Origin of the sequence: Mycobacterium sp. 1245805.9, from assembly GCF_001672915.1 — a bacterium.
Classification (GTDB): domain Bacteria; phylum Actinomycetota; class Actinomycetes; order Mycobacteriales; family Mycobacteriaceae; genus Mycobacterium.
The window spans coordinates 1-50,443 of sequence record NZ_LZKR01000107.1 but is presented as its reverse complement, the minus strand read 5'-3'; the positions used below and the strand labels follow the sequence as shown (position 1 = coordinate 50,443).

Below are 50,443 nucleotides of genomic sequence, written 5' to 3'. Positions count from 1 at the left end.
GCCCCCTGTCGTGCTGCCCCCGCCCGTCGTGGTGCTGCCGCCGCCGGTGATCCTCCCGCCGCCGGTCGTGTTGCCGCCGCCGCCCGCGGGGACGCACCCGGTGCCGCCGCGGTACCCGCCGCCGTCGCCGCCGAAAGCGCCGCCCCCCTCCGGGACGCCGGCTCCACCACCTCGGCCGCTCCCTCCGCCTAAGCCGAACCCGCCGCCGCCGCCACCGCCGTCGAGTGCCGGACCGATCCTTCGGTGACCGGCACGTAGCGCCCGGGTCATCCCGTACGGCACTATGGGAACGTCGTCGTCCGTGGAGAGGCTCGCGGGAGTTAGCTTGGTCGAAGTTCTCAGCGCCCAGACGGTGACCGCCTAGATGCCGGCCCGCCGGCACCCCTATTTCGCATACGGGTCGAATCTGTGCGTCAGGCAGATGGCGCTGCGCTGCCCCGACGCCGCGGATCCGCGCCCAGCGGTGCTGGCCGACCACGACTGGCTGATCAACCAGCGCGGCGTGGCCACCGTCGAGCCGTTCGCCGGCAACGAGGTGCACGGGGTGTTGTGGCAAGTGTCCGACGACGACCTGGCGACGCTGGACAGCGCCGAGGGCGTGCCGGTGCGGTACCGGCGCGACCGGCTGACCGTGCACACCAGCGACGGGCCGTCGCCGGCCTGGGTCTACATCGATCACCGGGTGATCCCGGGCCCGCCCCGACCGGGTTATCTGCCCAGGATCATCGACGGCGCCGCGCAACACGGGCTGCCGCAACGATGGATCGACTTTCTGCGCCGCTGGGATCCGTCCCGCTGGCCCCGACCCGTCGCCGCGACGACCCCTGCACCGCAATCACTTTCGGCGTTGTTGAGCGAGCCCGGCGTGACCGAGGAGAGCCGGCTGCGCTCGCGTTTCGGTTTTCTCGCCATCCATGGGGGCGGCCTGGAGGAGATGACGGACGTCATCGCCGAACGCGCCGCCGAGGCCGCCGACGCATCTTTGTATGTGGTGCGCCATCCCGACCGCTACCCGCACCACCTGCCGTCGGCCCGCTATGACCCGGACGAGTCCCCGTTGCTGGCAGAGTTTCTCGACCATGTCGACGTCGCCGTCTCGCTGCACGGCTACGGCCGCATCGGGCGCGGCACCCAGCTGCTCGCCGGGGGACGCAACCGCGCGCTGACGGCCCACCTGGCGCGGCATGTCCGGCTGACCGGCTATCAGGTGGTCACCGACATCGACCACATCCCGGTGGAACTGCGGGGCCTGCATCCCAACAACCCGGTGAACCGGGTGCGCGACGGCGGGACCCAGCTGGAACTGTCGGTCCGGGTGCGGGGCCTTAGTCCGCGCAGCCCGCTGCCGGGCGCCGACGGCTTGTCGCCGGTCACCTCTGAGCTGGTGCGGGGCCTGGCGGCCGCCGCGCGTTCCTGGTAAGTGTTTCTGGTCATCGAACGGAGGTTGTTGGTGGGCAAGGATTTTCGCTTCGGGTTGAGCATGCGGTTCTTCAAGTCGCGCTCGGCGTTGGTCGACAAGGTGAAGCGGGCCGAAGATCTCGGATACGACATCTTGTGTGTGCCAGACCATCTCGGCGCGGCGGCGCCGTCGCCGACGCTGACCGCGGTCGCGATGGTGACGAGCAGGATCAAGCTGAGCATGTATGTGCTCAACGCCGCGTTCTACAAGCCGGCCCTGCTCAGCAGGGACCTGCAGGCTCTCGACGTGCTCAGCGATGGCCGCCTCGAGATCGGCCTCGGCACCGGCTATGTCAAGGAGGAATTCGAGGCCGCCGAGCTGCCGTACCCTAGCGCCGGCGCGCGCGTCGACTACCTCGAACACATGACGACATACCTGAAGGAACATCAGCCCACGACGCCGATCCTCATCGCCGGCAACGGCGACCGGGTCCTGACGCTGGCCGCCCGGCACGCCGACATCATCGGGCTGACCGGCGCCAGGGTGCACGACGTCGACGACCCGCTGGCCGAACGCATCGAGTTCGTTCGCAACGCCGCGGGTGACCGGTTCGACGCGCTGGAGCTGAACATGGTGATCACCGCGATGCCGCGCGAGGGTGAGAGCGCACCCGATTTGAGGATGACCCGCCAGTACGCGCCGGACCTGTCCGATGAGCAGTTGCTGTCCATGCCGTCGGTGCTCAGCGGGTCACCCCGCGAGATGGCGGACACCCTGATTGGGCTCCGCGAGAAGTACGGCCTGAGCTGCTTCACCGTGCAGGACAACAACCTCGACGCGTTCGCGAAGGTCATCGCCGAACTGCGGTGAGCCGTCGCCGCGCGTGCTGTCCCCGGTAAGCTCAGCCCGTCCGCCCTCGTAGCTCAGGGGATAGAGCACGGCTCTCCTAAAGCCGGTGTCGCAGGTTCGAATCCTGCCGGGGGCACTGGCTTATTTTTGCAGCTCAGAGGCTATTTCTGACAGCCACACCAACAGGGGACGTGCGATTAACGTGCGATTGTCTCGGCGGCGTGGCACGTGGTTAGCAAAGTCCGCGCACGTAGTCGATTACTTAAGGTGGCCCCGTCGTTTCGTGCGAGGCTGCATTGCAGCACTACCCGCCGCTTTCCAGGAGGTTCAGAGATGTCGGCTGTGATCGCGGTGCCCGAACTGATGGACCAGGCGGCAATGGACTTGGCGACTATTGGCGACACGCTCAACGCGGCGCACCTGACGGCGGCGGCCGCAACGACGCAGGTGCTGCCTGCCGCCGCCGATGAGGTGTCGGCGGGTATCGCACACCTGTTCCCCGGTTATGGCCAGGAGTATCAGGAGCTGGCCGGGGAAGCGGCTGCGTCTTATGAGCAGTTTGCCCAGCACTTGACTGCCAGTGCGGGCGTGTATGCAGGCGCTGAGGACGCCATCGCTGCCTTTTTTCAGGACTTCACCATTTGGGCCAATTTGTTCACCGATCCTGCCACATCGCCTTTACTTCCACTGCTATTCCTTTTTCTAATACTAATCTTATTCGCTATTATAATTCCACTTTTAATCGCTATTTCCATTCCACTTCTTGGCGTTGCATTGCCACTCGTCCTCGCCGTTGCGCTGCCACTCGGCATCGCCACTATAGCGTTATTATTCGGGGCGTCCATTTTGGGCGTGCTTTTGGTGGGACTTGGTAAGGCTCTTTAGACGGGTGTCGCAGGTTTCGGTGACCGCGCTCTTTGGCGGCGCGTTGTTCGCGGCGGCGGGCATTCGCAACTGGTGACTGTGATCGACAGTGCTATCGAAAAGCGCACGTTACCATCACGTTTCAGAGATGCACTGCCGTTATCCTTTCCCAATTTCGGTCTGATCAATGTGTTTCGGCTGATGCGTGACAGTTACTTCGGCTGATCCTTGACACTCCACGTATAAGAGAGTTGATCCTCTGAGCCCAGGCACCAAGTCGAGATGACTGGGACTACTGCTGACCCGGAATGGGCGGCAGGCCCTCCCGAATGTCCTGCAAATTGCCTTGAATCCCCTGCAGATCACGCTCGATGGCCTGCAGACTCGAGAGGGCGTTTTGGAACCCCGTCTGGAGGTGCTCCTGGCCGGAAGGTTGGTACTGAGGGCAGTACGCGACGATGGCACCGGCCGCGACGCTGGCGCTTTGATTGGCGTCCCAGATCGTCGATTGCTGCAGGACGCGGACGGCCTCTGAGAAGTCGGGCTGGTTCGCTAGGAACTCGCAGACCGCGTGCCCGTGGCTCGTCACGTACTCGTTACTCGGAACCGGCACGCCATCCTGTTTGAGCGCGCCGATGAATGCCCGGTCGACTATCTCCAGTGACGGAGCGTGCGCTACCGGCGCGGCGGGGCTGGGTTGAGCAACCGGCGGCGGCGGGGCGGCCGCCGGGGGCGGGGCGGCCGACGGTAATGCTGGGTCGGCCGACGGCGCCGGGTCCGATCTATGCGCGGCGAACATGACCGCCACGACAGCGGCGGCGACGGCCAGTAAAGACAACGGCAGCGCCGCGAGGGGAACGATGCGGCGACGAGAACGCTTGCGGCCTCGGGACGCGTTGCGCGGCGATGAAGTCTCGGTGGGCACCGCAACCTCGTCGATCGGCTCGGTTTCGATGACCTCGACGGGGTGGCCCAAGCGCTCGTCGAGCAGCGCGTCGATGTCCCGGATCGACGGCCGATTCTGCTCACCCATCGATTGGCGCCCAAGAGCGATGAGCCGCAACTCTTGGTCGATCGCCTCCCGATCGCGCATATCAACCAGTCTGAGGGTGTGACGACGTTGCAGCAAGCCCCGGTGACTGCTGACAACGCGTGTCCGCTTGGTCCGATGGTGGCGACCCGCTGCGCCCGGCTACGCCGCGCTTGCGATCGCCACTATGGCAGAACGGTGTGCATCAACATCACGTCGTACGCCGACCACAGCGACAGGTTGAAGTACAGGTCCCGCCCCGACGACCACGGATGGATCATCGGCGCGTAGATGCCGCCTGGCATCTGGAACGACGACACCAGCGGTTGCTCTCCGCTCCACGGTCCGGTCGGCGTCGGCGCGGTCCGCGCCACGACGTCGTTGCTGCCACCGTTGGTGTAGAGCACCAGGTACTGCTTGAGGTAGGTGTTGTACTGCGCCGACATCTCCCCGACCGGCCCGGGCCACAGCGGCGTCGCCGCCCCGGGATTAGCGGCCACCCAATGTCCGCCGTTGTCGCCGTTCCAGTACTGGTACTTGCTCAGGTCCGGCAGGTAATTCGGGGGCACACGGGACAGGAACGCCGCACCGCCGCGCCCCGACGGGGTGCCGAACTGGTAGATGTAACCGTCGTTCCCCTTCATGAACGCGCCCATCTGGAAGTTCTCATTGCCCGGCGTGAACGGAACCCCCGGGATCGCGTCCGGCGACGCCGTGCGAATGCTGCTGGGGAAGATCCCCCAGTTCTGGCCGTTGTCAACGGATCTCGCGATCGCTGAGTAGTTCGTCTGCCATTCCCCATCCCGGCCCCACTGCCGGATGGACATGTAGCTCAGGTATTGGGTTCGCCCGATGGACATGCCGGTGGTCGGAATGATGCCGGTCTCGTGCGGCGCCTTGTGGATCGTGTTGACGACCTGCTTGGAAAGGTTGGACGCCCACACCGGGGAACCGGAATACCTATCGTTGGGCACCCCGTCGGCGATGTGGATTCCGTGCGACAGATCGCGGTCCGAGCTGCGGAACAGCGTGTTATACCGCCATTGCTGGCCGCGGACCTTGCAATAGCCGAACGTGTCACCGAAGGCCATCAAGACCTGGCGGTTGGCGGGATCGCCGTTGTCCCAGATGATCCCGAGGTCGGTCCCGGAGATGCTGAATCGTTGGAGGGTCTTGTTCGGGCCCTCCGGTCCGGTCACCCAGTCGACCAGCGACGTCGGTGCCCCCGCGATATTGGCCGGGGGCGGGGGCGCCGGCTGCGCCGCCGGCTGTGGGACCGGCTGCGGCTGGACCGGGGCCGCGTTGGGCACTTGCGGGACGCCCGGCGCGGGTGGGTTGGGCCCGGGCGGCGGAACGACGCCGGCCTGGGGCTGGATCGGCGCGGAGTAGCGCTGGCCGCCCGTCGTTCCCGGCCTGAGCAACGAGGAAATCAGCGGACCCAGCTTCGGCAGCGGCGCCTGGTCGTTCGTGTGAGTGGGCCGACGTCCGGTCGGCGGTTGGACGACGGGTTGGGGGGCCGGCATCGCAGGAGGCGCGGCTGGGGGGTCGACGTTTGCTTCGGGCGCGCCGCAGGGAGTGGCGTTCGCCGTCGGCGCGGGGCCGACCACGACGAAGAAACCGAGGGCGGTCGCCGACGCCATCGATAACGACACGATCCGGGGAATCGCCGTCAATGTCACACCTTTCCCGGGAGCGGGCCGTCGCAATTGACGTCCGCAGCTGGCTCATGTGACGATAGTGATTCACGGGGCTAATGTGACCAGCGAGCAGCGGATAGGTATGCATCCGTGACCGTGTCGCAACTCATCGGTTTCAGCTCAACCGCGCGCGGCGTGCTTTCTGCCGAGCAGACGCAGAATCGCACCGTACGAGCCTCGTGCGTGCGATTCTGCGTCTGCTCGCGCTATGGGATCTGTAACCCGGGCCAGGTACGCTGCCATCCGCCTGATAAACCCGCGGTCCGCCAGGAGGACATCCGGTGAGTGTCCCTAATCAGTTGCAGCAGGACCCATTCCAAAACCGGACGTTCCTTCGCCGCGTTGTCGCGGCGTCCATGGCCGGCACCGTCGTCGAATGGTACGAGTTCTTCCTCTACGGCACCGCCGCCACGCTGGTGTTCAGCAAGGTGTTCTTCCCGCACAGCGCCAACGACCTCGACGCCATCCTCGCCGCCTTCGTGACCTACGCCGTCGGCTTCGCCGCTCGCCCACTCGGCGGGCTCGTCTTCGGCCAACTCGGGGATCGGTACGGGCGCAAGAAGCTGCTGCAGTTCAGCCTGCTGCTGGTCGGCGCCGTCACCGTGCTCATGGGCTGTCTGCCCACCTTCGCCCAGGTCGGATACTGGGCCCCCGCGCTGCTAGTGGTGCTGCGCTTCCTCCAGGGCTTCGCCGTCGGCGGCGAGTGGGGCGGCGCCGTCCTGCTGGTCGCCGAGCACAGCCCAAATTCCAGCCGCGGTTTCTGGGCGAGCTGGCCGCAGGCCGCGGTGCCCGTCGGCAACATGCTGGCCACGGCGATATTGCTGATTCTCACGTGGACGCTCTCGGACGCGGCGTTCCTGAGCTGGGGCTGGCGCGTCGCGTTCTGGTTGTCCGCGGCCGTCGTGCTGATCGGCTACTACATCCGCACGAAGGTGACCGACGCGCCCATCTTCCTCGAGGCGCAACGGGAGGTCGACCGCACCAAGGCCAGGCAGTTGGGCGCTATCGAGGTCTTAAAGCGTTACCCGCGCGGCGTTTTCACCGCCATGGGCCTGCGTCTCGGCGAGAACACCATGTACTACCTGGTGGTCACCTTCACCATTACCTACCTCAAGGTGCACGTGCACACCAACACCAAGGCGATCCTGTCGTGGTTGCTCATCGCGCACGCCGTGCACTTCCTGGTGATCCCGCTGGCCGGCGGCCTCAGTGACCGATTCGGCAGGCGTCCAATATATTTCGTGGGCGCGGTCTGCGCGTGCACGTGGGGGTTCTTCGCCTTCCCGATGATGGACAGCCGCCGCAACGCGATCATCCTCGCGGCCGTCATCATCGGCCTGGTGTTCCACGGCGTCATGTACGCCGTCCAGCCGGCGGCCATGGCGGAGATGTTCCCGACCCGGATGCGCTACTCCGGGGTGTCGCTCGGCTACCAGGTCACCTCGATCGTCGCCGGTTCGCTGGCACCGATCATCGCGGTTCGCCTGCTCGAGACCTTCAAGTCTTCGGTACCGATTTCCTGGTACCTGGCGGCCACCGCGGCGGTGAGCGCCGTGTCCGCGCTGGCCGCCCGCGAGACCAAGGGCATCGACCTGGCGACCCTCGACCGCGCCGACGCCCAAGCCCTCGGGCAGCAGCAGACCGAGCCCGCGCGAGACGCCGCAGCGCCCTGAGCAGCGCAAAGCCGAATTGCCCCAGGTCAGCGCCAGTTCTGACGATCGGCTGTCAGGTTTAGCCAATTTGTTTGTCGATCACGCCTGGCGGCAATGTTCCAAAAGAGGCGAATGCGTCGGCCGGCCTTCGCGTTCGTCTAGGTCCCGTCGGTTCAGCCCGAGAGCCGACGGGGCCGTCCCTTTTTGGCCACTCGGCCGAACCGTCCAGGAGTAGCGTGCGGCATATGGACGGCTCGACTGGCGTGTGGATACTGGGCGGCTACCAAAGCGATTTCGCTCGCAACCTCACCAAGGAGGGCCGCGACTTCGCCTCGTTGACCGCCGAGGTCGTCGACGGAACGCTCACCGCGGCGAAAGTCGGCGCCGCCGACATCGACGTCGTGCACGTCGGCAACGCGTTCGGCGAGATGTTCGCCGGCCAGGGTCACCTCGGCGCGATGCCGGCCACCGTGTGCGACGAGCTGTGGGACACCCCGGCCTCGCGGCACGAGGCCGCGTGCGCGTCCGGCAGCATCGCCGCGCTATCGGCGATGGCCGATCTGCGGTCGCGCGCCTACGACACCGCGCTGGTGGTGGGCATCGAGCTGGAGAAGACGGTCCCGGGTGACACCGCCGCCCAGCATCTCGGCGCCGCCGCATGGACCGGACACGAGGGCGCCGGCGCTCGCTACCTGTGGCCGTCGATGTTCGCCGAGATCGCCGACGAGTACGACCGGCGCTACGGCCTGGACGACACGCACCTGCGGGCGATCGCGCAGCTGAACTTCGCCAACGCGCGGCGCAACCCCACCGCCCAGACGCGCGGGTGGACGGTGCCCGACCCGATCACCGACGACGACGCGACCAACCCGATCACCGAGGGTCGGCTACGCCGGTTCGACTGCAGCCAGATGACCGACGGCGGCGCGGGCCTGGTCTTGGTCAACGACACATACCTGCGCGACCACCCGGACGCGCGCCCGATCGGCCGCATCGACGGGTGGGGACACCGCACGGTAGGGCTCGGGCTGCGGCAGAAACTCGACCGCGCCGCGGACGACCCTTATGTGGTGCCCCACGTGCGCGCGGCGGTCCTCGACGCCGTGCGCCGGGCGCGCGTGACTCTCGACGACGTCGACGGGTTCGAGGTGCACGACTGCTTCACGCCCAGCGAGTACCTCGCCATCGACCACATCGGGCTCACCGGCCCGGGCGAATCGTGGAAGGCCATCGAAAACGGCGAGATCGAGATCGGCGGCCGGCTGCCCATCAACCCCAGCGGCGGACTGATCGGCGGCGGGCACCCCGTCGGCGCGTCGGGCGTTCGGATGCTGCTCGACGCGGCCCGACAGGTCAGCGGCGCGGCCGGCGACTACCAGGTCGAGGACGCGAAGACCTTCGGCACCCTGAACTTCGGCGGCAGCACCGCCACCACGGTCAGTTTCGTTGTCAGCAAAGGGATTTGATCATGGACGTTGAGATCGTGGGCAAGTATCTTTCGACCCTGCCCGAAGACGACGACCACCCCTACCGGACCGGCCCCTGGCGCCCGCAGACGACGGAGTGGGACGCCGACGACCTCACGGCCGTGGAGGGTGAAATCCCCCGCGACCTGGACGGCATCTACCTGCGCAACACCGAGAACCCGCTGCACCCGGCGCTGAAGACCTACCACCCGTTCGACGGCGACGGCATGCTGCACGTGGTCGGCTTCCGCGACGGAAAGGCCTTCTACCGCAACCGTTTTATCCGCACGGACGGTTTCCTCGCGGAGAACGAGGCCGGCGAGCCGCTGTGGCCGGGGTTGGCCGAGGCGGTGCAACTGACCAAGCGGGAGGACGGCTGGGGCGCTCGCACCCGGATGAAGGACGCGTCGAGCACCGACGTGATCGTGCACCGCGGAATCGCGCTGACCAGTTTTTATCAGTGCGGCGACCTGTACCGGGTCGACCCGTACTCGGCCGACACGATCGGCAAGGAGACCTGGAACGGGCGCTTCCCCAACGACTGGGGCGTGTCGGCGCATCCCAAGGTCGACGGCAAGAGCGGCGAGCTGCTGTTCTTCAACTACAGCAAGCAGGAGCCCTACATGCGCTACGGCGTGGTCGACCAGAGCGACGAACTGGTCCACTACGTCGACATCCCGCTGCCCGGGCCACGGCTGCCGCACGACATGGCGTTCACCGAAAACTACGTGATACTCAACGATTTCCCGCTGTTTTGGGACCCGCGCCTGCTCGAGCACGACGTGCACCTGCCGCGGTTCTACCCCGACATCCCGTCGCGCTTCGCCGTCCTCCCCCGCCGCGGCTCGACAGCCGACATCCGATGGTTCGAGGCGGACCCGACCTTCGTGCTGCACTTCGTCAACGCCTACGAGGACGGCGACGAGATCGTGCTCGACGGCTTCTTCGAGGGCGACCCCCAGCCGCTCGACACCGGGGGAACCAAGTGGGAGAAGCTCTTTCGGTTCCTGGCGCTAGATCGGCTGCAGGCCCGCCTGCACCGGTGGCGCTTCAACCTGGTCACCGGCGCGGTGACGGAGGAGCGGCTGTCGGACTCGATCACCGAGTTCGGGACCATCAACCCCGACTATGCCACGAGCGCCTACCGGTACACCTACGCCGCCACCGGCAAACTCGGTTGGTTCCTGTTCGACGGCCTGGTCAAACACGACGTGCTCACCGGGAACCAGGAGGGCATCTCCTTCGGCGACGGTGTCTACGGAAGCGAGACCGCGATGGCGCCGCGGGTCGGCGGGAGCGGTGAGGACGACGGCTACCTGGTCACCCTGACCACCGACATGAACGCCGACGCCTCGTACTGCCTGGTCTTCGATGCCACCTGCATCGGTGACGGCCCGGTTTGCAAACTCCAACTGCCCGAACGCATTTCCAGCGGCACGCATTCGACGTGGGCGCCCGGCGACCAGCTGCGGCGCTGGCATACCGCGGAGTCGGCGGCCAGCGCGGTCGGGCTGTGACGATGCCGCACCGCCGCCGACACACGCACTGGCCGCCGCAGTTGGCGCCCCTGGGCGGCCTGCGCTTCGCCCGGCGCTCGTCGAACTTCGAAGAGACGGTGCGGTTTTACCGTGAGCTGGTGGGGCTGCCGCTGTATGAGACGTTCGAGGCCAGCTACGGCAGCAACGGCGCGATCTTCGGCCTGCCCAGCTGGAACCTGACGCTGGAGATCGTCGAGTCGGTCGAGCCCGTCGCCGTGGATCCCCACGAACAGCTGTGCCTGTACTTCCCCGACGCCGAGGCGCAGCAGGCCGCGACCGCGCGGCTGCAGGCGGCCGGCCGAATGCCCGTGCAGCAGCACCCGTACTGGGAGGCCACGGGCGCGGTCACGTATCGCGACCCCGACGGGCGCGAAATCGTGTTCGCGCCCTTCGTGTTCGGCGTCAACGAGCCCGAGGACAGCGCGGCCTCGGGCAAGCACGAGTTCCCGTCGGGCTGAGCGTCACCGACGGGAAGTCAGCGCCGTGATCACCGCCATCAGCGAGCACGCCACCGCGAAGGCCGCGCCGACGGCGCCGACGTAAAGGCCGTATTCCGCCGACACCGGCGGGTTGACGTTGAGCTTGTAGTACCACACCGTGAGCCCCACGATCAGCAGCGAAATGACCAGCGCCGCAACCGAAGCAATCTTCGCCGACAGGCCGCGGCCGACCATCGCCCCCGTCACCAGCAGCGTCGAGGACAGCAACACGATGAGCTGTCCCGCGCCGAAGCCCTTCGGCAATATCAGGTTGCCGTGCGTCCCGCCGATGGCGTTGGCCCAGCCCCCGCCGCCCGCCGCCGTCGTCAGCCACGGCATCCAAGTGCTGGCCGAGATGAGCAGCGCGAAAAACGCCACCAGCCAACCAGGGCGCAGGCGGCGAGTCATGGTTGGGAGATTAGCCGACCCGCCCCTGCGCCCGTGTGATTAACGCCCGCTAGCTCTGCAGCGACGACAGGTTGAAGACGACGCCCGTCGGGTCGGTCGCCGCCGCCAACCGTCCGTACGGGGTGTCCTCGGCCGCCTGCACCACCGCGCCGCCGTTGTCGACGATCACCGCCAGCGTCTTGTCGACGTCCTCGGCGCCGAAGAAGATGCTCCAGTTTGACGGCACGCCCTCGGGCAGGAAGGCGGTGCCGTCCATCACGCCGAGCAGCTGTTGGTCGCCGAACGACGCCGTGGTGTAACGGAATTCGTCGGTGTCACCAACCTGCTCGGTCTTCCATGCGAACACCTCGCGGTAGAAGTCGACCGCGGCACGGAAGTCACGCGTGGTCAGCTGGTGCCATACGGGGGAGCCGGCCTCCCCGATCACATTGAAGCCGTGGTGCTGCAACGGCTGCCACAGCCCGAAGAACGCTCCGGACGGGTCGGTCGCCACGGCCATGTGGCCCTTGGCCGGGACTTCCATCGGCCCCATGCACAGCGAGCCACCCGCCGCGGTTATCGCGGACACCGTCGCATTGACGTCCGCGGTGTGGAAGTAGGTGGCCCACTGGTCCGGCGACCCGAACTCGGGGCGGTTGGCCATCAGGCCCGCGACGGGGTGGCCGTCCTTGGCGGCGTTAACGTATCCGCCATACTCGGGCCCGGCGGACTCGAACGTCCAGCCGAACACCGTGCCGTAGAAGTCCTGGGCGCGGTCCAGGTCCGACGTCGTCAGGTCGATCCAGCAGGGTGCGCCCAGCGGCGCGCCGTCACGGGTGGGCACGATGATCTCCTCCTGTAGGTGTCTGGACCCCGTCATCGGGGTTCACACCTATCGACTACCGCCGAGAAGAAAACTCATCGGCGGGCGATCAGCGACGGACGCCGCCGTCACCGTTGGTGTGCGGATCGGCGGCGGTGAACACCCTGACGAAGTTCTGCAGCGATTGGTTGATGTCGCTGCGCAGCGCGGCGGCCACGATCATGCCGATCGGCCCGAACAGCGCGGGACCGCCGAGGTGCACGTCAAAGCCGACGGTGGAGCCCTCGTCCGCGGGCCGCACCTTGGCCATCAGCTTCACCTTGACGCCGCCGACGCCGTCGCCGTTGAGGGTCATGCCTTCGGGCGGCTTGTAGCGCACGACCGTCCACTTGATGCGGTTGTACATGCCCTTGACCTCGACGATCGACTCGACGACCGTCCCCTTGTCGATGTCGTCGGGCAGCGTGCTGCGCCACACCCGGTGGATGGTCAGCCAGTCCTTGTACCGCGACAGGTCGGAGGCGTGCTTCCAGGCCACCTCGGGCGGCAGTGGTACGTCGATCGATCCGGAGAGTTTCGCCATGCGCTCTAGTTGTGGTCGTCGGAGGTGGCGGAGTCGGCGGCCTTCTTCGCCTCTTCCTGCACCTTGTGGATGGTGTCGGAGTACTTGCCCTGCGTCTTGTCGTCGACGAATTCGCCGGCCTTGTCGATCGCCGTTTCGACCTTGTCGGCGTTCTGCGCCAACAGGTCCTTGGCCTTGTCCAGGAATCCCATCTCGCTCCCCTTCCCCGAGGATCCGCCCGGAATTTTACTTGCCGGCCGTCACCGGCTCCCGCCACAGCCGCGGTCGCACCCCCAGCAGCCGGGCCCGGATCCACCACGTCGCCTCGATCGCCGCGGCGCCCACCACCCCGATCGCCACCGCGGCCGACGTCACCCTCGGGTTCGACGGGTCGAGCAGGAACTTCTCCTGCGCCAGCGGGAGGCCGAAGATCACCACGTACGCCAGGGCGGAGAACGCGACCAGCGCCACCCGCCACCACTGGTAGGGCCGCGCCGCCACCGCGAGCACCCACAGCGCGGTCACCAGCAACGTGATCAGTGCCGCCGTCGACGCCTGCTCCTGTTGGCGGAAGTCGGCGTGACGCCCGTGGTAGGCCACCAGGTAGGAGGCGAACGTCGCCGCGCCGACGACGAGGCCGGACGGCAGCGCCGACGACACCACCCGGCGCACGAAGCCCGGGTACGCGCGTTCGTTGTTGGGTGCCAGCGACAGGATGAACGACGGGATGCCGATGGTGAACCACGCCGCGATGGTGACGTGGATCGGCTGAAACGGGTACAGCAGCGGGTCGGCCTTGAGCGGCTTGGCGAGCAGGCATTCGATGCCCACGAACAGCGCCAGCAGCACCGAGTACACCGTCTTGGTCAAGAACAGGCTGGCGACCCGCTCGATGTTGCCGATCACCCGCCGGCCCTCGCCGACGACATACGGCAGCGTGGCAAACCTGTTGTCCAGCAAGACGATCTGCGCGACCGCGCGCGACGCCGGGCTGCCGGCGCCCATCGCGACCCCGATGTCGGCGTCCTTGAGCGCCAGCACGTCGTTGACGCCGTCGCCGGTCATCGCCACGCTGTGGCCGTGCGATTGCAGCGCCCGCACGATGGCGCGCTTCTGGTCTGGCCGCACCCGCCCGAACGTGGTGTGGCTGTCCAGCGCGTCGGCCAACTCGGCCGGGTCCGTTGGCAGTTGACGCGCGTCCATCGTGTCGCCGCGCAGCCCGAGCTTGCCGGCGACGGCGCCGACGGACACGGCGTTGTCGCCCGAGATCACCTTGACCGAGACATCTTGGGCCGCAAAATAATCCAGCGTGTCGCGTGCGTCGGGGCGCACCTTCTGCTCGAGCACCACCAGTGCGACCGGGGTGACGCGGCCCGGCGCGTCGGGGTGATCCACGGCCACCTCGGCGCGACCGAGTAGCAGTACCCGCAGCCCGCGGGCCCCGATGCCCTCGGCGCGTTCGGCGGCCTCCGACGCCGGATCCAGCAGCACGTCGGGCGCGCCGATCACCCAGTCGCCGCGGTCGCCGAAGGACACGCCGCTCCATTTGGTGGCCGATTTGAAAGGCGCAGTCGCGGTGGGGATCCACCCCGGGGGCCGGTCACAGGTTTCGGCGATCGCCCGCATGCTCGCGTTGGGGCGGGCGTCGGCCGCGGCCAGCGAGGCCAGCGCGTCGGCGACCGGTTCGGATTGCGAGAGCTCCTCGACCTCGGAGACCCGCATGCCGCTTTCGGTCAGGGTGCCGGTCTTGTCGGCGCACACCACGTCGACGCGCGCCAATCCCTCGATCGCGGGCAGTTCTTGCACCAGGCATTGGCGTTGGCCGAGCCGGACGACCCCGACCGCGAACGCGACCGACGTCAGCAGGACCAGCCCTTCGGGCACCATCGGCACCAGCGCGCCCACTGTCCGCAGCACCGACTCCCGCCAGCCGGCGTGCGTGGTGAAGAATTGGGTGTAGATCGTCAGCAGCCCGGCCGGCCACAACAGGTAGGTGACGAACTGCAAGATTCGGTTGATCCCGTTGCGCAGTTCGGATTTCACCAGGCTGAACTTGCTGGCCTCCTCGGCGAGCTTGGCGGCATAGGCCTCCGGGCCGACCTTGGTGGCGCGGTAGGCGCCGACGCCGGTGACGACGAAGCTGCCGGACATCACGGCGTCGCCCGGGGCCTTGGTGATCGGGTCCGCCTCGCCGGTCAGCAGCGATTCGTCGACCTCGAGGTTCTCCCCCTCTACGACCTCGCCGTCGACGACGACCTGGTCGCCGGAGCCAAGCTCGATGATGTCGTCCAGCACGACCTCTCCGGGCATCAGCGTGGTGGTCCCGGATTTCCTGCGCACCAACGGTTTCGCCTGCCCGACGATCGCGAGCTTGTCCAACGTCTGCTTGGCCCGGATCTCCTGCACCATGCCGATGACGCTGTTGGCGATGATGAGCAGGCCGAACAGGCCATTGATCACCGAGCCCGTCGCCAGCACGATCGCCAGCAGGACGCCGAGGATCGCGTTGATTCGGGTGAAGACGTTGGCCCGAACGATGGCCGCGACGCTGCGGGTGGCGCGTTCCGGGACGGCGTTGCTCTTGCCCTCGGCGACCCGCTGTGCCACCTCGGCATCGGTAAGGCCCGCGATCATCGGGTGAAGGTTCCCAACTTGTCGGAGTCGAAGTATTCGAGGTTCAGGGCACGGCCGGAAAACACAGCTTTGGAAATCGTTCCGGGCGGGGCGTTTTCGTCCGACACCGGGAAGGTGAAGGTGTCGCCGTCCCAGTGCGCCAAGGTGAACGTCCGATTCTTCGGCCCCAGCGACAGCTGCAGCGCGCCGTCGCGCTCGGTCACGACGGCCGGCCCCCAGTAGTCGCTGGCATAGACGCCGACGTAGTCGCGCAGCGGTCGCGCGGGGGCTGGGTTGGGCGGGGGCTGCTTTCCGACCAGCGATCCTTCCGGGTTGTTCATCCAGCCGATCGCCTGCTTGTACAGCTCGGCCCAGTTTTCCCGAACCTCGCCGTACTGCACCAGATCCATGAACTCGGCGGTCAGCGTCTCCGGCACACCGATCGGTGCCGCGTTCGTCAGCGCGATGATGCCCACATCCTCCGACGGCAGCACCACGAAGTTCGTCGCCGCCCCCAACGCGAAGGCGCCGGAATGGCTGTACTCGGTGCGGCCCGACGACGTCACCGACACATTGAAGCCGTAGCCGTAGAAACCGGAGCGCGCCTTCGGCGTCGTCGCGGGAGACGCGATCACCTGCGCGGTGGTGGCCGGCAGCAGGGCTTCCGGCGAGGCGATCCGCTGGCCCTCGTAGGTCCCGTTGCCCAACAACATGATCAGCCAGTGCGCCATGTCGTTGACCGAGGAGCTCACCCCGCCCGCGGGCGACTGCTGATCCGGATCGCGCTGGAACCGCGGCTCCCACTTGTCGCCGACCTTGACGTGGTTGACGGCGTGGTCGGGCCTGGCGAGGAAGTCGGCGAGCCGCGAACTCGTCGCCGTCATCCCCAGCGGGCGGTACAACACGTCCGCAGACAGGTCCTCCCATGTCTTGCCCGCCGCGGCCGCGACCGCCTCGGCGGCCGCGGTCACACCGAAGTTGGTGTAGGCGTAGCTGTTCCGGAAGGGCGCCAGCGCCAGATACTTCAGGCGGTCGAGCACCTGTCGGCGGTCGTAGCCCAGGGCCTCCAGCTTGTCACCGGCGTGGTCGGGCAGCCCGGACCGATGCGAGTACAGGTCGGCGATGGTCACGTGGCCGGTGACACACGGGTCACGCAGCGCGAACCACGGCAGCCTGGACACCACGGGCGTGTCCCAGGTGACGGCGTTGTCGGCGACCTCGTGTGCCACCACCGTCGACCCGACCGATTTCGATACCGACGCCAATTGAAAGACGGTGTCGGCGTAGACCTTGTTGTCCGGCCCATCGCTCTTGCTTGCGTCCCTGACCCCAAAGCCCTTGGCGTATATGGTCTTACCGCCATGAACGATGGCGACGGCCATGCCGGGGATGCCGGTGCTTTTCATCAGCTCGCCGACCAGGCCGTCGACCTTGGACACGGCCTGGTCGATCCGGCCGGCGGGGATCGCCACGCCCGACACCTCGTTGGGCGGCGCGCCGGACACCGCGGGCGGTGGGGCGGACACCGGACGCGCGGGCCCACACGCCGTCAACGCGAGCAAAACCAGCGACGCGACCGTCGCGGCGCGTTTCGTCATGGCCGCTCACTTTAGCGCGGCGACGGTGCGCGCCGGACTTAACATCCCGGAGCCGCCGCGGACACGACGCGGCGCCACATTTATCTGCAAGAGGGCGCGGCGAAAGGTCTTCGACACGGACTGACCTACAAGGGAATCGCGTCATCTACGTCGGCGACGGCCAAGGCGGCGCCACAGGCGACGGTCGCATAATGGTGGGGCCAACACGATCGGGTGGCGGTGTACGAGCGCGACCAACCCGAGCTCTAACGAGTCAGAGCCGCCACCAGGGATTGAACCTGCGCGGTGCGGCGGGATCGATGCGCTGGCCGGGCAACGGCACGGCCACCTCGACCCTGGCGGGGTCCGCCGCCGCGAGCAACCGCTCGACGGGCTCGGCCCATGGGTGGGGGGCCAGCCGGAAAGTCCCCCAGTGGACCGGCACCAGCAGTCCCGACCCCGAGTCGGTGACGTCCAGGTGCGCGCGAACCGCCTCCTCCGGGTTCATGTGGATGTCCGGCCACGCAGTGTTGTAGGCGCCGATCGGCAACAGGGTCAGGTCGAACGGGCCGTGGTCGGCCCCGATCTGCGCGAAGCTCTTGGTGTAACCCGTGTCGCCGCCGAAATAGGCGCGGTGGCGGGGACCAAGAAAGGCCCACGACGCCCACAGCGTGGTGTTGCGATCGAAGAAGCGGCCCGAAAAGTGCCGCGCCGGCATGCAAATCACCGTGAGCTCGTCGAGCTTGGCGCCCTGATGCCAGTCGAGTTCGATGATGCGGTGCTCGGGAATCCCCCACGCGCGCAGGTGGGCGCCGACCCCGAGCGGCACGAAGAACGGGGCCCGCTGCGTGTATGTCAGCGCCATGACGGTGTCGATGTCGAGGTGGTCGTAGTGGTCGTGGCTGATCACCACCGCGTCGACGGCGGGCAGCCCTTCCAGTTGCACCGGCGGCGGGTGCAGCCGCTGGGGCCCGACGGTGTCCGACGGCGAGCATCGGTTGCTCCAGACCGGATCGGTCAGCACGCGGTAGCCGTCGATTTCCAGCAGCGCGGTCGAGTGACCGAACCAGCTGACCGCCAGCCGGGCGGCGTCGCCGTCGAATATTTCCGGGGCGGCCAGCGGGATCGGCGCCCGCGGACGGCTGCCGCCACGGTTACCCAGGAACTCCCACACGATGAGCCGCAGCTCCTCGCGGTTCATCTTGTAGATCGACGCCGGGTCGAGGTTGACGAACGCGCCGTCGGAATAATGCGGCGACCCCTCCACCACCGCGCGGATCGAGGCGGGCGACGCACCGAGGGCGGCCGGCGCGCCGTGCAGCGCACGCACCAACCAACTGCCGACCGCCAGCGAGGCCGTGCCGGCGGCCAGTCGCAGCGCCCCCCGCGGCATGACTGTCAGGCTCCCTGGAACTTCGGTGGCCGCTTCTCGATCCGCGCGACCTGCGCCTCGACGACGTCCTGACTGGCCCAGGCCCTGTCGAAGAGCTCCTTGTGCTCCGGCCAGGCCTCCTCGATGGCGCCGTCGTCGTTGAGCACCCGCTTGGCGTGCTGGATCGCCAGCGGGGCCAGCTGCGCCACCTCGGCGGCCCAGGCCTGCGCGTCGGCCAACGTCCCGATGCGGTTGACCATTCCGGTCTGCAGCGCCACCTCGGTGGTCAGTTTCTCCGCGGTCAGCAACATCGCGCGGGCACGCCCGTGACCGACCAGCGAAGACAACCGGCGGATGCTCCAGTTGTCAAGGGCCAGGCCGTATTTCGAGGTCGGAAACTGGAAGAACGCGTCCGGTGCGGCGACCCGCAGGTCGCACTGCATGGCCAGCTGCAGGCCGGCGCCGATGGCCGGGCCGTTGATCGCGCCGATCACCGGTATCGGCGCCGCATCCATGACCTTGTGCAGCTCGATGAGCCGGTCTGGGTAGTCGGCGGCGAAGGCGTCGCCCGACAGGTCCGCGCCAGCGCAGAACACGGTGCCCTGCCCGGTGAGCACGATCACGCGCGTCGACCCGTCGTCTCCGGCCTTCTGGATCGCCTCGCGCAACTCGTCGACGAGCTGGGAATTCAGGGCATTGCGGCGCTCGGGACGCTGCAGCTCGATGGTCATAACGGCTTCGGTCTGGGTGACGCCGATCATTCACCCAGCCTATATAGCCTCGTCTGGTGACTCGTATCACGACCGAACAACTGCGGGATGCCGTGCTCGACGAGGGCTCGTTCGTCAGCTGGGACAGCGAGCCGATGACCGTGCCGGTGTCCGAGTCCTATGCGCGCGAGCTCGCCGACGCCCGCGCCGCCACCGGACGGGACGAAGCGGTGCTGACCGGCGAGGGCCGCATATGCGGGCGCCGCGTCGCGGTCGTGGTGTGCGAATTCGACTTCCTCGGCGGCTCGATCGGCGTCGGCGCGGCCGAACGAATCACCGCCGCGGTGGAGCGCGCCACCGCCGAGCTGCTGCCGCTGCTGGCCTCCCCGAGCTCGGGCGGCACCCGCATGCAGGAGGGCACGGTCGCGTTCCTGCAAATGGTGAAGATCGCCGCGGCCGTCACGCTGCACAAACGAGAACACCTGCCCTACCTGGTCTACCTGCGCCACCCGACCACCGGCGGCGTGTTCGCCTCCTGGGGCTCGCTGGGCCACATCACGATCGCCGAGCCCGGCGCCCTGATCGGCTTCCTCGGGCCCCGCGTCTACCAGCTGCTCTACGGCGAGCCGTTCCCGGCCGGCGTCCAAACCGCGGAGAACCTGCAGCGGCACGGGGTTATCGACGGCGTCGTCGCGCTCGACGAGCTGCGCCCGACGCTGGACCGCGCCCTGCGGGTGATCGCCGATCCGCCCGACGCGCCGCCCGCGGCAGCGCCACCGGAGCCGACGCCCGACGTGCCGGCGTGGAACTCCGTCGTCGCCTCGCGACGGCCCGATCGCCCGGGCGTCGGGCACCTGCTGCGGCACGGCGCCACCGACTGCGTGCTGCTGTCCGGCACCGGTCGCGGCGAGGCGGCGACCACCCTGCTGGCGCTGGCCCGCTTCAACGGGCAGCCCGCGGTGGTGCTGGGGCAGCAGCGGATCAGCGGCGGGCTCGTCGGGCCCGCGTCGCTGCGCGAGGCCCGGCGCGGCATGGCGCTGGCCGCCGAGCTGCGGCTGCCGCTGGTGCTGCTCATCGACGCGGCCGGACCGGCGTTGTCGGCCGAGGCCGAGGAGGGCGGGCTGGCCGGCCAGATCGCGCAGTGCCTGGCCGAGCTCGTCACGCTGGAGACGCCGACGGTGTCGGTGCTGTTGGGCCAGGGCAGCGGCGGTCCCGCGCTGGCGATGGTGCCGGCCGACCGGGTGCTGGCCGCGCTGCACGGCTGGCTCGCGCCGCTGCCGCCGGAGGGCGCCAGCGCGATCGTGTACCGCGACACCGTACATGCCCCGGAACTTGCTGGGGCCCAAGGCATTCGGTCGGCCGACCTTTTGGAGTCCGGAATCGTCGACGCCATCGTCCCCGAGCATCCGGACGCCGCGGACGAACCGGCCGAGTTTTCTCAACGGCTGTCGCGCGCCATCGCCGCCGAGGTATGCGCGCTGCGCGAAATACCTTCCGCCGAGCGGCTCTCCGCGCGGCTGGGCCGCTACCGGCGCATCGGCCTACCCGCGAGCAGTCGCAAAAGCCCCTAATCGAGGCCAATTTAGGGGGCTTTTACTTCTGCTCGCGCCGCCTCGGAGAGGTAGCGCTGGACGGTTGGCCCGAGCCAGTCGACGATCTCGTCGCGCGACATCGCGACGACGGGCGGCAGTCGTAACACGAAGCGGCACAACGCCATACCCAGGATCTGGGTGGCGATCAGCCCGGCCCGCACCCCGGATTCCCCGGGCGGCACCAGCGTCGCCACCAACGGCTGCAGCTGGCTGCCGAAAATCTCCTGCATCCGTTGCGCGGCTTCGCCATTGGTGGCGCTGGACCGCAGCAGGATGACCAGCGCATCGTCGCCCTCCCAGCGTTCGAGGAAATGACGGACCACCGACCGCCCGATCTGCGAGCGCTCCCCCTCGGCGAATTCCGGGAACCTGAGGTCGAAGTCCGCCGCCGCGGCGAACAGCTTGTCCTTGCTGCCGTAGTAGCGCATCACCATCGCGGGATCCACCCCGGCGTCCGCCGCGATCGCCCGAATGGTCGCCGCCTGGAAACCGGACGCGCCGAACCGCTCGCGCGCCGCCGCCAGGATCGCCGCCTTGGTCTGCTCCGAAGATCTCCTCATGTCAACAATTGTAGGCCAACAAGTGTTGACATCACCCGCTCGCCGCGCCACCATGGAGTTATGCCAACAAGCGTTGACCTAAGAAATGAGAGGAGCCGACCATGAACGACACCGACGTCCTGGTGGTGGGCGCCGGACCGACCGGCCTGGCATTGGGCGCTTCCCTGATCGCCAACGGGGTCCGCGCCGTCGTCGTGGACGCGCTGGCCGAGGGCCAGAACACCACCCGCGCGGCCGTCGTGAACGCCCGCACGCTCGAGGTGCTCGAAGAGCTCGACGTGGCCCGCCGGATGGTCAAGGCGGGGCTGATCGCGCCGCGATTCACCATGCGGGCGGGCCGGCGGATCCTGATCCCGGTCGACTTCAGCGCGCTGCCGACGAAGTATCCGTTCAGCTTGATGCTCTCCCAGGCCGACACCGAACGCCTGCTGCTGGAACGGCTGCACGAACTGGGCGGCCAGGTGATCCGGCCCAAGACCCTGAGCCGCCTCACGCAGGACGCCGACGGTGTCACGGCCGTCTTCGACGACGGCGACACCATCCGGGCCGGCTACGTCGTCGGCGCCGACGGCATGCACAGCACGGTGCGCGAACAGGCCGGAATCGGTTTCGCCGGAAGCGAATTCGCCGAATCCTTCGCGCTCGCCGACGTCCGGCTGGCCGGCCCGGCGCCCCGCGACGAGGTGATCCTGTTCTACGCCAAGGAAGGCCTGACCGTGGTGGCTCCGCTGCCCGGCGGCATTTTCCGCATCGTCGCGCCGGCCGCGGACGCACCGAAGACGCCGTCGGTCGAATTCGTGCAGGCGCTGCTCGATTCCCGCACCTTCGGATCCGGCGAGTTGGTGGTCACCGAGCTGCTGTGGGGGACACGGTTCCACATCCACCACCGGGTCGCCGACACCTACCGGGCCGGCCGGGTGTTACTGGCCGGCGACGCCGCCCACGTGCACAGCCCCGCCGGCGGCCAGGGCATGAACCTCGGCATCACCGATGCGATCGCACTGGCCGGCGCGCTCACCGAGGTGCTGGGCGGCGGCCCCGACACGGCCTTGGACGCCTACGCCACCACCCAGCGGCGATGGGCCGAGCAGGTGCTGACACTGACCGGGCGACTGACCCGGATGTCCACCCTGCCGCGCCCGTTGCGCCCGATCCGCAACTCGGTGATACGCCTGGCCGCGCAGGTCCCCGCCGTGCGACGGAAGCTCGCGGTCCAGCTCAGCGGCCTGAGTCGCCGGTGATTGCGGCCGGTCGCGGCTGAGCCGCGCCTCCCACCGCCACCGCGGACAATCAGGCAAGATGGGCGGCATGGACACTGGTCCCACCTCGCCCCGGGTCTTGGTCGTCGACGACGACTCCGACGTACTCGCCTCGCTGGAACGTGGCCTGCGCTTGTCCGGATTCGAGGTGTCGACGGCGGTCGACGGCGCCGAGGCCTTGCGCAGCGCCACCGAGACGCGCCCGGACGCGATCGTCCTCGACATCAACATGCCCGTGCTGGACGGCGTCAGCGTCGTCACGGCGCTGCGGGCCATGGACAACGACGTGCCGGTGTGCGTGCTGTCCGCGCGCAGCTCGGTCGACGACCGGGTGGCGGGGCTGGAGGCTGGCGCCGACGACTACCTGGTCAAGCCGTTTGTGCTGGCCGAGCTGGTCGCGCGGGTCAAGGCGCTGCTGCGCCGCCGCGGCTCCACCGCGACCTCTTCGTCCGAGACCATCACGGTCGGCCCGCTGGAGGTCGACATCCCTGGCCGCCGGGCCCGGGTCAACGGCGTCGACGTCGACCTGACCAAGCGCGAGTTCGACCTGCTCGCGGTGCTGGCCGAGCACAAGACCGCGGTGCTCTCGCGCGCGCAACTGCTGGAGCTGGTGTGGGGCTACGACTTCGCCGCCGACACCAACGTCGTCGACGTGTTCATCGGGTATCTGCGTCGCAAGCTGGAGGCCAACGGCGGTCCGCGGCTGCTGCACACGGTCCGCGGAGTCGGGTTCGTGCTGCGAATGCAGTAGTCATGCAGTAACCACAGTCATGAACCTTCTGTCCCGGATCTTTGCCCGTACGCCCTCGCTGCGGACCCGGGTGGTGCTCGCGACGGCCATCGGCGCGGCGATTCCGGTGCTGATCGTCGGCGCCGTCGTCTGGGTCGGGATCACCAACGACCGCAAGGAACGGCTGGACCGCCGGCTCGACGAGGCCGCCGGCTTCGCGATCCCCTTCCTGCCGCGCGGTCTCGACGAAATCCCGCGCTCACCGAACGACCGCGACGCGATCATGACGATCCGGCGCGGGAACCTGGTCAAGTCGAATTCCGACGTCACGCTGCCCAAACTCGACGTCGACTATGGCGACGCCTACGTCAACGGGGTGCGCTACCGGGTCCGGACGGTGGAGATACCCGGGCCGGGACCGAGCTCGCTGGCCGTCGGGGCCACCTACGACGCCACCCTCGCCGAGACCAACAACCTGCACCGACGGGTGATGTTGATCTGCGGGTTCGCCATCGGCGCTTCCGCGGTGTTCGCCTGGCTGCTGGCCGCGTTCGCGGTGCGCCCGTTCAAACAGCTCGCCCAGCAGACCCGATCGATCGACGCGGGAGACGAGGCGCCGCGGGTCGAAGTGCACGGCGCCAGCGAGGCCGTCGAGATCGCGGAGGCGATGAGGGGGATGCTGCAGCGCATCTGGGACGAGCAGAACCGGACCAAGGAGGCGCTCGCCTCGGCCCGTGACTTCGCCGCGGTGTCCTCCCACGAGTTGCGCACCCCGCTCACGGCGATGCGCACCAACCTCGAGGTGCTCACCACCCTCGACCTGTCCGACGACCAACGCAAAGAGGTGGTCAGCGACGTCATCCGCACCCAGGCGCGCATCGAGGCCACCCTGAGCGCGCTGGAGCGGTTGGCCCAGGGCGAACTGTCGACGTCCGACGATCACGTGCCGGTCGACATCACCGAGTTGCTCGACCGCGCGGCGCACGACGCCATGCGGGTCTACCCCGACCTCGACGTCTCCCTGGCACCGTCGCCGACCTGCATCATCGTCGGCCTGCCCGCCGGGTTGCGCCTCGCCGTCGACAACGCGATCGCCAACGCCGTCAAGCATGGCGGCGCCACCCGGGTCCAGCTGTCGGCGGTCAGCTCGCGCGCCGGGGTCGAGATCGCCGTCGACGACAACGGCAGCGGCGTCCCGGAGTCCGAGCGCCAGGTGGTGTTCGAGCGGTTCTCGCGCGGATCGACGGCCTCGCATTCGGGGTCGGGCCTGGGGTTGGCGTTGGTGGCCCAGCAGGCGCACCTGCACGGTGGGACGGCCTCGCTGGAAGACAGTCCGCTGGGCGGGGCGCGGCTATTGCTGCGCATCCCCGCGCCGACCTAGACCGTCGGAGTTACCTTCTCGAGCTCTTGCGCCACGGCGTGAAACAGGCCCGCGCGGCGGCCGCCTCGTCCTTGAACCAGACCTGCGCGACGGTCGGGTCGTAGGCCGGATCGTCGGGGGTGTAGTAGAGCCGGGTATCCGAACGGCCCTTCACCACCCATCCCGCCGGTCCGCCGCCATCCGGGGTGGCGCGAGCGGAGCCCGGGCCGTACGGCTCGTACGGCAACACCGGGGTCCACTTCGTCTCCGACTGCGCGGCGGCCGGGGCCGGCTTCGCCGGGCGTGCCTTGGCGCCCGGCGGCCTCTTGCCCGGCGGAACCTTCCGCGGCGGCGGCCTTTTGCCGGCGGGGGTTTTCTTCGTCGGCGACCCCTTGGCGCCCGGGCGGGCCTTCTTCGCGGGGGCTTTCTTCGCCGCCGGTCGCTTGCCCGTCGGCGCCTTCTCGACGGTCGGTTCCGGCTTGGAAAAAAGCCCCCGAAGGAACGAAAACCCGGTCTTGCGTGGCTCTTCCGCGGCGGCTTCCGGCGGTTCGGGAGCGACGGGAATCTCTGTGGTCTCCGGCTCCGGCTCGACCGGGATCCTGGCGGTCGGCTCTTGATCGGCGGGAATCTGTGTCGTCTCGGGCTCCGGCTCGACCGGGATCATGGCGGTCGGCTCTTGATCGGCGGGAAGCTCCGTCGCCGCGGACTGCGGCTCTTGATCGGCGGGAAGCTCCGCGAGCTCGGCCAGCCGATCGATCGGGATAATTTCCGTCGCCGCGTCGTCGGCGGGCCGCGCCCGCTTCGGCAGGAACCTCCGGAAGGATCGGGCGGGCTTCGGCGGTTCCTCCGCCGCCGGAGTCGTAGCCGGCGGCTCGTCCGCGGGCGGATTCTCCGTCACCTCGGACGGTTGCTCGACGGGGATCATCGCGGTCGGCGGCTCTTCCGCGGCCGGAATCTTCGTCGTCGCAGGCTCTTCCGCGGCGGGAGGCTTCGGCGACAACAAGTCATGCTGGGCGGAAATCGTCGTCGTCGGCCGCTCCTCGGCAACCGGAACCGTCTCCTGCTCGACGGGGATCACGGTCGTGGGCCGCTCGGGCTCGGTGTCTGTGGTAGCCCCGTGGGCACTCGTCGCCCCCACCGGCACTTGACGTTTGACGGGACGCACCCGCAGCGCGAGCGTCAACACCAACCCCGTCACGAAGGACAGGGCGAACAGCCACCAGTGCACGTGGTCCATCACTCGTCGTCCATCTCCGGCCGGTTCGCGGCGGCGGGGATTTCCTCAACGATGACGCGCTTGTTCAAGATGTTGGCGATCACGAGGGCGACGGCCGAACCCGTCAGGAACGCGAGCAGGTACCACAACCACTGGATCACGAAATCCATGCCGGATCTCCTTAACTCACAACGATTTCGACGCGACGGTTCTTGGCGCGACCATCGACCGTGTCGTTGGGGGCGACGGGATTGACCGAACCGAGACCCTTGACGACGAGCACCGTGCCCGCGACGCCGTTGGCAACCAGGAAGTCAGCCACCCGCTGGGCCCGTTGGCTGCTCAATGAGATGTTGATCGCCTCGACGCCGGAGTTGTCGCTGAAGCCGTTGATCGCCACGTGCGCGGCCGGGCATGCCTTGAGCCGGCCCGACACCTGAATCAGGATCTGGTTGTCGGCCGGGGTCAGGCTGAACCCGTCGTTCGCGAACGTGATCGGCCCGCCCGTCACCGCATTGATCGCCGACTGCAGATCGGCGCATTGGCCCGCAGCGGGTGGCACCGGCGGCGGAACCGGCCCAGTAACCACAAGCTTGTCAACGACCTTCAGGGTGGACCAGGTGCGCGCTGCCTCCTGACTGACGGCGTTCTTCTGGTCTGGCGATGCCGCGGTGCCCGCCAGCGTGATCGTGTCCCCGTTGACCACGAGGCTGAAATCGGGAATCGAGGCGCTGTCTTTGAATATCGGTGCGGCCTTGGCGAAATCGAGCGCGTCGATGTTGGGATTGATGTGGATCTGGTCGATGACGTTGACGCCCGGGGGCAGCGAGCCCTTGACGGCGTTCAGCAGGGCCGCCTTGGCGGAGTCGTCGGGAAAGCCCCCGACGAGCGTGACGTCGTTGCCGATGCGGGTGATCGACAGGGGCGCCAGGGATAGCTTGGGGGCGGTGGACGTGCTCGACGCCGCCGGCGCCGGGCCGCCCGCCCCGTGGGCAGGTCGCGGTTGATCGAACGCGCCGTAGCCGATCCCCGCTATCAGCAACGGAATTACCGCCACCGCGATCAGCCAGGGAAGGCCGGCCGACGGTCGGTGAATCTCCGGCGCCGGCGTCGAGTCGGTGCTTGCGGCAGGATGCCGCAAACCCGTGCCTACCCCCACGTTTACGTCTCCCCTCGGTTCGCTCCCCCGACGTTTACATCTTCCAGGCGATATGCAGCCTACCCAGTCCGCGCGGCAACGCCTGGCAAGTCGGGCACACTGGTCCCATGGCCAACGGCAACAAACCGACCGACAGCGAGACCCTGGCACACATCCGCGGGCTGGTCGCCGAGGAGAAGACCCTGCGGGCGCAGCTGCAGCACGGCGAGATCAGCACGGACGAGGAGCACGAACGCCTGCGCCGGCTCGAGGTCGAACTCGACCAGTGCTGGGACCTGCTGCGGCAGCGCCGGGCGTTGCGCGAAACCGGCGGTGACCCGCGCGAAGCGCAGGTGCGCCCGCCCGACGAGGTCGAGGGCTACCTGGGCTGAGCGTGTCCCCTTCGGAGGTCGACGTCGTCATCGTCGGCGGGGGCCACAACGGGCTGGTCGCGGCCGGCTACCTGGCCCGGGCCGGCCTTCGGGTGCGGCTGTTGGAACGGCTGGCGCAGGTCGGCGGGGCCGCGGTGTCCGTGCAGGCCTTCGACGGCGTCGACGTTCGGCTTTCGCGGTACTCGTATCTGGTCAGCCTGTTGCCGCCGCGCATCGTCGAGGACCTGGGGGTCGACGTGCGGTTGGCCGGCCGGCGATTCTCGTCCTACACCCCTGACCCCGCGAACGGCGGCCGCACCGGGCTGCTGATCGGGCGCCCCGGCCGGTTCGCCGCCATCGGCGCCGCCGAAGACGAGCCCCGCTTCGCGGCGTTCTACCGACGCTGCCGGCTGGTCACCGAGCGGCTCTGGCCGACGCTGCTCGAGCCGCTGTGCACCCGCGAGCAGGCCCGCCGGCACGTCACCGACACCGGCGACCCCGACGCGGCGGCCGCGTGGCGCGCCATGATCGACGAGCCGATCGGTCACGCCATTGCCGAGGCGGTCGGCAACGACCTGGTGCGCGGGGTGATCGCGACCGACGCGCTCATCGGCACCTTCGCCCGCCTCGACGACCCGTCGCTGCGCCAGAACGTCTGCTTCCTGTATCACGTGCTCGGCGGCGGTACCGGCGATTGGGACGTCCCCGTCGGCGGGATGGGCGCGTTGACGGCCGCCCTGACGGCGGCGGCCGCCGGCCGTGGCGCCGAAATACTTACCGGCGCCGAGGTTTTCGGGATCGAACCGGACGGCCTGGTGCGCTACCGCCGCGCCGACGACGAGCACGCGGTCCGGGGCCGGTTCGTTCTGGCCGGCGTGACACCGACCATCCTGGCGGGCCTGCTCGGCGAACGGCCCGCCGCGCCGGCCCAGGGCGCGCAGGTCAAGGTGAACATGGCGCTGCGGCGGCTACCCCGGTTGCGCGACGCCGCCGTCACACCCGAGGAGGCGTTCGCCGGGACGTTTCACGTCAACGAGGCGTGGACCCAACTGGGCGGCGCGTATGAGCGCGCGACCGGCGGCCTGATCCCGAATCCGCTGCCGTGCGAGGCGTATTGCCATTCGCTGACCGATCCCAGCATCTTGTCGGCCGCCCTGCGCGACTCGGGCGCGCACACGATGACAGTGTTCGGCCTGCACACCCCACACTCGCTGTTCGACGGCACCTATTCCGGCGCGCTGCGCGACCGGCTGACCGACGCGGTGCTGGAGTCGCTGAATTCCGTTCTGGCCGAACCGATTCAGGACGTCCTCATGTCCGACGCGCGGGGACGGCCCTGCATCGAGACGACGACCACCCTAGACCTACACCGCACGCTGGGCATGACCGCGGGCAACATCTTTCACGGTGGACTGTCGTGGCCATTCGCCGAGGACGACGACCCGCTGGACACCCCCGCGCGGCAATGGGGCGTCGCGACGGCCCACGAACGAATCATGTTGTGCGGCTCGGGCGCCCGCCGCGGCGGGGCGGTGTCGGGCATCGGCGGCCACAACGCCGCGATGGCCGTGCTGGCTTCCCTCGCGAGCAGTCGCAAAAGCCCCTGATTTCGCGCCGAAAAGGGGGCTTTTGCGTCTGGTGGCCGGAAACTAGCGGTCGTTGATGGTCGCGTAGTCGCGCTCGGTGTAGCCGGTGTAGATCTGGCGCGGGCGGCCGATCTTGCTGTCGCCCTCGTCGTGCATCTCGCGCCAGTGCGCGATCCAGCCGGGCAGCCGGCCCAACGCGAACAGCACGGTGAACATCCGGGTCGGGAACCCGAGGGCCCGGTAGATCAGGCCGGTGTAGAAGTCGACGTTGGGGTAGAGCTTGCGCTCGACGAAGTAGTCGTCGGTCAGCGCCGCCTCTTCGAGTTCCTTGGCGATGCTGAGCAGGTCGTCGTCGCCGCCGAGCTTGGACAGGATCTTGTCGGCCTGTTCCTTGACGATGCGCGCCCGGGGGTCGTAGTTCTTGTAGACGCGGTGGCCGAAGCCCATCAGCTTGACGCCGGCCTCGCGGTTCTTCACCTTGCGGACGAATTCGGTGACGTCGTCGTCGCTCTGGCGGATGTCTTCGAGCATCTCGAGCACCGCCTGGTTGGCGCCGCCGTGCAGCGGGCCCCACAGCGCGTTGATGCCGCCGGAGATGGAGGTGAACAGGTTGGCCCGTGACGAGCCCACCAGCCGGACCGTCGACGTCGAGCAGTTCTGCTCGTGGTCGGCGTGCAGGATGAACAGCATGTCCAGCGCCCGGACGATTTCCGGGTCGGCGTGATAGGGCTCCGCCGGCAGCCCGAACGTCATCCGCAGGAAGTTCTCCACCAGGGAAAGCGAGTTGTCCGGGTAAAGGAACGGTTGGCCGATCGACTTCTTGTAGGCGTACGCGGCGATCGTGGGAAGCTTTGCCAGCAGGCGGGTGGTGGACAGCTCGACCTGGCCGTTGTCCACGGGGTCCAGGGCATCGGGGTAGTACGAGCTCAGGGCGTTCACCACGCTCGACAGCACCGGCATGGGGTGGGCGTTGGGCGGGAAGCCGTCGAAGAAGCGCTTCAGGTCCTCGTGCAGCATGGTGTGCCGCTGGATCCGGTTGGTGAATTCGTCCAGCTGCTGCTTGTTCGGCAGCTCGCCGTAGATCAGCAGGTAGCTGACCTCGATGAAGGTCGACTTTTCGGCCAGCTGCTCGATCGGGTAGCCGCGGTAGCGCAGGATCCCGGCGTCGCCGTCGATGTAGGTGATGGAGCTCTTGCAAGAGGCGGTGTTGACGAAGCCGTTGTCGAACGTCGTGTAGCCGGTCTTGGACAACAGCGGGCCAAGCGCGATGCCGTCAGCTCCTTCGGTGGCGTGAACGACCTCCAGGTCGATGTCGCCCCCCGGGTACTTCAGAGTTGCGGTGTCGTCGGTGTCGGCCACGAGAACCCCTTTGCGCTCTGGCTGGTATGGCTGCCCTGACTAGGTGCTTACTGCTGAAGGTAGTCGTTGCGGCGGCGGCGCGCCTGCCCGGGGTCGAGTCCGCTGGTCGTGCGCCCGCCCGGCGGTTAAGCAGGGGTGAACTCGGGCTGTGACGGGCCTCATATTCCGCGTGGGCGTTCAGGGCTGCAGGCGCTCGACCCCCGCGCCGACGACGCGAATCCGGTTGTGCACCCGGTTTTCCCGTCCCTGCCAGAATTCGACCAGCTCGGGCGCGATGAGGTAGCCGCCCCAGTTGGGCGGAACCGGGACGCGCTCCGAGTCGGCGAAGCGCTGCGTCACCTCGTCGAGCTGCTCGAGCAGCGCCGCCCGCGAGGCGATCGGCCGCGATTGGTGCGACGCCCACGCGCCCAGTTGTGAGCCGCGCGGCCGCTGGGACCAGTAGTCCTGGGTGACCTGGGGGTCGACCTTGCTGACCGCCCCGCGAATGTGCACCTGCCGGCCCAGCAGGTACCAGGGGAAGGTGGCCGACGCGTAGGGCGTGGCCGCCAGCTCGAGGCCCTTGGCCGAGTCGTAATTGGTGAAAAAAGTGATTCCGGTCTCGTCCGCGCTCTTACACAACACCGATCGGCTGACGGGCCTGCCCTCGGCGACGGTGGCCAACACGAACGCGTTGGGCTCGGCCACCCCGGCGCGTTCGGCGTCGTCAATCCACTTGCGGAACAAGGCAAGCCAGCCGTCGGCCAGCCAATCCACATCCAGGTCCGGGCTACCGTCCTTTTCGACCGACCCGTACTCGACGCGCATCCTCTGCAGGTGTTCCTCCGCTGGTCCAGCCATTGCGCCCACGCTACCGGCGGTTGCTACCGGCCGGTAGCGTCCGCCCGCGGGTGGGGTGCGAGAATTTCTTCCATGACTGTTGTCCCCGAAAACTTTGTCCCCGGCCTGGAAGGCGTGGTGGCCTTCACCACCGAAATTGCCGAACCGGATAAAGACGGCGGCGCGCTGCGCTACCGCGGCGTCGACATCGAAGACCTGGTGACTCAGCAGGTCACGTTCGGCGACGTCTGGGCGCTTTTGGTCGACGGCAAGTTCGGCCACGGGCTGCCGCCCGCCGAGCCCTTCCCGCTGCCCATCCACACCGGCGACGTGCGGGTCGACGTGCAGGCCGGCCTGGCGATGCTGGCCCCCATCTGGGGCTACAAGCCCTTGCTCGACACCGACGACGCCACCGCCCGCGACCAGCTGGCCCGGGCGTCGGTGATGGCGCTGTCCTACGTCGCGCAGTCGGCGCGCGGCATCTATCAGCCGGCCGTTCCGCAGCGAGTAATCGACGAATGCCCCACCGTCACTGCGCGATTCATGACCCGATGGCAGGGCGAGCCGGACCCGCGGCACGTCGAGGCCATCGACGCCTATTGGGTGTCGGCGGCCGAGCACGGCATGAACGCCTCGACGTTCACCGCGCGGGTGATCGCCTCGACCGGAGCCGACGTCGCGGCGTCGCTGTCGGGGGCGATCGGGGCGATGAGCGGCCCGCTACACGGTGGCGCCCCGGCGCGGGTGCTGCCGATGCTCGAGGAGGTCGAGCGCACCGGCGACGCCCGCGGCCTGGTCAAGTCGATCCTCGATCGCGGCGACAAGCTGATGGGATTCGGCCACCGGGTCTACCGCGCCGAGGACCCGCGGGCGCGGGTGCTGCGGGCGGCCGCGGAGCGGCTCGGCGCCCCGCGCCACGAGGTCGCGGTCGCGCTGGAGCAGGCCGCGCTGGCCGAACTGCGGGAGCGGCGTCCGGACCGGGCCATCGAGACCAACGTCGAGTTCTGGGCCGCCGTCATCCTGGACTTCGCCCGGGTGCCGGCCAACATGATGCCGGCGATGTTCACCTGCGGACGCACCGCGGGCTGGTGCGCGCACATCCTCGAGCAGAAGCGGCTCGGCAAGCTGGTTCGCCCGTCGGCCATCTATGTGGGACCGGGCCCGCGCAGCCCCGAAGAAGTCGAGGGCTGGGACCGGGTTCTCACCCACGCCTGATCTTCGCGCGGGCGTCACGCTCGCGTCCGTTACTTGTCGGTGCCCGGCGGTTGAATGGTTCCGGCCGCGATGAATTTGGGTCGCGGGCCGAGTCAATAACCGTGAGCCGGCCCCCGCCTGGGCTGGCATCCGAGACCGACAACAAGGAGATCATCATGGCGATCAACATCGAACCGGCACTGTCCCCGCACCTCGTGGTCGACAACGCCGCCGCGGCGATCGACTTCTACGTCAAGGCCTTTGGCGCCGAGGAGCTGGGACGGGTGCCCCGTCCCGACGGCAAACTGGTCCACGCCGCGCTGCGCATCAACGGCTTTTTGGTGATGCTCAACGACGACTTCCCAGAGACCTGCGGCGGCAAGTCGATGACGCCCAAGTCCCTGGGCGGAACGCCGGTCACCATTCACCTGACGGTCACCGACGTCGACGCCAAGTTCCAGCGGGCGCTGGACGCCGGCGCCACCGTGGTGGCCCCGCTGGACGACCAGTTCTGGGGAGACCGCTACGGCGTGGTCGCCGACCCGTTCGGCCACCACTGGTCGCTGGGACAGCCGGTGCGCGAGGTCAGCCCCGAGGAGATCGCGGCCGCGATGGCCGGGCAGCCGGGCTAAGCGTCCCGCAGCCGGGCCAGCAGCCGGCGGCGCATCGGCGGCGCCGGTTGCGCGGCGGCCGCCGCGGCGAGCATGTCGGCGATGGCGGTGAACTTGTTGCGTGGCCGGCCGTCGCGGCCGCCGCGCTCGATCTCGGCCGCGTCGATCGCGCGCCACCCCGCGGAGTCGACGACGGCGGGCTGGCGCGCCCGCACGAGTTGGCCCAGCGCCTCCGGCTTGGCCACCGGGTCGGTGAGTCGGCCGGCGTTGAAATCGGCCACCAGGGCGTGCACGGTTTGGACCGAGCAGGACTTGTTGGTGCCGATGAACCCGGTCGGGCCGCGCTTGATCCAGCCCGCCACGTATGCGCCGGGCACCGGTCGGCCGGAGCCGGGTTCGACGACGCGACCGTCGTCGTTGGGTACGACGGCCGCGGATTCGTCGAACGGCAGATCGCGAATCGCCTTGCCGCGGTAGCCGATCGACGTCAGCACGAGCCCCGCGTCGAGGCGGTGCGCCTCGTCGGTGCCGGTGCCGGAGAATTCGACGCCGGTCGCCCGCCCCTCACCCAGCACGCGCTCGGGCGTCAGCTGATACGCGAGCCGGATTCGCGGGCGCGAGAGCGGCGCCGAACTGTCGCCCAGCTTGGTCAGGATCTCCAGCTTGCTCTTGGTCAGCGGATCCGAGGCGCTCGCCAGATCGCTCGCCACGCGCTGGTGGTCCGCGGCGTCGAGCACGACCTCGGACGTGCCGGTCAGCCCGATCAATTCGGGCAGGGTGAACGCCGAATGGGCGGGCCCGCGCCGGGCGGCGATCACCACTTCCCGCACCGCCGAGCGTCGAAGCGCTTCCAGCGCGTGGTCGGCGATGTCGGTGCGGGCGAGGTCCCCGGGATCCGCGGTCAGCACCCGCGCAACGTCGAGGGCGACATTGCCGTTGCCGATGATCACCGCGCGTTCGTGGCCGAGATCGACTGGCAGGCCGGTGAAGTCGGGATGCCCGTTGATCCACGCGACGAACTCGGTGGCGGTCCCGGTGCCCGGCAGGCCCATGCCGTCGATGGCCAGCCGGCGATCGTCGGGCGCGCCCACTGCGTACAGCACGGCGTGATGATGGGCCAACAGATCGGCGTGGCTGAGATGCTTGCCGACCTCGACGTTGAGGTAGAACCGGAAGTGGCGGTGGCGCGAGACGCGGTCGAAGAGCCGCGTGACCCTCTTGGTGTTCTGGTGGTCGGGCGCCACCCCGGCGCGCACCAATCCGTAGGGCGTGGGCAGCTTCTCGAAGACGTTGACCCGCACCCCATGCTGGGTGAGCAGTTCGTCGGCGGCATACATCGCCGCCGGCCCGGATCCCACGATGGCCACGGTCAACGGCCGGCGGCGCGCCCGCACCTCGGCGGCCGGGATCACCGGGGCCAGCTTCGACGTCGGCGGCAGCTTCACCCCGGCGGGCCGCTCGGGGTAGAAGGAGGCGTTGATCTCGACGAAGGGCAGCTGCTTTGGCTCCAGCCGGGTGTCCGGAGCGATCGCGCCGACCGGGCATGCGCTCACGCACGCACCGCAGTCCACGCAGGCCACCGGATCGATGTAGAGCATCTCGGCCGTGGAAAAGCCCGGCTCGTCCGGCGTGGGGTGAATGCAGTTCACCGGGCAGGCGAAGACACAGGACCCGTCGTTGCAGCACGACTGGGTAATAACGTGCGGCATGGATAAACCCCGTGCGGTGCTACGCGGCCGGCGCCGCGGCCAGATGCCGGCGCTGCGGCTCGCTGCGGTAGCGCGACGGCTTGCCGTTGATCTTGCAGAGCCGCCACATCAGCCGCGCGGAACGTGTTTCCATCAGACCGGTGTCGTAGGCCAGCATCCGGACGTCGGCGAACATGTCGCTCAACCACTTTCGCGATTCCGGTGACCGGAAGAAGAGTTCCTTCTTCACCTCGCGCGGGATGTCGAACTCCCGCCAGAACGCCTTGGGCGGCACCGTGATCGCCTGGCACAGCACCCGCATCGTCAACGGCAGGTACAACGCCGTCCAGAAGCGCTGCCGCGCGGTCAACTCCGGCAACCGCTTGCGCAGAAATTCGTGCGCGAACGAAATGTGCCGGGCCTCCTCGGCCACGTGAATGGCCATCACCCGCTCCATGATCGGGTGCAGCGACTTGCCTTCGCGCAGAACGTTTTTCTGCGTGTGGTCGATGGGCTCCTCCCCGGCCAGCACCCCGATGAAGAACGCCACCGGCAACGGGCCGGCGACCAGCGGAACCAGCGGCGAGAGCCACTTGAGCATCCGCGGCATGCCGGGAACGTCGGCGCCGACGCGGTTCACCATCTCCTGGAACATCATGGTGTGGTTGCACTCTTCGACCGACTCGTGCAGGCAATACCGGTACTCCGGCGACCCGTTGGGCACCCAGAAGGTGTAGTTCATCAGCCCGCGGATCAGGATCGACTCGAAGTGCAGGCCCACCTTGGCGACGTTGGCCTGCCGCCACATCCCGATCTTGATCTTGCGTTCCTCGGACTGGGCCTGATACCAGGGATGGCGGCCCAGCGGGTCGGTCAACGGCAGGATCCACCGGGGGTCGTTCTCGGTGACCGCGAATTCCGGTGAATCCCAGTCGATGTCGGTGTACGGGTTGAAGTTCCGCCGCACCGACCCCTCGGACAGTGTGGCAAGCATGTTCACGTACTCGGCGTCGTCGCGGACCTCCATGTTGCGCCGCCAACGCCGGACCATTCGCGTCCTGTCCATTCCAAGCCTCCCCGCCGAGGTTTACATTCGGACGTTCAATGTCAAAACAGTACCGCAGGTACCGGGTATTTTCTAGGGCGTCCGAACACTGTGGCCTGACCGGTGGTCACACGACCGGTGTGGCGTGGCTCACATCTCACGCGGGCGCCACCGGCTAGCTCGGCCCACGCCGTCGCCGTCCGCGGAGCGCTCACTAGGCTGGCGGGCATGGCTGACCAGCTCGAGATCCCCTCCGACATCAAACCCCGCGACGGCCGCTTCGGCTCCGGCCCCTCGAAGGTCCGGCCCGAACAACTGAAGGCGTTGACCACCACCGCGGCGCCGCTGTTCGGCACGTCGCACCGGCAGGCGCCCGTCAAGGATCTGGTGGGCCGGGTCCGGTCCGGGGTCAGGGAGCTGTTCTCGGTGCCGGACGGCTACGAGGTGATCCTGGGCAACGGCGGCGCGACGGCGTTCTGGGATGCCGCCGCCTTCGGGCTGATCGACAAGCGCTCGCTGCACCTGTCTTTCGGCGAGTTCAGCTCGAAGTTCGCCTCCTGCGTCGCCAAGAACCCGTTCGTCGGCGACCCGATCATCATCAAGTCGGACGCCGGCAGCGCCCCCGAGCCGCAGAGTGACCCGTCGGTCGATGCGATCGGCTGGGCGCACAACGAGACGTCGACCGGGGTCGCGGTACCGGTCCGCCGGCCCGCCGGCGCCGACGACGCGCTGGTCCTCATCGACGCGACGTCGGGCGCGGGCGGCCTGCCGGTCGACATCACCCAGACCGACGTCTACTACTTCTCGCCGCAGAAGAACTTCGCCAGCGACGGCGGGCTGTGGCTGGCCGTCATGAGCCCGGCCGCGCTGGCGCGGGTCGAGTCGATCGCCGCGTCCGGCCGCTGGGTTCCCGACTTCTTGTCGCTGCCCATCGCGGTGGAGAACAGCCTGAAGAACCAGACGTACAACACCCCGGCGATCGGCACCCTGGCGCTGATGGCCGAGCAGCTGGACTGGATGCTGGGCAACGGCGGGCTCGACTGGGCGGTCAAGCGGACGGCGGACTCGTCGCAGCGGCTGTACTCCTGGGCTGCGGAGCGGCCGTACACCACGCCGTTCGTCACCGATCCCGCGTTGCGCTCTCAGGTGGTAGGCACGATCGACTTCGACGACGACGTCGACGCCGCGGCCGTCGCCAAGACTTTGCGGGCCAACGGCATCGTCGACACCGAGCCCTACCGCAAGCTGGGCCGCAACCAGTTGCGGGTCGCGATGTTCCCCGCGGTCGACCCCGACGACGTCAGCGCGCTGACCCAGTGTGTCGACTGGGTGGTCGAGCGCCTTTAACCTCTCGGTCATCGGCCTGCAACCCGCCAGCGTGTCAGAGCGGGTTACCGGCGTTAGCTGCACTAGAGTGCGCACCTGACGGGTCCGTCGCGCAGCGGGACGGAGCCTGCGAGGAGAAGCCATGCGGGTACTCAAAGTGGTTGGTCTCGACGACGACGGCAAATACATCATCTGCGAGGGTGATGACCCCGCGGAGCGGTTCAAGCTGGCGGCCGACGACAGACTCCGCGCCGCCCTCCGCGGCGAGTCGCCACCACCCGAGCAGCCGGCGCTCGACATGCAAGTCACAAACATGCTGAGCCCCAAGGAAATTCAGGCCCGGATCCGTGCCGGCGCGTCCGTCGAGCAAGTGGCCGCCGCGTCCGGTTCGGATATCGCCCGGATCCGCCGGTTCGCGCACCCGGTCTTGCTGGAACGCGCCCGCGCCGCGGAGCTGGCAACGGCCGCGCACCCGATGCTCGCCGACGGGCCCGCGGTGCTGACCCTGCTGGAGACCATCAGCGCCGCACTGGTCGCGCGCGGCCTCGAACCCGACCGGCTCAGCTGGGACGCCTGGCGCAACGAGGACAGCCGCTGGACGGTGCAGCTCGCCTGGAAGGCCGGCCGCACCGACAACATCGCGCACTTCTGCTTCACGCCCGGCGCGCACGGCGGCACGGTCACCGCGATCGACGACGCGGCCAGCGAGCTGATCGACCCGAACTTCGAGCGCCCCCTGCGGCCGCTCGCGCGGGTGGCCCACCTCGAACGCGAAGAAGAGCCGAAGCCGGCGCCGCCCGCCCCGCCCGAACAGCCGGTGCACACCCGGCGCGGCAAGCCCGTCATCCCCGCCTGGGAAGACGTGCTGCTCGGGGTGCGCTCTGGGGGCCAGCGCTAGAACCGACCGCGTGACCGAACTCCATTCAGCGCTTTGACTGTGCGCTCAGGGCTTTCGGTGTGAACTGGCGGCGGGATATGCCCGATTTTTGCGCCCTGGGCTCACACACCAGGCCCACGATTCACACTCAACGCCCGAGCGGCCCGCTAGCCCGATGGCGGTGACCCGCGTCGCCCGGCTATGCCGCGCTCGCGATCACCGCTAGCCCGATGGCGGTGACCCGCGTCGCCCGGCTATGCCGCGCTCGCGATCACCGCTAGCCCGAAACGGTCAGCGCCAGCAGCGACACCCACGCGCCCGCCACACCCATGACCGCGCCGAGCACGAACCAGCGCAGCACCGGGGTGCGCCGCCAACCCCAGAGCGTCGGCGCCAACCCGCCCGCCGCCACCACGTTCAGGCCGACCGCCAACAGCGGGTGCACCCGGATCAGCCCCAGGCTCAGCACGACGATGGCGATACCGGTGACCGCGGCGACGAACGCGGACACCGTCAAACCCGTTGCCCAGGGAACGGACTCGTCGCTCACCACGCGAGCCTAGCCCGCTCGTAGAAGGCCAGGGCCGCCGCCGTCGCGACGTTGAGCGAGTCGGTACCCCGCGACATCGGGACGCGGACCCACACGTCGCTGAGCCGCAGGGTGGCCCTCGTCAGGCCCGGGCCCTCGGCGCCCACCACCACCGCGACGCGTTCGTCGACCACCGCGGCCATCGCCTCGGCCAGCGCGCAGGCCTCGCGCTGCGGGGTCATCGCCAGCAGCCGAAATCCGCTCTCTTTCAACAACATAAGGTCGTTGGGCCACTCGGAGGCTCGCGCATACGGCACCAGCAAGGCGTGGCCCATCGACACCCGCACGGCGCGACGGTACAGCGGGTCCGCGCAGCCGGCGCCGAACACCACCGCGTCCACACCGAGCCCCGCCGCGTTGCGGAAGATCGAGCCAAGGTTCTCGTGGTCGTTGACGCCCTCCAGCACCGCGACGGTGCGGGCGTTTTCGACAACCTCCACGACGCTGGGTTCCCGCACCCTGCGGGCGGCCGCGAGCACGCCGCGGTTCAGGTGGAAGCCGACCACCTTCGCCATCACCTCGGGTGAGGCCCGGTAGTACGGCGCTGCGGTGCCGGCCAAATCGTCCTCGAGTTCGGCCAGCCGGCGGTCGGTGCCCAGCAGGGCGTGCGGGGTGAATCGGGACGCCAGCATGCGCTGCACGACGAGCACGCCCTCGGCGATCACCAGCCCCTTGCCGGTCGGCAGATCGGGACGACGGTCGACGCTGTTCAGGTCGCGGAAATCGTCGAGGCGGGGGTCGTCGGGATCGGTGACGTCCTGAACGTCCAGGCCGTCGGTCACGGGCCTTCGTCGACGAGGGCCAACATCAAGTCGGCGGCCTCGCGCAGGGTGTCGCGCTGCTCGACGTCCAGCGTCGCCAGCCGCTTTGCCAGCCATTCCTGGCGGGCCCGACGGTTCGCCTTGACCAGCTCGGCACCGGACTCGGACACCGAGACGAGCACCTGCCGCCCGTCGACGGGATGCGGGGTGCGGTCGACCAGACCCATCTCGGCCAGCGAAGCGATCACCCGGGTCATCGACGGGGGTCGGACGCGTTCGCGAATCGCCAACGCGCCGGGCGTCATCGCGCCCTCGTTGGCTAGCGTGGCCAGCGCCGACAGCTGAGACAGCGACACCGGCGATGACGGGTTGCGGAACCGCAGTTGGCGGGCCAGCCGCATGACTGCCAGCGACAAGTCGCTCGCCAGCCGCGCATCGCTGTCAGGCATGGCGCGAGGGTACACGCAACGCGAGAAAGACGGGATACGAAACGGCCAACGACGGACTTTGGTCCTTTGCTCGCGCGGGTTCGTTTCGATCGCCCGCCTCCTCAGCACGCCGCCATGCGGCGTGCATCGTCACCGGGCTATGTTGATCGCCCGCCTCCTCAGCACGCCGCCATGCGGCGTGCATCGTCACCGGGCTATGTTGATCGCGATGACTGTCGAACCCGGCCAAGGCCCCGAGGCGCCACCGCTGCCGGCCTCACTGCTCGAGGTGTGGCCCGTCGTCGTCGTCGGCTTCGTGGGTTGGCTGATCGGCGCCGTCCTGGCATTCGTCGTGCCCGCCCTGCAGAGTTGGCGCCCGGTGACCCTGGGCGGGCTGGGTGTCGGGGTGATCGGCACCAGCATCTTCGTCTTGCAGCTAGCCGCCGCGCGTCGCGGCCCGACCGGCGCGCAGACCGGCCTCGAAACCTACCTCGACCGCAAGTAGATTCGCCGACCCGGGAGGAGCAATGGTCGCACCGCTACTGCAAGCCCAAATCGACATCGACGCACCGGCCTCGAAGGTATGGGCGCTGATATCCGACTTCCGCCGCATGCCGCAGTGGAGCCCGCAGTGTCGCATGATGAGACCCTTCGGCCCACTGCGACCGGGCACCCGCACCATCAACCTCAACCGCCGCGACCGCATTTTCTGGCCCACCACGAGCACGGTGGTCGAGGTCATCCCCGAGAAGAAGCTGGCGTTCCGGGTCAATACCAACCACACCGTGTGGACCTACGAACTCGAGCCCAACGGTCAGGGCACGCGGGTGACCGAAAGCCGCCACGCCGAGAACGGCGTCACCGCCGTTTCGAACCTGTCGGTGAAGGCGATCTTCGGCGGGAATGAGATCTTCGAGCGCGAGTTGCTCGAGGGAATGAACACCTCGCTGGCGAGGATCAAAGCCGCCGCCGAGACGGGCTAGTCCCCGGGTTCGGTCGCCTCGGGCGCAGGCTCCGGCGCTTCTTGCGAAGGCTCGGGCGCCTCCGCTGCTTCGGGTGCTTCCGGCGGAGAGTCCGGCACGTCCGGCGGCGACTCCACCGCCTCGGCCTGGGGCGGCGGCGGGTTCTCGGCAACGTCGAGCACACCGTCGTCGTAGGGGTCGTACATGGGCGAGCCGGTGCCGGCCGGGGCCGGGGTGTCCGAATGGGCGCCGCAGCCGTACTGCTTGTCGACGATGTGCCCGTCCGCGGACAGCTCGTTGCCGCATACCCCGAACATCGCGCCGAGCGCTCCGGCCAGCGGCAGGAAAAAGCCGCAATCACGGCACACCCGCTTCGTGGAACGCGCCATCGCCGAATCGGGACCGTAGTCGCCGGTGTGCCATCGCTCGGCCGCCTCGGCGCGGCCCACCGGGCCCATCACCCAGCGGCGGCCCAACCCGACCTCGGCGGCGGTCTCGTCGACTTGCGGGTCACCGCTGGCGGCGTAGCCCGGGACCAGCCGAGGGTCGTCCACCGCGGGCGCCAGCAGGTCGCCGGGGCCCAGATCGCCCGGTCGCACCCGCTCCTCCCAGGGCACCCATTCCGGGGCCAGCAACGCCGTCGGGCCGGGGATCAGCACGACTTCGCTGATCGTGGCGTGGTCCGCGCCGCGGTAGGCGGCCACGACGGCCGCCCACTGCCAGCCCTGGTAGCCCGGCAAATGCGCCAGGAATCGGTGGGTCGCGGCGTTCGGGTCCTCGTAGCTGACGCCCAGGTAGTCCCCGACGGCCTCCGGGCCGGCGAACTCCTCGACGGCGGCCCTGGCCTGCTCGGCCGCGCCGGTGAGCAGCGCGGCCAACTCGTCGGGCCACTCGGCCACGGCCGTGGCGGCGGGTTCCACTGACTCTTCAGTGGGTCCGGTCACGCTGCCCCCTCTCTAGTGGCGATCGGACTACGGTGCGTCTCCATACTAGGTTGGCGAGCCACGCCCTGTTGCCTGCCGGTATAGGACAGAATTGAGTCGTGTCTGGACGCCGGCGTGATGCTCGGGGCCGGGTGGCCTCTAACCCGGGCCCCCGGCCCCGGCCGAACGCCAAGGGTTCGGCCAACCAGCATCCGGGGATGGCCAACTACCCGGCCGACGATTCCGACTATCGCCGGTCGCGACGTCCGCCGCCGATGCCGAGCGCGAACCGGTATCTGCCACCGCTGGGCGAGGAGTCCGAGCCGGACCGCAGCAGCGGCCCGACCCCCCGCGGGTCCACCGCCAGCGAACGCATCACGGTCACCCGCGCGGCAGCGATGCGCAGCCGCGAAATGGGCTCCCGCATGTACTCGATGGTGCAGCGGGCCGCCACCGCCGACGGCGCCGACAAGTCGGGCCTGACCGCGCTGACGTGGCCGGTGGTCGCCAACTTCGCGGTCGACTCGGCGATGGCCGTCGCGTTGGCCAACACCCTGTTCTTCGCCGCGGCCAGCGGGGAGGGCAAGTCCAAAGTGGCTCTGTACCTGTTGATTACGATCGCGCCGTTCGCGGTGATCGCGCCGCTGATCGGCCCGGCGCTGGACCGCCTGCAGCACGGTCGGCGCGTGGCGCTGGCGCTGTCGTTCGCGCTGCGCACCTTGCTGGCGGTGCTGCTGATCATGAACTACGACGGCGCGACGGGCAGCTTCCCGTCGATGGTGCTCTATCCGTGCGCGCTGGCGATGATGGTGCTGTCCAAGTCGTTCAGCGTGCTGCGCAGCGCGGTGACACCGCGGGTGATGCCGCCGTCCATCGACCTGGTGCGCGTCAATTCCCGGCTGACGGTGTTCGGGCTCCTCGGCGGCACCATCGCCGGCGGTGCGATCGCGGGGGGCGTCGAGTTCGTCTGCACCCATCTGTTCAAGCTCCCCGGCGCGTTGTTCGTCGTCGTCGCCGTCACGATCGCGGGCGCCTTCCTGTCGATGCGCATCCCGCGCTGGGTCGAGGTGACCGCGGGTGAAGTCCCGGCCACCCTGAGCTACCGACGCGACCCTGACCAACGGAGGCGATGGCCCGACGAGGTCAAAAGGGTCGGGGGAACGCTTCGACAACCGTTGGGCCGCAACATCATCACCTCGCTCTGGGGCAACTGCACCATCAAGGTGATGGTCGGCTTCCTGTTCCTGTACCCGGCGTTCGTCGCCAAGGCGCATCAGGCCAACGGGTGGGCCCAACTGGCCATGCTGGGCATGATCGGGGCCGCGGCGGCGATCGGGAACTTCGCCGGAAACTTCACCAGCGCGCGCCTGCAGCTGGGCAGGCCCGCCGTGCTGGTGGTGCGCTGCGCGGTGGCGGTGTGCGCCGTCGCCCTGGCGGCCGCGGTGGCGGGCACCCTGATGGTGACGGTGATCGCCACCCTGATCACCTCGGGCTCCAGCGCGATCGCGAAGGCCTCGCTCGACGCCTCGCTGCAACACGATCTGCCCGAGGAGTCGCGGGCGTCGGGATTCGGGCGATCGGAATCGACCCTGCAGCTGGCCTGGGTGTTGGGCGGGGCACTGGGCGTCCTGGTGTACACGGAGTTGTGGGTCGGCTTCACCGCCGTCAGCGCCCTGCTAATCCTCGGCCTGGCCCAGACCCTGGTCAGCTTCCGCGGCGACTCGTTGATCCCCGGCCTCGGGGGCAACCGACCCGTCATGGTCGAGCAGGAGGGGACGCGCCGCGGCGCCGCGAGGCCGGCGGTGGTGCCGGAGTGAAACGCAGCGTGGTCGCGCTCGTCGCGGCCGTGGTGGTGCTGGCGTGCGTCGGCGTGGGGCTCGGAACGTGGATGCTGGTGCGCCGCACCGGCCCGCAGCAACCCGAGATCAGCGCCTACTCACACGGGCACCTGATTCGAGTGGGGCCGTACCTGTACTGCGACGTGCTCAACCTCAACGACTGCCAGACGCCGCAGACCCAGGGCGAGCTGCCGCTCAACGAGCATTACCCGGTACAACTTTCGGTTCCCGACGCCATCGCGCGGGCACCCTGGCGGCTGCTGCAGGTGTACGAGGATCCCGCCAACACGACCGCGACCATGTTCCGACCGGGCTCGCGTCTCGCGGTCACCATTCCCGCGGTGGACCCGCAGCGCGGCAAGCTGACCGGGATCGTCGTGCAATTGCTGACGTTGGTCGTCGACGAAGGCCAAGCCAACGACATCACCGCCGTTCGCGCCGTCCCGCACGCGGAATGGTCGGTGCGGCTGACCTCCTGACGTCCCGCCGAAGGCCAAAATGAAACCACCGCACAACGATTCGATCTGGCCCGACGACACCCGTCGCGCGGCGGTGACACTCGCGCTGGCCGCGGCGACGACCGGCGACATGCAGTTTCAGGACATGATCGACTCGATCAAGGACGCCCTGGACAGCGGCCGCTCCCTGCAGTTCGTGGTCGAGCTGATCCGCCTGCTGCCCGCCGCGTTGAACGAGGAATTCAACCAACCCGAAATCGCCTCGGCCTTCCGGCAGATGGCGGCGGAAGCCCAGGCGTACGAAGACGATATGCGGGCGCGCAGCGAGTGGAGAAACGAGTAGCCGGTTACGCGCTGTGACCGGCCGGCACCCGCTCGCCCTCGACCGGCGGCCCCGGAGGAGTTCCGTCCCCGAAAGGCCTGCCGCCCAAGGTTTCCCGGCTGTGCGGGGCAAGCCAGCCGGCCAGGTCCGGTCCCTTGGGCACGATGCGCGTCGGGTTGATGTCGGCGTGCACGATGTAGTAGTGCTGCTTGATCTGGACGAAGTCGACGGTGTCGCCGAAGCCCGGCGTCTGGAAAAGGTCGCGCGCGTAGGCCCACAGGACCGGCATTTCCGACAGCTTCGACCGATTGCACTTGAAGTGCCCGTGGTAGACGGGGTCGAAGCGGGCCAGCGTAGTGAACAGCCGGACGTCGGCCTCGGTGATGGTGTCGCCCACCAGGTATCGCTGGTTCGCCAGGCGGTCGGCGACCCAATCCAGCGCGGTGAACAGCCGGTCGTAGGCCGCTTCGTAGGCCTCCTGCGACCCGGCGAAGCCGCACCGATAGACACCGTTGTTGATCTCGGTGTAGATCCGCTTGCTGACCTCGTCGATCTCGGCGCGCAGCGGCTCCGGGTACAGCTGCGGCGCGCCGTCACGGTGGTAGGCCGTCCATTCGGTGGACAGATCCAGCGTCATCTGCGCGAAGTCGTTGGTGACCACCGCGCCGGTCGGCACGTCGACGATCGCCGGGACCGTGATGCCTTTGGGGTAGTCGGGAAACCGTTTGAAGTAGGCGTCCTGCAGCCGCGGAATCTTCAACACCGGGTCGACGCCGCCCGGGTCCAGGTCGAAGGTCCAGCTGCGCTCGTCGTGGGTGGGGCCGCAAAACCCAATGGAGAGAGCGCCTTCCAGGCCCAGCAGCCGCCGGACGATGATCGCCCGGTTGGCCCACGGGCACGCCCGGGCCACGATGAGCCGGTACCGGCCCGGCTCTACGGGGTAGCCGTCGCGTCCGTCGGCGGTGATGCGGGTTTCGATGTAGTTGGTGTCGCGGGTGAATTCGCCCGCAGGGGCGACGTAAGAGGCCATGACGACAATTCTGCCCCTTCGCCCGGCGTCAACTAATCGGCGATTCCACCCATCGCGTCGGCCTTCGCGCCCGGTAAAAACCGGCGGGCCAGGTTGGCCTCGGTCGATTCGGCGGGCTCCCAATGCGCGATCCACGGTCCGGTGCCCTCGGACTGATCGACGATCCCGTCCTCGAGCCAGGTGTAGCGGCCTTCCAGCACGTCGTGGGTCAGCCGCACGTCGCTGCTGTCGGTGTTGGTCCACAACGCCTGGAACAGGGCCTCGACCCGCAGGGTGGCTTGCTGGCAGAACGTGTCGGCCAGCTCGTACGCCTGCCGGCCGACGGCCGGGTCCGCCGCCCGCTGGCCCTCGGCGCGCACGCATGCCGCGGACATCGCGAACAGCTCGGCGCCGATGTCGACGACGCGCCCGAGGAAGCCCTGCCGCTGCTCGAGCTTGGCCTGCCAGCGCGCCATCCCGTAGAAGGTGTTGCGGGCCAGCTTGCGGGTGGAGCGTTCGACGAACCGCAGGTGGGATGCCAGCGGGCCGAACTCGGCGAATGCCCTGGGCCGCTGCCCTTCCCCGAACACCAACTGCGGCAACCACTTTGCGTAAAATCCGCTCGCGCCCACGGCCGCCGCGGCCTTCTGCCGCAAACCCGTGTCGGGCTTGGCGAGGTCGCCGGCCGCGGTCAGGTGGGCGTCGACCGCCTCGCGCGCGATGAGCAGCCGCATGATCTCGCTGGATCCCTCGAAGATGCGGTTGATCCGCAGGTCGCGCACCACCTGCTCGGCCGGCACCGCGCGCTCGCCGCGGGCGGCCAGCGACTCGGCGGTCTCGTAGCCGCGGCCGCCGCGGATCTGCAGGAGCTCGTCGGCGATCAGGCAGGCCATCTCGCTGGACCACAACTTGGCCAGCGCCGCCTCGATCCTGATGTCGTTGCGGCCCTCGTCGGCCATCTGGGCGGACAGCTCGAGCACGGCGTCCAGGGCGTAGGTGGTGGCGGCGATGAACGAGATCTTGCTCGCGACCGCTTCGTGTTTGGCAAGCGGCTTGCCCCACTGCACGCGCTCCCCCGACCATTCGCGGGCGATCTTCAGCGCCCACTTCGACGATCCGGTTGCGCTCGCCGGAATCGACAGGCGCCCGGCGTTGAGCGTGGTCAGCGCGATCTTCAGGCCGTCGCCTTCCCGGCCGACCAGGTTTTCGGCGGGCGCCCGCACCCGGTGCAGCCGGGTGACGCCGTTCTCGATGCCGCGCAGCCCCATGAATTTGTTGCGCCGCTCCACGGTGATCCCGGGCGAATCGGCCTCGACGACGAAGGCGCTGATGCCGCCGCGGTGCCCCTCGCTCTTGGGCACTCGGGCCATGATCACCAGCAGTTCGGCGACCACGCCGTTGGTGGTCCACAACTTCACGCCCTCGAGTTCGTACGCCTTGCCGTCCTCGATCGGTGTCGCCGTCGACGCCAGGCGCGCCGGGTCCGAGCCCACGTCCGGCTCGGTCAGCAGGAACGCCGAGATGGCGCCAGCGGCGCAGCGCGGCAAGAACTTTCGCTTTTGTTCGGGCGTCCCGGCGAGTTTGAGCGGCTCGGGCACCCCGATTGACTGGTGGGCCGATATTAGGGCGCCGAGGCTGGGATGAACCGACGAGATCATCACCAGCGCCCGGTTGTAGGCCACTTGCGACATGCCCAGGCCACCGTATTCGGTGGATATCTTCATGCCGAAGCAGCCCAGTTCGGCCAGGCCCTTCACGTATTCGTCGGGGATCTGCGAGTCGCGCTCGATGACGCTGCCGTCGACGGTGTCGAGGAACTCGCGCACCTTGCCGAGGAAGGCGCTGGTGCGCGCCTCGTCGGCGTCGGAGGGCTTGGGGAACGGGTGGATGAGCTCTAGCGGGAAGTGGCCCAGGAAGAGCTCCTTGGCGAATGACGGTTTGTCCCAACCGCTTTCGCGGGATTCCTCGGCCAGGGCCCTCGCTTGTTCCTCGGTGACCTGAGCTTGCTGTGCCATCGCCGCCTCCTCGCTAACGACTCACATCGAGGTCATGGGTACCCGCCGGCGGGCGGAATATTACGACCTACGAATGTCGAAGTTACCACCGAGTAGCTTGGCGGCACACCGGTTCGTCGCGAGTGGCCGGCAGGTTAGGAGTCGAGCTCCCGGGCCACCGCCTTGACCACCTCGGAAACCCGGCGGGCGGTCTTGCGGTCCGGGTACTTCCCCTTGCGCAGCTCGGGCTGCACGGCGCTTTCCAGCAGGGTGATCATGTCCTCGACCATGCCGTGCAGCTCGTCGGGGCTGTGCTTGTGCTCGACCGGCGCCGCCTCGCGGCGCGTCTTGGCAAGGCTGGGCGGCGGATCGATCAGCTTGAGGCTCAACGCCTGCGGGCCGCGGCGGCCGGAGGCGACGCCGAACTCCACGCGCTGCCCGGACTTGAGCCCCTCGACCCCTTCGGGCAACGCCGACGAGCGGACGTAGACGTCCTCGCCGTCCTCCTGCGACAGGAACCCAAACCCCTTTTCGGCGTCGTACCACTTAACCTTGCCGGTCGGCACTGGTCTCACCTGCTTGTCTGACGGAACACTAGGATGGGCAACGCAAGAAGCGCCCCGCCTGCGCAGGACGCGAATTTTGATCCTACTCGGATGCCCGCCTGACGAGCACCCCCGTTACCCCCCACTCGGTAGTCTGGGCGTTACCGCAGGAGGAGAGATGCGCCTGATCCTGAACATCGTGTGGCTGGTATTCGGTGGCCTGTGGTTGGCCGCCGGCTATCTGGTGGCGGCGTTCGTCAGTTTCCTGCTCATCGTCACCATTCCGTTCGGCTTCGCGTCGTTGCGCATCGCGTCCTACGCGTTGTGGCCGTTCGGCCGCACCATCGTGGACAAGCCGACCGCCGGGACCGGCGCCCTGATCGGAAATGTCATCTGGGTGCTGCTGTTTGGGTTGTGGCTGGCGATCGGTCATCTGGTGAGCGCGGCGGCGATGGCGGTCACGATCGTCGGCATTCCGCTGGCGCTGGCCAACCTCAAGCTGATCCCGGTGTCGTTGATGCCGTTGGGCAAGGAGATCGTTCCCGTCAACTCGCCGACCCGGTTCGCAGCGGTGCCCGCATGACGCTGACCGCATTGGGGTTACCGACGGTGCGAGGCCGCGACACGGGCCCCGTCGCTCGGAACGTTCCCGGCAGCGGCCCGCTGCTGGACACCTACGGACGCGCCGCCACCGATCTGCGGGTGTCGCTGACCGATCGGTGCAATCTGCGGTGCAGCTACTGCATGCCGGCCGAGGGCCTGGACTGGCTGCCCGGCGAGCAATTGCTGAGCCCCGACGAGCTGGCCCGCCTGATGCACATCGCCGTCACCCGGCTGGGCATCACCAGCGTGCGGTTCACCGGTGGGGAGCCGTTGTTGTCCCGCCACCTCGAAGAGGTGATCGCCGCGGCGGCCGCGCTGCGGCCCCGCCCCGAGATCTCGCTGACCACCAACGGTGTGGGGCTGGCGCGGCGGGCGGCCGCCCTCGCCGCGGCGGGCCTGGATCGGGTCAACGTGTCGATGGACAGCGTGGACCGCGCCCACTTCGCGGCCATCACCCGCCGGGACCGGCTCGCCGACGTGCTGGACGGCCTGGCGGCCGCCAAAGCGGCCGGCCTGACCCCGGTCAAGGTCAACGCCGTGCTCGACCCCGCGACCGGGCGTGAGGACATCGTCGGCCTGTTGCGGTTCTGCCTCGAGCACGGCTATCAGTTGCGGGTCATCGAGCAGATGCCGTTGGATGCCGGGCATCAGTGGCGCCGCGGCGCGGCGCTGACGGCGGACGACGTGTTGGCGGTGCTGCGCCCGCACTTCCGGCTGCGCCCGGACCCGGCGCCGCGCGGTTCGGCACCGGCGGAGCTCTGGCTGGTCGACACGGGCCCGAACACGCCGAGCGCGAAGTTCGGTGTCATCGCGTCCGTGTCGCACGCCTTCTGCTCGACCTGCGATCGCACCCGGCTCACGGCCGACGGCCAGATCCGCAGCTGCCTGTTCTCGGCCGACGAGACCGACCTTCGGGGCCTGCTGCGCGGCGGGGCCGGCGACGACGCGATCGAGGCGGCGTGGCGCGCGGCGATGTGGGCCAAGCCCGCCGGCCACGGCATCAACGATCCGGACTTCATCCAGCCCGCCCGCCCGATGAGCGCGATCGGTGGCTAGCCCCGCGAGCCAGTCCGCGGCCGGCGCGGAGGGAATCCAGGTGACGGTCCGCTACTTCGCCGCCGCGCGCGCCGCGGCGGGCGCCGAATCGGAAACCCTGGTGGTGCGCCCGGGCACCACGGTCGCCGAATTGATCGAGCGGCTCGCCGTCCGCGGATCGCGCCTGGCGACCGTGTTGAGCCGATGCTCCTACCTGTGCGACGGCATCGCCGTTCGCGACGAAACCACCCCGTTACAGACCGGTGACACGATCGACGTTCTGCCGCCCTTCGCCGGCGGATGAAACTGTGAGATACCTCACGTAACGGAACGATAACGGCGAAATCACGCTCCGGTATCGGGCGTATTGACCAGCGGAAATCCCTAGCGTTCCTGGGCTTTTCGCGGATGGCCGTGAGGGAAACGCCGGGTTTCACAAGACGTGACGAGACGAACAGAACGCGCTAGCGTCACCGACGGTTCGTCAATCTACCGAACGGCGTTCCTCCCCTCCTATCGCGCCGAGCTCCATCCAATAGGCGGGGATCACCAAGCCAAAGCGGATGGAGGCGGGGGACCCACCGGTCCACCGTGATCGGATCGGAGCCGCTTGCGGCTCCTAGGGGTGAAGCCGACGCCGGCTCCCATGCGGAGTGCGGCGACGGCCGGGTGGCCTCTCCAACCCGAACCCGACAGCTGACCTCGTAGGCGCGTCACGAGAGAGGAATATTCCGGCGCGTATGAGTGGACGTCACCGTAAGCCCACAACATCTAGCATCAGCGTCGCCAAAATCGCCTTCACCGGGGCGGTAATTGGTGGCGGCAGCATCGCCATGGCCGGCCAGGCCGCTGCGGCCACCGACGGCGAATGGGACCAGGTAGCCCGCTGCGAGTCGGGCGGCAACTGGGGAATCAACACCGGCAACGGCTACCACGGCGGTGTGCAGTTCAGCTCCAGCACCTGGGCCGCGCACGGCGGCGGCGAATTCGCCCCGTCGGCCGAGATGGCAACCAAGGAGCAGCAGATCGCGGTCGCCGAGCGGGTGCTCGCGACTCAGGGTCGCGGCGCCTGGCCGGTCTGCGGCGGTCCGCTGTCGGGCCCCACTCCGCGCCAGGTTCCCGCCCCCGTGCCGGCGGGCATGGACAACCCCCTGGACGCACCCGGCCTCAACGGCTTGCCTCCGCTGGCGCCACCGCCCGCGGACGCCCCCCCGCCGGATGCGCCTCCAC

The 50,443-nt window shown here is 68.7% G+C and carries 52 protein-coding genes, 1 tRNA gene and 1 riboswitch; of the genes, 27 read left to right on the top strand and 26 right to left on the bottom strand.

The window, feature by feature from the left end; all coding sequences use genetic code 11:
* A partial coding sequence (locus A9X00_RS31930; RefSeq protein WP_232006833.1) for a hypothetical protein occupies positions 1-270 on the bottom strand: 270 nt, incomplete at its 3' end.
* Between the two features lie 94 nt (positions 271-364).
* Here A9X00_RS31930 and A9X00_RS15640 point away from each other — a divergent pair.
* The 4 genes from A9X00_RS15640 (at position 365) to A9X00_RS15625 (ending at position 3,133) form a co-directional block, all read left to right on the top strand.
* Complete coding sequence (locus tag A9X00_RS15640; protein ID WP_067154953.1) at positions 365-1,420, top strand: poly-gamma-glutamate hydrolase family protein; 1,056 nt, start codon at positions 365-367, stop codon at positions 1,418-1,420.
* A 24-nt stretch (positions 1,421-1,444) separates the two neighbouring features.
* Positions 1,445-2,269 carry an LLM class F420-dependent oxidoreductase gene (locus tag A9X00_RS15635; protein WP_082975317.1) on the top strand — a complete coding sequence of 275 codons (825 nt, stop codon included), beginning with the start codon at positions 1,445-1,447 and terminating at the stop codon, positions 2,267-2,269.
* A gap of 42 nt (positions 2,270-2,311) precedes the next feature.
* A tRNA-Arg gene (locus A9X00_RS15630) sits at positions 2,312-2,384 on the top strand.
* A gap of 197 nt (positions 2,385-2,581) precedes the next feature.
* Complete coding sequence (locus A9X00_RS15625) at positions 2,582-3,133, top strand: PE family protein (protein ID WP_067154950.1); 552 nt, start codon at positions 2,582-2,584, stop codon at positions 3,131-3,133.
* Between the two features lie 271 nt (positions 3,134-3,404).
* Here A9X00_RS15625 and A9X00_RS15620 read toward each other — a convergent pair whose 3' ends face one another.
* Positions 3,405-4,205 (bottom strand): DUF732 domain-containing protein, encoded by an 801-nt coding sequence (locus tag A9X00_RS15620; protein ID WP_067154947.1) that lies wholly within the window; start codon positions 4,203-4,205, stop codon positions 3,405-3,407.
* A 122-nt stretch (positions 4,206-4,327) separates the two neighbouring features.
* Positions 4,328-5,782, bottom strand: coding sequence for a DUF4185 domain-containing protein (locus A9X00_RS15615; protein WP_082975316.1), 1,455 nt, complete (start codon positions 5,780-5,782; stop codon positions 4,328-4,330).
* A 338-nt stretch (positions 5,783-6,120) separates the two neighbouring features.
* Here A9X00_RS15615 and A9X00_RS15610 point away from each other — a divergent pair, with 338 nt between their 5' ends.
* The 4 genes from A9X00_RS15610 (at position 6,121) to A9X00_RS15595 (ending at position 10,953) form a co-directional block, all read left to right on the top strand.
* Complete coding sequence (locus tag A9X00_RS15610) at positions 6,121-7,512, top strand: MFS transporter (RefSeq protein ID WP_067154944.1); 1,392 nt, start codon at positions 6,121-6,123, stop codon at positions 7,510-7,512.
* A 224-nt stretch (positions 7,513-7,736) separates the two neighbouring features.
* A complete protein-coding gene (locus tag A9X00_RS15605; RefSeq protein ID WP_067154941.1) occupies positions 7,737-8,957 on the top strand; it encodes an acetyl-CoA acetyltransferase in 1,221 nt (406 codons plus the stop codon).
* 2 nt (positions 8,958-8,959) lie between these two features.
* Positions 8,960-10,474: a carotenoid oxygenase family protein gene (locus A9X00_RS15600; RefSeq protein ID WP_067154938.1), complete on the top strand. Its 1,515-nt coding sequence runs from the start codon at positions 8,960-8,962 to the stop codon at positions 10,472-10,474.
* A gap of 2 nt (positions 10,475-10,476) precedes the next feature.
* Positions 10,477-10,953, top strand: coding sequence for a VOC family protein (locus A9X00_RS15595; RefSeq protein WP_067154935.1), 477 nt, complete (start codon positions 10,477-10,479; stop codon positions 10,951-10,953).
* A 3-nt stretch (positions 10,954-10,956) separates the two neighbouring features.
* On the opposite strand, the gene A9X00_RS15590 is transcribed toward A9X00_RS15595, so the two are convergent.
* The 8 genes from A9X00_RS15590 to A9X00_RS15555 form a co-directional block, all read right to left on the bottom strand.
* Entirely contained in the window at positions 10,957-11,382 is a 426-nt protein-coding gene (locus A9X00_RS15590; protein WP_067154932.1) for a hypothetical protein, read from the bottom strand.
* 49 nt (positions 11,383-11,431) lie between these two features.
* Entirely contained in the window at positions 11,432-12,205 is a 774-nt protein-coding gene (locus A9X00_RS15585) for a VOC family protein (protein WP_067154969.1), read from the bottom strand.
* Between the two features lie 88 nt (positions 12,206-12,293).
* Complete coding sequence (locus tag A9X00_RS15580) at positions 12,294-12,767, bottom strand: SRPBCC family protein (RefSeq protein WP_067154929.1); 474 nt, start codon at positions 12,765-12,767, stop codon at positions 12,294-12,296.
* Positions 12,768-12,772: 5 nt separating this feature from the next.
* Entirely contained in the window at positions 12,773-12,958 is a 186-nt protein-coding gene (locus A9X00_RS15575) for an antitoxin (protein WP_067154925.1), read from the bottom strand.
* A gap of 34 nt (positions 12,959-12,992) precedes the next feature.
* Positions 12,993-15,380 (bottom strand): cation-translocating P-type ATPase, encoded by a 2,388-nt coding sequence (locus A9X00_RS15570; RefSeq protein ID WP_067154922.1) that lies wholly within the window; start codon positions 15,378-15,380, stop codon positions 12,993-12,995.
* Positions 15,377-16,957 carry a serine hydrolase gene (locus A9X00_RS15565; protein ID WP_067154919.1) on the bottom strand — a complete coding sequence of 527 codons (1,581 nt, stop codon included), beginning with the start codon at positions 16,955-16,957 and terminating at the stop codon, positions 15,377-15,379. Before A9X00_RS15565 ends, A9X00_RS15570 begins: the two co-directional genes overlap by 4 nt.
* A 253-nt stretch (positions 16,958-17,210) precedes the next feature.
* Positions 17,211-18,329, bottom strand: coding sequence for an MBL fold metallo-hydrolase (locus tag A9X00_RS15560; RefSeq protein ID WP_067154916.1), 1,119 nt, complete (start codon positions 18,327-18,329; stop codon positions 17,211-17,213).
* 5 nt (positions 18,330-18,334) lie between these two features.
* Complete coding sequence (locus A9X00_RS15555) at positions 18,335-19,069, bottom strand: enoyl-CoA hydratase (RefSeq protein WP_067154913.1); 735 nt, start codon at positions 19,067-19,069, stop codon at positions 18,335-18,337.
* 26 nt (positions 19,070-19,095) lie between these two features.
* Between A9X00_RS15555 and A9X00_RS15550 the strand changes: the two genes are divergently transcribed.
* Positions 19,096-20,589, top strand: a complete 1,494-nt coding sequence (locus A9X00_RS15550) for a carboxyl transferase domain-containing protein (RefSeq protein ID WP_067154910.1) — start codon at positions 19,096-19,098, stop codon at positions 20,587-20,589.
* An 11-nt stretch (positions 20,590-20,600) separates the two neighbouring features.
* Here the strand turns inward: A9X00_RS15550 and A9X00_RS15545 are convergent, their stop codons facing one another.
* A complete protein-coding gene (locus A9X00_RS15545) occupies positions 20,601-21,170 on the bottom strand; it encodes a TetR/AcrR family transcriptional regulator (protein ID WP_067154907.1) in 570 nt (189 codons plus the stop codon).
* Positions 21,171-21,271: 101 nt separating this feature from the next.
* Here A9X00_RS15545 and A9X00_RS15540 point away from each other — a divergent pair, with 101 nt between their 5' ends.
* The 3 genes from A9X00_RS15540 to A9X00_RS15530 are packed head-to-tail and all read left to right on the top strand — an operon-like array spanning position 21,272 to position 24,540.
* Positions 21,272-22,411, top strand: a complete 1,140-nt coding sequence (locus tag A9X00_RS15540) for an FAD-dependent monooxygenase (RefSeq protein ID WP_067154904.1) — start codon at positions 21,272-21,274, stop codon at positions 22,409-22,411.
* A gap of 58 nt (positions 22,412-22,469) precedes the next feature.
* Positions 22,470-23,180 carry a two-component system response regulator PrrA gene (gene prrA / locus A9X00_RS15535; RefSeq protein ID WP_142276448.1) on the top strand — a complete coding sequence of 237 codons (711 nt, stop codon included), beginning with the start codon at positions 22,470-22,472 and terminating at the stop codon, positions 23,178-23,180.
* Between the two features lie 19 nt (positions 23,181-23,199).
* On the top strand, positions 23,200-24,540 hold the full coding sequence (locus A9X00_RS15530) for a HAMP domain-containing sensor histidine kinase (RefSeq protein WP_067154901.1): 1,341 nt from the start codon (positions 23,200-23,202) through the stop codon (positions 24,538-24,540).
* Between the two features lie 10 nt (positions 24,541-24,550).
* Here the strand turns inward: A9X00_RS15530 and A9X00_RS32780 are convergent, their stop codons facing one another.
* From A9X00_RS32780 to A9X00_RS15520, 3 genes are read right to left on the bottom strand one after another with little or no spacing between them, the layout of a single operon-like run.
* Positions 24,551-25,756, bottom strand: coding sequence for a hypothetical protein (locus A9X00_RS32780; RefSeq protein ID WP_369830755.1), 1,206 nt, complete (start codon positions 25,754-25,756; stop codon positions 24,551-24,553).
* Positions 25,756-25,905, bottom strand: coding sequence for a hypothetical protein (locus A9X00_RS31355; protein ID WP_197515182.1), 150 nt, complete (start codon positions 25,903-25,905; stop codon positions 25,756-25,758). Before A9X00_RS31355 ends, A9X00_RS32780 begins: the two co-directional genes overlap by 1 nt.
* An 11-nt stretch (positions 25,906-25,916) precedes the next feature.
* Positions 25,917-26,894 carry an OmpA family protein gene (locus A9X00_RS15520; RefSeq protein ID WP_067154898.1) on the bottom strand — a complete coding sequence of 326 codons (978 nt, stop codon included), beginning with the start codon at positions 26,892-26,894 and terminating at the stop codon, positions 25,917-25,919.
* 107 nt (positions 26,895-27,001) lie between these two features.
* Between A9X00_RS15520 and A9X00_RS15515 the strand changes: the two genes are divergently transcribed.
* Complete coding sequence (locus A9X00_RS15515; protein WP_067154895.1) at positions 27,002-27,265, top strand: DUF2630 family protein; 264 nt, start codon at positions 27,002-27,004, stop codon at positions 27,263-27,265.
* A gap of 2 nt (positions 27,266-27,267) precedes the next feature.
* Entirely contained in the window at positions 27,268-28,851 is a 1,584-nt protein-coding gene (locus A9X00_RS15510) for an NAD(P)/FAD-dependent oxidoreductase (protein ID WP_067154893.1), read from the top strand.
* Between the two features lie 42 nt (positions 28,852-28,893).
* Here A9X00_RS15510 and A9X00_RS15505 read toward each other — a convergent pair whose 3' ends face one another.
* Together A9X00_RS15505 and pdxH are read right to left on the bottom strand one after the other, a co-directional pair.
* Positions 28,894-30,189, bottom strand: a complete 1,296-nt coding sequence (locus tag A9X00_RS15505; RefSeq protein WP_067154890.1) for a citrate synthase — start codon at positions 30,187-30,189, stop codon at positions 28,894-28,896.
* A gap of 177 nt (positions 30,190-30,366) precedes the next feature.
* Entirely contained in the window at positions 30,367-31,026 is a 660-nt protein-coding gene (gene pdxH, locus A9X00_RS15500; RefSeq protein WP_067154887.1) for a pyridoxamine 5'-phosphate oxidase, read from the bottom strand.
* 72 nt (positions 31,027-31,098) lie between these two features.
* Between pdxH and A9X00_RS15495 the strand changes: the two genes are divergently transcribed.
* Positions 31,099-32,220 (top strand): citrate synthase 2, encoded by a 1,122-nt coding sequence (locus A9X00_RS15495; RefSeq protein WP_067154884.1) that lies wholly within the window; start codon positions 31,099-31,101, stop codon positions 32,218-32,220.
* Between the two features lie 155 nt (positions 32,221-32,375).
* Entirely contained in the window at positions 32,376-32,831 is a 456-nt protein-coding gene (locus A9X00_RS15490; protein ID WP_067154961.1) for a VOC family protein, read from the top strand.
* Here A9X00_RS15490 and A9X00_RS15485 read toward each other — a convergent pair.
* Together A9X00_RS15485 and A9X00_RS15480 are read right to left on the bottom strand one after the other, a co-directional pair.
* Entirely contained in the window at positions 32,828-34,519 is a 1,692-nt protein-coding gene (locus A9X00_RS15485; RefSeq protein ID WP_067154881.1) for an FAD-dependent oxidoreductase, read from the bottom strand. The genes A9X00_RS15490 and A9X00_RS15485 overlap by 4 nt on opposite strands.
* Before the next feature lie 19 nt (positions 34,520-34,538).
* Entirely contained in the window at positions 34,539-35,564 is a 1,026-nt protein-coding gene (locus A9X00_RS15480; RefSeq protein WP_067154878.1) for a diiron oxygenase, read from the bottom strand.
* Positions 35,565-35,771: 207 nt separating this feature from the next.
* Here A9X00_RS15480 and serC point away from each other — a divergent pair, with 207 nt between their 5' ends.
* A complete protein-coding gene (serC, locus tag A9X00_RS15475) occupies positions 35,772-36,890 on the top strand; it encodes a phosphoserine transaminase (RefSeq protein ID WP_067154875.1) in 1,119 nt (372 codons plus the stop codon).
* A gap of 121 nt (positions 36,891-37,011) precedes the next feature.
* Positions 37,012-37,767 (top strand): septation protein SepH, encoded by a 756-nt coding sequence (sepH, locus tag A9X00_RS15470; protein WP_067154872.1) that lies wholly within the window; start codon positions 37,012-37,014, stop codon positions 37,765-37,767.
* Between the two features lie 256 nt (positions 37,768-38,023).
* On the opposite strand, the gene A9X00_RS15465 is transcribed toward sepH, so the two are convergent.
* From A9X00_RS15465 to A9X00_RS15455, 3 genes are read right to left on the bottom strand one after another with little or no spacing between them, the layout of a single operon-like run.
* The gene (locus A9X00_RS15465; protein ID WP_067154958.1) at positions 38,024-38,296 is read right to left on the bottom strand and encodes a DUF2537 domain-containing protein; all 273 of its coding nucleotides are present in this window, start codon (positions 38,294-38,296) and stop codon (positions 38,024-38,026) included.
* The gene (locus A9X00_RS15460) at positions 38,293-39,117 is read right to left on the bottom strand and encodes an RNA methyltransferase (protein WP_067154869.1); all 825 of its coding nucleotides are present in this window, start codon (positions 39,115-39,117) and stop codon (positions 38,293-38,295) included. Before A9X00_RS15460 ends, A9X00_RS15465 begins: the two co-directional genes overlap by 4 nt.
* Positions 39,114-39,545 carry a MarR family transcriptional regulator gene (locus A9X00_RS15455; RefSeq protein WP_067154866.1) on the bottom strand — a complete coding sequence of 144 codons (432 nt, stop codon included), beginning with the start codon at positions 39,543-39,545 and terminating at the stop codon, positions 39,114-39,116. Before A9X00_RS15455 ends, A9X00_RS15460 begins: the two co-directional genes overlap by 4 nt.
* Before the next feature lie 208 nt (positions 39,546-39,753).
* On the opposite strand from A9X00_RS15455, the gene A9X00_RS15450 reads away from it, so the two are divergent.
* Both A9X00_RS15450 and A9X00_RS15445 read left to right on the top strand, forming a co-directional pair.
* Positions 39,754-40,029, top strand: coding sequence for a DUF2530 domain-containing protein (locus A9X00_RS15450; RefSeq protein WP_067154956.1), 276 nt, complete (start codon positions 39,754-39,756; stop codon positions 40,027-40,029).
* Between the two features lie 22 nt (positions 40,030-40,051).
* Positions 40,052-40,507 carry an SRPBCC family protein gene (locus A9X00_RS15445; protein WP_067154863.1) on the top strand — a complete coding sequence of 152 codons (456 nt, stop codon included), beginning with the start codon at positions 40,052-40,054 and terminating at the stop codon, positions 40,505-40,507.
* On the opposite strand, the gene A9X00_RS15440 is transcribed toward A9X00_RS15445, so the two are convergent.
* On the bottom strand, positions 40,504-41,430 hold the full coding sequence (locus tag A9X00_RS15440) for a DUF3027 domain-containing protein (protein ID WP_067154860.1): 927 nt from the start codon (positions 41,428-41,430) through the stop codon (positions 40,504-40,506). The two genes, A9X00_RS15445 and A9X00_RS15440, sit on opposite strands and share 4 nt — an antisense overlap.
* Positions 41,431-41,561: 131 nt before the next feature.
* Between A9X00_RS15440 and A9X00_RS15435 the strand changes: the two genes are divergently transcribed.
* From A9X00_RS15435 to A9X00_RS15425, 3 genes are read left to right on the top strand one after another with little or no spacing between them, the layout of a single operon-like run.
* Positions 41,562-43,226, top strand: a complete 1,665-nt coding sequence (locus A9X00_RS15435; RefSeq protein WP_067154857.1) for an MFS transporter — start codon at positions 41,562-41,564, stop codon at positions 43,224-43,226.
* On the top strand, positions 43,223-43,726 hold the full coding sequence (locus A9X00_RS15430; RefSeq protein WP_067154854.1) for a DUF2771 domain-containing protein: 504 nt from the start codon (positions 43,223-43,225) through the stop codon (positions 43,724-43,726). The genes A9X00_RS15435 and A9X00_RS15430 overlap by 4 nt, the downstream gene beginning before the upstream one ends.
* 19 nt (positions 43,727-43,745) lie before the next feature.
* Positions 43,746-44,048: a hypothetical protein gene (locus A9X00_RS15425; protein ID WP_067154851.1), complete on the top strand. Its 303-nt coding sequence runs from the start codon at positions 43,746-43,748 to the stop codon at positions 44,046-44,048.
* 4 nt (positions 44,049-44,052) lie between these two features.
* On the opposite strand, the gene A9X00_RS15420 is transcribed toward A9X00_RS15425, so the two are convergent.
* The 3 genes from A9X00_RS15420 to A9X00_RS15410 all read right to left on the bottom strand — a co-directional run bounded on the left by A9X00_RS15420 (position 44,053) and on the right by A9X00_RS15410 (position 47,596).
* Complete coding sequence (locus A9X00_RS15420; RefSeq protein ID WP_067154848.1) at positions 44,053-45,057, bottom strand: glutathione S-transferase family protein; 1,005 nt, start codon at positions 45,055-45,057, stop codon at positions 44,053-44,055.
* Positions 45,058-45,089: 32 nt separating this feature from the next.
* On the bottom strand, positions 45,090-47,051 hold the full coding sequence (locus A9X00_RS15415) for an acyl-CoA dehydrogenase family protein (protein ID WP_067154846.1): 1,962 nt from the start codon (positions 47,049-47,051) through the stop codon (positions 45,090-45,092).
* A gap of 134 nt (positions 47,052-47,185) precedes the next feature.
* Positions 47,186-47,596, bottom strand: a complete 411-nt coding sequence (locus A9X00_RS15410; RefSeq protein WP_067154843.1) for a cold-shock protein — start codon at positions 47,594-47,596, stop codon at positions 47,186-47,188.
* 157 nt (positions 47,597-47,753) lie between these two features.
* On the opposite strand from A9X00_RS15410, the gene A9X00_RS15405 reads away from it, so the two are divergent.
* The 4 genes from A9X00_RS15405 to A9X00_RS15390 form a co-directional block, all read left to right on the top strand.
* Positions 47,754-48,158 carry a YccF domain-containing protein gene (locus tag A9X00_RS15405; protein WP_067154840.1) on the top strand — a complete coding sequence of 135 codons (405 nt, stop codon included), beginning with the start codon at positions 47,754-47,756 and terminating at the stop codon, positions 48,156-48,158.
* Positions 48,155-49,234: a GTP 3',8-cyclase MoaA gene (gene moaA / locus A9X00_RS15400; RefSeq protein ID WP_067154837.1), complete on the top strand. Its 1,080-nt coding sequence runs from the start codon at positions 48,155-48,157 to the stop codon at positions 49,232-49,234. Before A9X00_RS15405 ends, moaA begins: the two co-directional genes overlap by 4 nt.
* Positions 49,227-49,517 (top strand): MoaD/ThiS family protein, encoded by a 291-nt coding sequence (locus A9X00_RS15395; RefSeq protein ID WP_067154834.1) that lies wholly within the window; start codon positions 49,227-49,229, stop codon positions 49,515-49,517. The genes moaA and A9X00_RS15395 overlap by 8 nt, the downstream gene beginning before the upstream one ends.
* 205 nt (positions 49,518-49,722) lie before the next feature.
* A riboswitch (cyclic di-AMP (ydaO/yuaA leader) is annotated at positions 49,723-49,940 on the top strand.
* A 13-nt stretch (positions 49,941-49,953) separates the two neighbouring features.
* Positions 49,954-50,443, top strand: a 490-nt coding sequence (locus A9X00_RS15390) for a transglycosylase family protein (RefSeq protein WP_197515181.1), incomplete at its 3' end; no start/stop codon positions are given.

Excerpts from the sequence above, each read along its gene's own strand:
- A9X00_RS15600 (WP_067154938.1), top strand. The coding sequence starts at position 8,960 with ATGGACGTTGAGATCGTGGGCAAGTATCTTTCGACCCTGCCCGAAGAC.
- sepH (WP_067154872.1), top strand. The coding sequence starts at position 37,012 with ATGCGGGTACTCAAAGTGGTTGGTCTCGACGACGACGGCAAATACATC.
- A9X00_RS15420 (WP_067154848.1), bottom strand. The coding sequence starts at position 45,057 with ATGGCCTCTTACGTCGCCCCTGCGGGCGAATTCACCCGCGACACCAAC.
- A9X00_RS15455 (WP_067154866.1), bottom strand. The coding sequence starts at position 39,545 with ATGCCTGACAGCGATGCGCGGCTGGCGAGCGACTTGTCGCTGGCAGTC.
- A9X00_RS15515 (WP_067154895.1), top strand. The coding sequence starts at position 27,002 with ATGGCCAACGGCAACAAACCGACCGACAGCGAGACCCTGGCACACATC.
- A9X00_RS15495 (WP_067154884.1), top strand. The coding sequence starts at position 31,099 with ATGACTGTTGTCCCCGAAAACTTTGTCCCCGGCCTGGAAGGCGTGGTG.
- pdxH (WP_067154887.1), bottom strand. The coding sequence starts at position 31,026 with ATGGCTGGACCAGCGGAGGAACACCTGCAGAGGATGCGCGTCGAGTAC.
- A9X00_RS15480 (WP_067154878.1), bottom strand. The coding sequence starts at position 35,564 with ATGGACAGGACGCGAATGGTCCGGCGTTGGCGGCGCAACATGGAGGTC.
- A9X00_RS15575 (WP_067154925.1), bottom strand. The coding sequence starts at position 12,958 with ATGGGATTCCTGGACAAGGCCAAGGACCTGTTGGCGCAGAACGCCGAC.
- A9X00_RS15485 (WP_067154881.1), bottom strand. The coding sequence starts at position 34,519 with ATGCCGCACGTTATTACCCAGTCGTGCTGCAACGACGGGTCCTGTGTC.
- A9X00_RS31355 (WP_197515182.1), bottom strand. The coding sequence starts at position 25,905 with ATGGATTTCGTGATCCAGTGGTTGTGGTACCTGCTCGCGTTCCTGACG.
- prrA (WP_142276448.1), top strand. The coding sequence starts at position 22,470 with ATGGGCGGCATGGACACTGGTCCCACCTCGCCCCGGGTCTTGGTCGTC.
- A9X00_RS15530 (WP_067154901.1), top strand. The coding sequence starts at position 23,200 with ATGAACCTTCTGTCCCGGATCTTTGCCCGTACGCCCTCGCTGCGGACC.
- A9X00_RS15555 (WP_067154913.1), bottom strand. The coding sequence starts at position 19,069 with ATGATCGGCGTCACCCAGACCGAAGCCGTTATGACCATCGAGCTGCAG.
- A9X00_RS15570 (WP_067154922.1), bottom strand. The coding sequence starts at position 15,380 with ATGATCGCGGGCCTTACCGATGCCGAGGTGGCACAGCGGGTCGCCGAG.
- A9X00_RS15545 (WP_067154907.1), bottom strand. The coding sequence starts at position 21,170 with ATGAGGAGATCTTCGGAGCAGACCAAGGCGGCGATCCTGGCGGCGGCG.
- A9X00_RS15405 (WP_067154840.1), top strand. The coding sequence starts at position 47,754 with ATGCGCCTGATCCTGAACATCGTGTGGCTGGTATTCGGTGGCCTGTGG.
- moaA (WP_067154837.1), top strand. The coding sequence starts at position 48,155 with ATGACGCTGACCGCATTGGGGTTACCGACGGTGCGAGGCCGCGACACG.
- A9X00_RS15445 (WP_067154863.1), top strand. The coding sequence starts at position 40,052 with ATGGTCGCACCGCTACTGCAAGCCCAAATCGACATCGACGCACCGGCC.
- A9X00_RS15625 (WP_067154950.1), top strand. The coding sequence starts at position 2,582 with ATGTCGGCTGTGATCGCGGTGCCCGAACTGATGGACCAGGCGGCAATG.
- A9X00_RS15560 (WP_067154916.1), bottom strand. The coding sequence starts at position 18,329 with ATGCCGCGGGGGGCGCTGCGACTGGCCGCCGGCACGGCCTCGCTGGCG.
- A9X00_RS15490 (WP_067154961.1), top strand. The coding sequence starts at position 32,376 with ATGGCGATCAACATCGAACCGGCACTGTCCCCGCACCTCGTGGTCGAC.
- A9X00_RS15595 (WP_067154935.1), top strand. The coding sequence starts at position 10,477 with ATGCCGCACCGCCGCCGACACACGCACTGGCCGCCGCAGTTGGCGCCC.
- serC (WP_067154875.1), top strand. The coding sequence starts at position 35,772 with ATGGCTGACCAGCTCGAGATCCCCTCCGACATCAAACCCCGCGACGGC.
- A9X00_RS15565 (WP_067154919.1), bottom strand. The coding sequence starts at position 16,957 with ATGACGAAACGCGCCGCGACGGTCGCGTCGCTGGTTTTGCTCGCGTTG.
- A9X00_RS15425 (WP_067154851.1), top strand. The coding sequence starts at position 43,746 with ATGAAACCACCGCACAACGATTCGATCTGGCCCGACGACACCCGTCGC.
- A9X00_RS15415 (WP_067154846.1), bottom strand. The coding sequence starts at position 47,051 with ATGGCACAGCAAGCTCAGGTCACCGAGGAACAAGCGAGGGCCCTGGCC.
- A9X00_RS15620 (WP_067154947.1), bottom strand. The coding sequence starts at position 4,205 with ATGCGCGATCGGGAGGCGATCGACCAAGAGTTGCGGCTCATCGCTCTT.
- A9X00_RS32780 (WP_369830755.1), bottom strand. The coding sequence starts at position 25,756 with ATGGACCACGTGCACTGGTGGCTGTTCGCCCTGTCCTTCGTGACGGGG.
- A9X00_RS15450 (WP_067154956.1), top strand. The coding sequence starts at position 39,754 with ATGACTGTCGAACCCGGCCAAGGCCCCGAGGCGCCACCGCTGCCGGCC.
- A9X00_RS15640 (WP_067154953.1), top strand. The coding sequence starts at position 365 with ATGCCGGCCCGCCGGCACCCCTATTTCGCATACGGGTCGAATCTGTGC.
- A9X00_RS15615 (WP_082975316.1), bottom strand. The coding sequence starts at position 5,782 with ATGGCGTCGGCGACCGCCCTCGGTTTCTTCGTCGTGGTCGGCCCCGCG.
- A9X00_RS15590 (WP_067154932.1), bottom strand. The coding sequence starts at position 11,382 with ATGACTCGCCGCCTGCGCCCTGGTTGGCTGGTGGCGTTTTTCGCGCTG.
- A9X00_RS15540 (WP_067154904.1), top strand. The coding sequence starts at position 21,272 with ATGAACGACACCGACGTCCTGGTGGTGGGCGCCGGACCGACCGGCCTG.
- A9X00_RS15580 (WP_067154929.1), bottom strand. The coding sequence starts at position 12,767 with ATGGCGAAACTCTCCGGATCGATCGACGTACCACTGCCGCCCGAGGTG.
- A9X00_RS15605 (WP_067154941.1), top strand. The coding sequence starts at position 7,737 with ATGGACGGCTCGACTGGCGTGTGGATACTGGGCGGCTACCAAAGCGAT.